51 protein-coding genes (1 of these 51 running past the window's edge) are annotated in these 57,671 nt (G+C 37.0%); 34 read left to right on the top strand and 17 right to left on the bottom strand.

Annotation, left to right across the window (positions count from 1 at the left end):
* On the top strand, positions 1-547 hold the 3' portion of the coding sequence (locus FS486_RS05225) for a DUF4179 domain-containing protein (protein ID WP_144510272.1). 1,508 nt of this gene lie to the left of the window's left edge; the window shows 547 of its 2,055 coding nt (coding positions 1,509-2,055); the start codon falls outside the window, past its left edge; its stop codon occupies positions 545-547.
* Positions 548-600: 53 nt separating this feature from the next.
* Here the strand turns inward: FS486_RS05225 and FS486_RS05220 are convergent, their stop codons facing one another.
* The gene (locus tag FS486_RS05220; protein ID WP_144510271.1) at positions 601-2,742 is read right to left on the bottom strand and encodes a type IA DNA topoisomerase; all 2,142 of its coding nucleotides are present in this window, start codon (positions 2,740-2,742) and stop codon (positions 601-603) included.
* 210 nt (positions 2,743-2,952) lie between these two features.
* Here FS486_RS05220 and FS486_RS20570 point away from each other — a divergent pair, with 210 nt between their 5' ends.
* The 3 genes from FS486_RS20570 (at position 2,953) to FS486_RS20565 (ending at position 6,036) form a co-directional block, all read left to right on the top strand.
* Positions 2,953-3,378 (top strand): hypothetical protein, encoded by a 426-nt coding sequence (locus tag FS486_RS20570; protein ID WP_313956974.1) that lies wholly within the window; start codon positions 2,953-2,955, stop codon positions 3,376-3,378.
* 90 nt (positions 3,379-3,468) lie between these two features.
* Positions 3,469-5,517, top strand: a complete 2,049-nt coding sequence (locus FS486_RS05215) for a response regulator (protein ID WP_313956973.1) — start codon at positions 3,469-3,471, stop codon at positions 5,515-5,517.
* A gap of 21 nt (positions 5,518-5,538) precedes the next feature.
* Positions 5,539-6,036: a sensor histidine kinase gene (locus FS486_RS20565; protein ID WP_313956981.1), complete on the top strand. Its 498-nt coding sequence runs from the start codon at positions 5,539-5,541 to the stop codon at positions 6,034-6,036.
* Positions 6,037-6,172: 136 nt separating this feature from the next.
* Here the strand turns inward: FS486_RS20565 and yiaA are convergent, their stop codons facing one another.
* Positions 6,173-6,643 carry an inner membrane protein YiaA gene (gene yiaA / locus FS486_RS05210; protein WP_144510270.1) on the bottom strand — a complete coding sequence of 157 codons (471 nt, stop codon included), beginning with the start codon at positions 6,641-6,643 and terminating at the stop codon, positions 6,173-6,175.
* Between the two features lie 204 nt (positions 6,644-6,847).
* Here yiaA and FS486_RS05205 point away from each other — a divergent pair, with 204 nt between their 5' ends.
* A complete protein-coding gene (locus tag FS486_RS05205; RefSeq protein ID WP_144510269.1) occupies positions 6,848-7,366 on the top strand; it encodes a YusW family protein in 519 nt (172 codons plus the stop codon).
* A 58-nt stretch (positions 7,367-7,424) separates the two neighbouring features.
* Here FS486_RS05205 and FS486_RS05200 read toward each other — a convergent pair whose 3' ends face one another.
* Positions 7,425-7,751 (bottom strand): YflT domain-containing protein, encoded by a 327-nt coding sequence (locus FS486_RS05200; RefSeq protein WP_144510268.1) that lies wholly within the window; start codon positions 7,749-7,751, stop codon positions 7,425-7,427.
* A 150-nt stretch (positions 7,752-7,901) separates the two neighbouring features.
* On the opposite strand from FS486_RS05200, the gene FS486_RS05195 reads away from it, so the two are divergent.
* The gene (locus FS486_RS05195; protein ID WP_144510267.1) at positions 7,902-8,399 is read left to right on the top strand and encodes a flavin reductase family protein; all 498 of its coding nucleotides are present in this window, start codon (positions 7,902-7,904) and stop codon (positions 8,397-8,399) included.
* Positions 8,400-8,781: 382 nt separating this feature from the next.
* A complete protein-coding gene (locus tag FS486_RS05190) occupies positions 8,782-9,657 on the top strand; it encodes a GGDEF domain-containing protein (RefSeq protein ID WP_144510266.1) in 876 nt (291 codons plus the stop codon).
* Positions 9,658-9,707: 50 nt separating this feature from the next.
* On the opposite strand, the gene FS486_RS05185 is transcribed toward FS486_RS05190, so the two are convergent.
* The 3 genes from FS486_RS05185 to FS486_RS05175 all read right to left on the bottom strand — a co-directional run bounded on the left by FS486_RS05185 (position 9,708) and on the right by FS486_RS05175 (position 12,408).
* On the bottom strand, positions 9,708-10,823 hold the full coding sequence (locus FS486_RS05185; RefSeq protein ID WP_144510265.1) for a response regulator: 1,116 nt from the start codon (positions 10,821-10,823) through the stop codon (positions 9,708-9,710).
* A gap of 150 nt (positions 10,824-10,973) precedes the next feature.
* Positions 10,974-11,723 carry a metallophosphoesterase family protein gene (locus FS486_RS05180; RefSeq protein ID WP_260858025.1) on the bottom strand — a complete coding sequence of 250 codons (750 nt, stop codon included), beginning with the start codon at positions 11,721-11,723 and terminating at the stop codon, positions 10,974-10,976.
* 4 nt (positions 11,724-11,727) lie between these two features.
* Positions 11,728-12,408 (bottom strand): TVP38/TMEM64 family protein, encoded by a 681-nt coding sequence (locus tag FS486_RS05175; RefSeq protein ID WP_144510264.1) that lies wholly within the window; start codon positions 12,406-12,408, stop codon positions 11,728-11,730.
* Between the two features lie 136 nt (positions 12,409-12,544).
* On the opposite strand from FS486_RS05175, the gene FS486_RS05170 reads away from it, so the two are divergent.
* Positions 12,545-13,279: a class I SAM-dependent methyltransferase gene (locus FS486_RS05170; protein WP_144510263.1), complete on the top strand. Its 735-nt coding sequence runs from the start codon at positions 12,545-12,547 to the stop codon at positions 13,277-13,279.
* Positions 13,280-13,358: 79 nt separating this feature from the next.
* Positions 13,359-14,606: an erythromycin esterase family protein gene (locus FS486_RS05165; RefSeq protein ID WP_144510262.1), complete on the top strand. Its 1,248-nt coding sequence runs from the start codon at positions 13,359-13,361 to the stop codon at positions 14,604-14,606.
* A gap of 27 nt (positions 14,607-14,633) precedes the next feature.
* Here the strand turns inward: FS486_RS05165 and FS486_RS05160 are convergent, their stop codons facing one another.
* Positions 14,634-15,452, bottom strand: coding sequence for a DUF2785 domain-containing protein (locus tag FS486_RS05160; protein WP_144510261.1), 819 nt, complete (start codon positions 15,450-15,452; stop codon positions 14,634-14,636).
* A 232-nt stretch (positions 15,453-15,684) separates the two neighbouring features.
* Here FS486_RS05160 and dacB point away from each other — a divergent pair, with 232 nt between their 5' ends.
* The 4 genes from dacB (at position 15,685) to FS486_RS05140 (ending at position 22,005) form a co-directional block, all read left to right on the top strand.
* Positions 15,685-17,169, top strand: coding sequence for a D-alanyl-D-alanine carboxypeptidase/D-alanyl-D-alanine endopeptidase (gene dacB / locus FS486_RS05155; RefSeq protein ID WP_144510260.1), 1,485 nt, complete (start codon positions 15,685-15,687; stop codon positions 17,167-17,169).
* Between the two features lie 136 nt (positions 17,170-17,305).
* On the top strand, positions 17,306-17,881 hold the full coding sequence (locus FS486_RS05150) for a TetR/AcrR family transcriptional regulator (protein ID WP_144510259.1): 576 nt from the start codon (positions 17,306-17,308) through the stop codon (positions 17,879-17,881).
* A gap of 97 nt (positions 17,882-17,978) precedes the next feature.
* The gene (locus FS486_RS05145; RefSeq protein ID WP_144510258.1) at positions 17,979-20,072 is read left to right on the top strand and encodes an MMPL family transporter; all 2,094 of its coding nucleotides are present in this window, start codon (positions 17,979-17,981) and stop codon (positions 20,070-20,072) included.
* 196 nt (positions 20,073-20,268) lie between these two features.
* Positions 20,269-22,005 (top strand): methyl-accepting chemotaxis protein, encoded by a 1,737-nt coding sequence (locus tag FS486_RS05140; RefSeq protein WP_144510257.1) that lies wholly within the window; start codon positions 20,269-20,271, stop codon positions 22,003-22,005.
* 171 nt (positions 22,006-22,176) lie between these two features.
* On the opposite strand, the gene FS486_RS05135 is transcribed toward FS486_RS05140, so the two are convergent.
* Positions 22,177-22,905, bottom strand: coding sequence for a polysaccharide deacetylase family protein (locus FS486_RS05135; protein ID WP_144510256.1), 729 nt, complete (start codon positions 22,903-22,905; stop codon positions 22,177-22,179).
* 251 nt (positions 22,906-23,156) lie between these two features.
* Between FS486_RS05135 and FS486_RS05130 the strand changes: the two genes are divergently transcribed.
* Both FS486_RS05130 and FS486_RS05125 read left to right on the top strand, forming a co-directional pair.
* Positions 23,157-24,719 (top strand): histidine kinase N-terminal 7TM domain-containing diguanylate cyclase, encoded by a 1,563-nt coding sequence (locus FS486_RS05130; protein ID WP_260858045.1) that lies wholly within the window; start codon positions 23,157-23,159, stop codon positions 24,717-24,719.
* 323 nt (positions 24,720-25,042) lie between these two features.
* Positions 25,043-25,609, top strand: coding sequence for an NADPH-dependent FMN reductase (locus FS486_RS05125; RefSeq protein ID WP_186321366.1), 567 nt, complete (start codon positions 25,043-25,045; stop codon positions 25,607-25,609).
* Here the strand turns inward: FS486_RS05125 and FS486_RS05120 are convergent.
* The gene (locus tag FS486_RS05120) at positions 25,599-25,880 is read right to left on the bottom strand and encodes a hypothetical protein (protein WP_144510255.1); all 282 of its coding nucleotides are present in this window, start codon (positions 25,878-25,880) and stop codon (positions 25,599-25,601) included. The two genes, FS486_RS05125 and FS486_RS05120, sit on opposite strands and share 11 nt — an antisense overlap.
* Complete coding sequence (locus FS486_RS05115; RefSeq protein WP_144510254.1) at positions 25,874-26,107, bottom strand: hypothetical protein; 234 nt, start codon at positions 26,105-26,107, stop codon at positions 25,874-25,876. Before FS486_RS05115 ends, FS486_RS05120 begins: the two co-directional genes overlap by 7 nt.
* Positions 26,108-26,471: 364 nt before the next feature.
* Here FS486_RS05115 and FS486_RS20410 point away from each other — a divergent pair, with 364 nt between their 5' ends.
* The 5 genes from FS486_RS20410 to FS486_RS05095 all read left to right on the top strand — a co-directional run bounded on the left by FS486_RS20410 (position 26,472) and on the right by FS486_RS05095 (position 31,315).
* A complete protein-coding gene (locus tag FS486_RS20410; RefSeq protein WP_260858024.1) occupies positions 26,472-26,600 on the top strand; it encodes a hypothetical protein in 129 nt (42 codons plus the stop codon).
* A gap of 26 nt (positions 26,601-26,626) precedes the next feature.
* Complete coding sequence (locus FS486_RS05110; protein ID WP_144510253.1) at positions 26,627-27,397, top strand: 3-hydroxyacyl-CoA dehydrogenase; 771 nt, start codon at positions 26,627-26,629, stop codon at positions 27,395-27,397.
* Between the two features lie 62 nt (positions 27,398-27,459).
* On the top strand, positions 27,460-28,974 hold the full coding sequence (locus FS486_RS05105; protein ID WP_144510252.1) for a class I adenylate-forming enzyme family protein: 1,515 nt from the start codon (positions 27,460-27,462) through the stop codon (positions 28,972-28,974).
* Positions 28,975-29,000: 26 nt separating this feature from the next.
* Positions 29,001-30,152, top strand: a complete 1,152-nt coding sequence (locus FS486_RS05100; protein WP_144510251.1) for a thiolase family protein — start codon at positions 29,001-29,003, stop codon at positions 30,150-30,152.
* Between the two features lie 14 nt (positions 30,153-30,166).
* Positions 30,167-31,315: an acyl-CoA dehydrogenase family protein gene (locus tag FS486_RS05095; protein ID WP_144510250.1), complete on the top strand. Its 1,149-nt coding sequence runs from the start codon at positions 30,167-30,169 to the stop codon at positions 31,313-31,315.
* A gap of 133 nt (positions 31,316-31,448) precedes the next feature.
* On the opposite strand, the gene FS486_RS05090 is transcribed toward FS486_RS05095, so the two are convergent.
* Positions 31,449-31,751: a hypothetical protein gene (locus tag FS486_RS05090; protein ID WP_144510249.1), complete on the bottom strand. Its 303-nt coding sequence runs from the start codon at positions 31,749-31,751 to the stop codon at positions 31,449-31,451.
* Positions 31,752-31,924: 173 nt separating this feature from the next.
* Here FS486_RS05090 and FS486_RS05085 point away from each other — a divergent pair, with 173 nt between their 5' ends.
* The 3 genes from FS486_RS05085 to FS486_RS05075 are packed head-to-tail and all read left to right on the top strand — an operon-like array spanning position 31,925 to position 35,817.
* Positions 31,925-33,001 (top strand): hypothetical protein, encoded by a 1,077-nt coding sequence (locus FS486_RS05085; protein ID WP_144510248.1) that lies wholly within the window; start codon positions 31,925-31,927, stop codon positions 32,999-33,001.
* 31 nt (positions 33,002-33,032) lie between these two features.
* On the top strand, positions 33,033-35,201 hold the full coding sequence (locus FS486_RS05080) for a hypothetical protein (protein ID WP_144510247.1): 2,169 nt from the start codon (positions 33,033-33,035) through the stop codon (positions 35,199-35,201).
* A 19-nt stretch (positions 35,202-35,220) separates the two neighbouring features.
* The gene (locus tag FS486_RS05075) at positions 35,221-35,817 is read left to right on the top strand and encodes a class D sortase (protein WP_144510246.1); all 597 of its coding nucleotides are present in this window, start codon (positions 35,221-35,223) and stop codon (positions 35,815-35,817) included.
* Positions 35,818-35,926: 109 nt separating this feature from the next.
* Here the strand turns inward: FS486_RS05075 and FS486_RS05070 are convergent, their stop codons facing one another.
* Positions 35,927-37,117: a YhgE/Pip domain-containing protein gene (locus tag FS486_RS05070; RefSeq protein WP_144510245.1), complete on the bottom strand. Its 1,191-nt coding sequence runs from the start codon at positions 37,115-37,117 to the stop codon at positions 35,927-35,929.
* Between the two features lie 165 nt (positions 37,118-37,282).
* On the opposite strand from FS486_RS05070, the gene FS486_RS05065 reads away from it, so the two are divergent.
* Positions 37,283-37,912 (top strand): TetR/AcrR family transcriptional regulator, encoded by a 630-nt coding sequence (locus tag FS486_RS05065; protein WP_144510244.1) that lies wholly within the window; start codon positions 37,283-37,285, stop codon positions 37,910-37,912.
* A 120-nt stretch (positions 37,913-38,032) separates the two neighbouring features.
* Here the strand turns inward: FS486_RS05065 and FS486_RS05060 are convergent, their stop codons facing one another.
* Positions 38,033-38,230, bottom strand: coding sequence for a C4-dicarboxylate ABC transporter (locus FS486_RS05060; RefSeq protein WP_144510597.1), 198 nt, complete (start codon positions 38,228-38,230; stop codon positions 38,033-38,035).
* 344 nt (positions 38,231-38,574) lie between these two features.
* The gene (locus tag FS486_RS05055; protein ID WP_144510243.1) at positions 38,575-39,375 is read right to left on the bottom strand and encodes a TIGR00266 family protein; all 801 of its coding nucleotides are present in this window, start codon (positions 39,373-39,375) and stop codon (positions 38,575-38,577) included.
* Between the two features lie 167 nt (positions 39,376-39,542).
* On the opposite strand from FS486_RS05055, the gene FS486_RS05050 reads away from it, so the two are divergent.
* From FS486_RS05050 to FS486_RS05040, 3 genes are read left to right on the top strand one after another with little or no spacing between them, the layout of a single operon-like run.
* Positions 39,543-41,018, top strand: a complete 1,476-nt coding sequence (locus FS486_RS05050) for an aldehyde dehydrogenase family protein (RefSeq protein WP_144510242.1) — start codon at positions 39,543-39,545, stop codon at positions 41,016-41,018.
* A gap of 23 nt (positions 41,019-41,041) precedes the next feature.
* On the top strand, positions 41,042-42,205 hold the full coding sequence (locus FS486_RS05045; RefSeq protein ID WP_144510241.1) for a saccharopine dehydrogenase family protein: 1,164 nt from the start codon (positions 41,042-41,044) through the stop codon (positions 42,203-42,205).
* Complete coding sequence (locus FS486_RS05040) at positions 42,202-43,395, top strand: acyl-CoA dehydrogenase family protein (RefSeq protein WP_144510240.1); 1,194 nt, start codon at positions 42,202-42,204, stop codon at positions 43,393-43,395. Before FS486_RS05045 ends, FS486_RS05040 begins: the two co-directional genes overlap by 4 nt.
* A gap of 85 nt (positions 43,396-43,480) precedes the next feature.
* Here FS486_RS05040 and FS486_RS05035 read toward each other — a convergent pair whose 3' ends face one another.
* Positions 43,481-44,800, bottom strand: a complete 1,320-nt coding sequence (locus tag FS486_RS05035; RefSeq protein ID WP_144510239.1) for a short-chain fatty acid transporter — start codon at positions 44,798-44,800, stop codon at positions 43,481-43,483.
* A 180-nt stretch (positions 44,801-44,980) separates the two neighbouring features.
* Here FS486_RS05035 and FS486_RS05030 point away from each other — a divergent pair, with 180 nt between their 5' ends.
* Complete coding sequence (locus tag FS486_RS05030; protein ID WP_144510238.1) at positions 44,981-46,867, top strand: beta-propeller domain-containing protein; 1,887 nt, start codon at positions 44,981-44,983, stop codon at positions 46,865-46,867.
* 248 nt (positions 46,868-47,115) lie between these two features.
* Here the strand turns inward: FS486_RS05030 and FS486_RS05025 are convergent, their stop codons facing one another.
* Complete coding sequence (locus FS486_RS05025; RefSeq protein WP_144510237.1) at positions 47,116-48,585, bottom strand: polysaccharide deacetylase family protein; 1,470 nt, start codon at positions 48,583-48,585, stop codon at positions 47,116-47,118.
* 139 nt (positions 48,586-48,724) lie between these two features.
* Between FS486_RS05025 and FS486_RS05020 the strand changes: the two genes are divergently transcribed.
* Both FS486_RS05020 and FS486_RS05015 read left to right on the top strand, forming a co-directional pair.
* Positions 48,725-49,468, top strand: a complete 744-nt coding sequence (locus FS486_RS05020) for a threonine/serine exporter family protein (protein WP_260858023.1) — start codon at positions 48,725-48,727, stop codon at positions 49,466-49,468.
* Between the two features lie 12 nt (positions 49,469-49,480).
* Complete coding sequence (locus tag FS486_RS05015; protein ID WP_144510236.1) at positions 49,481-49,939, top strand: threonine/serine exporter family protein; 459 nt, start codon at positions 49,481-49,483, stop codon at positions 49,937-49,939.
* Between the two features lie 69 nt (positions 49,940-50,008).
* On the opposite strand, the gene FS486_RS05010 is transcribed toward FS486_RS05015, so the two are convergent.
* Positions 50,009-52,030, bottom strand: coding sequence for an EAL domain-containing protein (locus FS486_RS05010; RefSeq protein ID WP_144510235.1), 2,022 nt, complete (start codon positions 52,028-52,030; stop codon positions 50,009-50,011).
* A gap of 147 nt (positions 52,031-52,177) precedes the next feature.
* Here FS486_RS05010 and FS486_RS05005 point away from each other — a divergent pair, with 147 nt between their 5' ends.
* From FS486_RS05005 to FS486_RS04990, 4 genes are all read left to right on the top strand, one after another.
* On the top strand, positions 52,178-53,092 hold the full coding sequence (locus tag FS486_RS05005) for a DMT family transporter (RefSeq protein WP_144510233.1): 915 nt from the start codon (positions 52,178-52,180) through the stop codon (positions 53,090-53,092).
* Positions 53,093-53,194: 102 nt separating this feature from the next.
* Positions 53,195-54,931, top strand: coding sequence for an ABC transporter ATP-binding protein (locus FS486_RS05000; protein ID WP_144510232.1), 1,737 nt, complete (start codon positions 53,195-53,197; stop codon positions 54,929-54,931).
* Positions 54,912-56,735, top strand: a complete 1,824-nt coding sequence (locus tag FS486_RS04995) for an ABC transporter ATP-binding protein (protein WP_186321365.1) — start codon at positions 54,912-54,914, stop codon at positions 56,733-56,735. Before FS486_RS05000 ends, FS486_RS04995 begins: the two co-directional genes overlap by 20 nt.
* A 10-nt stretch (positions 56,736-56,745) precedes the next feature.
* Positions 56,746-57,600, top strand: a complete 855-nt coding sequence (locus tag FS486_RS04990; protein WP_144510231.1) for a GNAT family N-acetyltransferase — start codon at positions 56,746-56,748, stop codon at positions 57,598-57,600.
* Positions 57,601-57,671: the final 71 nt, after the last annotated feature.

The raw sequence follows: 57,671 nt of genomic DNA, 5'->3' as shown, positions 1-57,671 counted from the left end.
TGGCAGTTCTTATTGGGATTCACAGCAAGATAACGATTGGAGTAATTTTCAAGTGCACTTTGACCCTTTTTTTGGAGGGAAACCAAAAGAGGTTAACGTCCAACTTGAATCTGTTCATTTAACATTTGAAGACAAAAAAATCATTGAATTGGATGATACAAAAAATTTTCCTCAAACTTTTGATTATGCAGGGAGCACAATCTCTATAGACAAGTTAGAAGATGGTCAGTTTACCGATATTGTAATAAGTAATCATGAAGTTAAGAATCGAGCATATGATATGCTCCAATTCAATTTTCTAAAGGAGGATGGAAGGACGCCTAGTGCAATAGAGATGGATTCAGAAGGAGTGATCGTTGATAAAGCAGGGGTAGAATACAATATGAATCAAACCACTTTTTCGTATGAAAAAATCGAACAACCTCGTTATTTCTATACGGTTCAAAGCAATCGTTTTTACGAAATGGAGATTCCTAATGAGCTGGATATTTATGGATACTATACATTGAAATATATAGATGATGTTGTGAAGATTTCTTTGAAATAATAGACGTATAAAAAAGGATGTCCTTTCTATTTAGTAAGGACATCCTAGTAATATTATTCTCTTGCAAAATCTAGCTTTACTTTTCCTTCTACAAACGAAAGACTAGCATTAAACGATTGTCCATTTTCAGCGACAAAGCCTTTTATAATATTCGTCTTTCCTTTTGTGCATAGTAGTTTAATTTGACTCGGTGTAATTTTCTTCTTTAAATAGAAGCCGTTGAATGTTTGTGTACATCCATTTTTATAATTTGTACAACCATAAAAGTTTTTTCTAGCGACGATAAAACCCTGCTTGCACTTTGGACATGGTGCAATAGGCTCTTGGTTATACCTAGAATTCGCTTTTTTAGAAGGTGCAAGTTGTATATCAATCTTTTTATTTTTTATTTGATCGGGAACTTCTTGTAGCAGACTTTGTATGAATTTTGCAATGCTACCGAGAAAACGTTCCTGTGACCCTTCCCCATTGCCGATTTTTCGTAAATACGTCTCCCACTTTGCAGTCATGGACGGACTTGCGAGAAGATTTCCTTCAATTGCTTGGCAGAGAACACGTCCCTTATCTGTAATAGAAACGATGTTTTTGTTAACGTCGATATAGCCATGACGTTTAATCGTTTCGATAATTCCACTGCGGGTTGCTTCTGTTCCGAGACCTTCTACTTCTTTTAAAATTTCTGTTTCATCTTTATTTTCCACAAGTTTTCCACAAGTCTTCATCATGGCGATAAGCTGACCTTCTGTATAAGGCTTAGGAGGCATTGTTTTTCCTTCTTTAATTTCTATATTCCCTTCTACTACTTCTTTTTCATATAAAGGAGGGAGAGCTGGGTCCTCTTTTTCCGTATCTTTATTCGAACGAGTAAATAATGATTTCCAGCCTTTGTCCCGTTCCGTCTTACCGGTCGTGAAAAAGGGAAGACCACTCACTTCGGTCGTTACTTTCGTCTCTGTATATAAGTAATCGCCATGGAATATTGCAAGTGTCGTACGAATGACTTCCTCATATAAGTTTCTTTCTAAGCTAGATAAGCCTGCAAGTTTAGCTTGCGTTGGAAGCTTTTTCGTTGGAATAATTGCATGATGCTCCTGTACTTTGGAACTATCCACATATCGCTTTTTTGGTGAAAGTGAAACAACAGGGAAGGAGTGCCCAATAAGTTGTTGATAATCCGATACTTGCGCTGCGAGATAGGAAAACTCAGCCGGTGTAATATAACGTGAATCCGTTCTAGGATACGTTACAAGCTTTTTTTCGTAAAGCGATTGCATCGTCTTTAACACATTTGCAGGACTCGTCTTCCACAGGCGATTTGCAGTTGCTTGTAATGTGGATAAAGAATGGAGTTGCGGTGGTGGCATTCGTTTATCTTGTTTGTCCACAGATGTAATAACACCAGATGAATTTGGATGAATATTATGCTTGGAAAGTAAGGCTTGAATTATTTCTCTCTTTGGTTCCTTCACTTTCGCTTTTCCTTTATAGGTACCATGCTCAGCTGTAAATAACGCTTCAATTTCAAAGAATGGTTCCGAAACAAAGTTTTCTATCTCCATTTGTCTTTGATAGATCAAATAAATAGTTGGAGATTGAACGCGTCCAATCGGAAAAACTTCCCGAATGCCTTGCGATTGTAATAACAGCGAATACAGACGAGATCCATTCATCCCAACAAGCCAATCACTGATTTGACGAGCTTTCGCTTCTTCATATAAAAGTAAATCTTTTCGATTGTCCTGTAGATTAGCAAAACCTTTTCGAACTTCATCCACTTCAAGTGAATTAATCCATAAACGTTTAATTGTTTTGCCTTTCGCACCTGTTTGATAGTAAATGCTGTAGAAAATATTTGATCCTTCCCGGTCAACATCGCATGCATTGATGATGGTATCAGCAGCCCGTATCAGTTTTTTCACAACGGTAAATTGCTTGAATTTCCCTTTAGCTATTTGAAACTCATAGCGATCTGGTAGGATAGGCAAGCTATTTAATGACCATTTATCCCATTTGGAGTCATAAGCTTTTGGCTCTTTCAACTCCACTAGGTGGCCAACTCCCCAAGTGATGAAAGCTCCTTCTGGAAAGATTGGGCATGGATTGATTTCTAAATAGCCTTCGTGGCGTTTGACAGAAAAAGCGTCTGCATATGCTTTTGCCTGACTAGGTTTTTCTGCTAGGATGACAGGTTTCATGAAGACACCTCAACTTTTATATAATAGTACGTCCGTTCTCTATGTTTGATTATCTCATATTTTGGGGTAACTTACTATTCTTTGGGCAGTGATAATAGGTTCCTTGTTCCTCTATTTACATAATATGATGTTTTGGTGTATTATCCGAATAGTCCTATACATAAGCAAATATCATAAGAAGGGGAACGGAAGATTTCCGTGGATACATAAATGAAAAAAAGACATGTTTTCATAATGATGATTGGCTTACTAATTTTTTTAACTGGCTCTCGTATTTTATGGATGAATGCGTTTAGCGATTTCTCAGATACGCAAATAAAAAATGGCCAACTGGATTTACGTGACTGGCATGCACAAGAAGGAGAAATAATTCTCCTTGACGGGGAATGGGAATTCTATCCGTCACAGTTGTTAATGGACACGGAGCAGCTGAAGAATGAAAACAACGAACCGATGAAACTAGTTCAAGTTCCGGGTCGGTGGAATGAGGATTTTCAAGCGGGAAAATCAACACCATATGGATATGGTTCCTATCGTTTGCGCCTATATGTGAATAAACATGAGATGCTCAATTATAGTCTATATGTACCTAGTGTACGCAGCTCTTCAGAAGTCTTCGTCAATGGACGACGCTAGACTGGATCAGGGCAAATTGGAAAAACGAAAGATGAATACATAGCTAAAAATCTACCCTATTCATCGACTTTCACTGCAGATGAGAATGGTGTGATCGATATTGTCATTCAAGCTGCGAATTTCAAAGATGTTCGTCGGAGCGGTATTATCCGGTCTGTTAAATTCGGTTCAGAAGCAGCAATGTCCAAAGAAAGAAGCTTGTCGTTATCTTTACAGGTATTGGCTTCAGTCATATTCCTTCTGCACTCCGTCTATGCCCTAGTGCTTTTTTTCTTAGGAAATCGGGAGAAAAAGTTACTCTATTTTTCTTTGCTTTTATTTTGTATAACGTTAATGAACTTAATAAGCAATGATGAAAAAATATTCCATTTACTAATTGACGTTGGATATGAGTGGGAATTTCGTTTGGCAAATGTACTTATTCCTATTGCGAGCTTTGCGTTGATACGGTGCATGGATCATCGCAGTTTTCCATACTGGCGATTGATCAATCCAGTGTATTCGGTTATTACTATTGGAACAGCCATTGTTACGCTGTTTATATCTACTGATCAAATTATAATGTTTTTTCCTGGTTATTATTTATTGGCGGGCTTTTCAATTGCTGTCACGCTTATTACAATTTCAAAAAAGATATATGGAGATTTCACAGGGAATGTATTATTGTTCCTTTCCTTACTAATAGCCACCAACCACACTGTCTGGACGATATATTGGAGAGAAACAGGCGTAAGTGTCGTTCATTATCCATTAGAGCTAATTTTGTCAATCGTTTGTTTTGCATCGACATGGTTTAAGGATTATTTTACAATGCATGCTGAAACAGCGAAGCTTGCATTTCAATTGCAAAAAGTAAATAAGCATAAGGATCAATTTTTGACAAATACCTCCCATGAGTTTAAAAATCCTTTGCATGGAATCATTAATATGTCTCAATCTGTATTATTAAGAGAAAAGGATCTATTAAAGAATAAAAGTATCCATGAGCTTGAAACGATTTTAACCGTCGGTCGGAGAATGTCATTATTGTTAAATGATTTACTTGATGTTGCAAGTCTTAAGGAAGGTCATCCGCGCCTCCATTTAAAATCGGTGGAGATTCAGCCCATTGTAAATGGAGTAATAGATATGTTGCAATTTCTCGTTGAAATCAAGCCGATTAAAATTATCAATGAAATATCAGAAGATTTTCCGCAAGTCATAGCGGACGAAAACCGAATCATTCAAATCATCTACAACTTACTTCATAATGCAATTAAATACACGGATGAAGGTGAAATTTGCATTCAATCTAAAGTGAAGGGTGAAAGAGCTCTTATTATGATATCTGACACCGGAATCGGAATGGATAAGGAATTTCTTCAGCATTTGTTCGAACCTTATGAGCAAGCAGCCGATATAGCAATGATCGAAGGAGGGATCGGACTAGGTTTAAATATAAGTAAACAATTGGTTGAGCTTCATGGTGGGCAGTTGGAAGTGTCTTCAGTGCTCGGAAAAGGATCGACATTCACGTTTTCTCTAGAGTTGGCCACTTTGGATCAACTCGATAAAATAGAGGGTGCCTCATCAACGGAAGCTAAGCATGCTGTATCATATGAAATGTCAGCTAATTATTTAAGAAAGAACTCTTTAGAATTGACGGATATGGAAATCTCAGCCACAACAGATCAAATGGAGTTAGCGAAGGGCAGATTAAAACGGTTGCCTATATTGATTGTGGACGATGATCCTATCAATCTACAAGTGCTTCAATCGATTTTGTCGATTGACCAATATGACGTCACGACTGCAACAAGTGGCAAAGAAGCTCTCGACCAATTAAGCAAAAAGGAATGGAATTTGGTCATTTCGGATGTCATGATGCCGCGAATGTCTGGGTATGAGTTGACTAAGATAATTCGTAAACGGTATTCGCTTACTGAACTTCCAATCTTACTACTTACTGCAAGGAGTGACTTAAAAGATATACAAGCTGGCTTTTTGGCAGGTGCCAACGACTACGTAACGAAGCCTGTTGAGATGTTGGAATTACGATCCAGAGTTAGGGCGCTTACAATGATAAAAGAAGTTGTACGTGAACAATTGCAACTAGAGGCCGCATGGTTACAATCTCAAATCCAGCCTCATTTTTTATAAAGTGAAATTGACTTGAATAGGATGAATGGATTGCTCATGGAGCTAAGCGAATTTTTAAGAAGTAAATTCCAATTCCAATATGTCAATGAATTGATACCTTTGCATGAAGAATTAAACATTGTAAGATCCTATCTAAATATCGAACAAGTACGTTTCGGAGATCGATTGAAAGTCATTTGGGAGATCAATGGGTGTAAGGACCTTAAGATTCCCTTCCTATCAATCCAACCTTTAATTGAAAATGCAGTCAGACATGGAGTTATGAAACGCATCAGTGGAGGAACAATCATAATTAGGGGATCCATCCATGAAGACTATGTTGAAATTTCTATCGAAGATGACGGCATTGGAATGGATGAGGATAAACTACAAGGTTTATTAGAAAGAAAGGAAGGTAGTCGGACAAGTATAGGATTAATCAATACAAACCAACGTCTAATTAGACAGTTTGGCACAGGGCTTCAAATTAAAAGCTCACCAGATCAGGGGACAGTAGTATCCTTTCAAGTAAAAAGATAGTGTTCGAATTTTCTTCAAGAACCATCTCTTAGCCGCGACGGCGTAGGATGGTTCTTTTCATTTTGGATATAATGACCCCGTCTACAAAAAGAGCGGGGTCAAAATACATTTTTATCGGTAATAAAACGCTAGTAACTCAATCTACTTCTCTTGCTTTCTGTGTATCTCTCACATTTTTCTGAACGGTTATTGCGGCAAATATACTAAGAACAAAAGCCATAGCATAAAACCCTTTTTCGCTTAAAATAATACTTCCTGCATTGTATAAACCGATGGCCATTAATAAAATTGATATAATAAGTGCAAACCAGCTAATACCATAATAAATATTAGTTACTGGTATTCCTTCCTCTTTATCTCTTACTGCTTTTTGTAGAGATACAGAAGAATAGAGTCCGAATATTAGAATTGCAAAGTAATATCCTTTTTCATTCAGTTCCATGGCTGCATTGAACAAACCTATAAGATAAGCAGATATTCCTATTATTAGCGCAGCCAATGAAGCTCCTTTAAAAGCTGTTGTGGGTTCCCCATCTTTTCTTTCGATTTTCATTTTTGGACCATTTTGTTTTTCCCTATCAAATAAACCTTCATTATCATTAGTCATTGAATGTTCCCCTCCTCTTTAGACAATCATATCCAAATGACTATAAATCGGCAACGTTTTTAAATGGTTCATGAATAGCTGTACTTTATATTATTATTCTGCATCGGACATAAAAATACTTTTCGTGAGAACACTAAGGAAAACAAAAGTAGTTGTGTAAAAGGATGAAAAAAGGGAAAGGTAGTATAGAAGGAGGTCTGTCCAATGAAGAAAAAAAATTCGTTTATCTTTGTTGTAGCATGTTCTATTTTTTTAACGGCATGTGGAAACAGTACAAAAGATGAGAAACCGGTCACTGAAGAAAATGGTACTAGTGCATTAGATGAGACAAATACAACAGCAGAACAAGCTGAAAATGTCACTACTCCAACAAATGGAGCCGCTCAGGATGATATGTCGGAAAAAATGGATGAACTAAATTATGCTAGTTTTGATTTGGATATAGAGTATCCAAATAACAAAGGGTATGAAGCAGAAATTGAAAGAAATAGTAATAATGCGATTGAGGCAAAAATAGAAGATTCATTAAACAATATAGAGAAAAAGGGTTCGGAAGCATTCAACGAACTTTATCCATTGTTGGAGAAACTAGATATTACGCAACAAACGACAAAAGACGAAGCAGTTGAAGAGATAATTGCAACATTTAATTTACCAAAGGACTTTCAACAGTTTGAGCTGGAATTTACATTAAAAGATGGAACGAAAGTAGAGTTTAAGTAAAACAAAGAAATCCTATCTCTCCATATGAGAGATAGGATTTCTTTGTTTTAATACCAATTTATTGTGGTTTATGCGCAATAATAACTAATTTACCTTTATCAAGTTCCGCTTCTGCTGAAGCAGCTTCTTCTTTCGATAGCCCAGTTGCCTCCATCTTGCTGCGAAGTTCATCTCCGCGAGAAGTAAATATATTTTTCATTGTTTCCAGTAATCCTTGTTCTTTCAATCCAACATCCGAAGTATCTAAAGCATCGTTAATGTCATCTGCTCTTTCTTTGAAATGTGCAAAAATGTGAATATGATCTTTTGAGTAACCCTGTGCCTCTAATTTTTCGATTTCTTGTTTCGCTTGTACTGCATTTTCTACTGTTAATTTGACTGTCATTATAATTCCTCCGTTATTTGTTTTATTTGTCATACTTAACATTACCCCGCTTGATGCATATTTAAACAAAGTTTCTTGTAGAATCAAAAAGTGTGAAAGAATATACTGACTTTGATATGCTTAAAATAAAAAAGAATGGAAGTTGCATATATGGATAATAAAACAGAACAAATTGCATACTTTAAAGCGGCAATGGGAAACTATCCAACAGGTGTAACCGTTGTCACAGCATTCAATGATGAGGGGAAACCCATGGGTATGACAGTAAATTCCTTTGCGTCGGTTTCATTGGATCCATTACTTATCTTATGGTCAATTGATAAAAGCGCTTATTCTTATGAAGATTTTTTGAAAGTGGATAAATTTACTGTGAATATTCTGGCGGCAGATCAAGCTCATTTATGCACTTTATTCTCAAGTAAAGTTGAAGACCGTTTTAGCAACTGTGATTGGCAGAAATCAGAATTGAACTTGCCAATACTCTCCGATACGTTAGCCACTTTACAATGCAAAGTGTATAGTCAAATTGACGCCGGCGATCACACGACAATTATTGGAGAATTGCTAGATATCCAAAATAATAGCAAGGAACCACTTCTCTACCATCGTCGAACAATTGGTGGTATACCACAAGATTTTTATAATTAATCATTTCCAAAAAGGATGTCCATGAGGACATCCTTTTTGCGTTTTAGGCAGAAGTGTTGCTACCTTTTCAAAAAAACAGACTATCTCCAAGGGATTATGATCCTTTATAAGGTAGAAAATGGCTGAACGAGACCAATTGGTTCATGAGCGCAACTAGTTAGCCAGGCAACACAACCAAATCAAGCAACAAAGCAACCAAGACGAACACGAGAGCAACCAATTCTCCAGGAAACGAACAAACTCCGTGTAAGCTGATCGCACTAAGGAATTATTATCCTTAATAAGGTAGAAAATGATTACTTTAAGAGAAATGTAAGTGCAATTTATTATCATTAGAATTAAACCATATAAAACATAGATATTACGAAAGAGGGATAGTCACTTGGATATACAGTCTTATAAATTTGATGAACTCATCGAGAATATCACAGAATCTGAATTGCTTCATTATTCATCCTCGATATTAGACAGGTTTGTTGTTTTTCTCACAAATAATAAAGGGAATATAGTGAAGGCGAACGATAAATTTTTTACTACACTTAATTATAAAAAAGAGGAAATAGAGGAGGTAGGGATAGATAAAGTTATTAGTGAAGATGCGAATGCTAACATTGTGCATCATTTGGAAAAGAAAGATTATTGGACAGGGAGTTTAAGACTAGTAGACAAATTCTATCGACATGTAGATACTATAGCTCATATTTTAAATGATAGAAATGGGTACACTATTTATCTTGCTGCTCCTATGGAAGTCACACAAGAACAAGATATATGGAAAAGGCTGGCATACACGGATGAACTTACTGGGCTTCCGAACTATCGGAAATTTAAAGAATGTCTTTCATATGAAATGGATAAGAGCCGGGAATTCGAAAAACAATTTGCACTTCTGTTTATTGATTTAGATGATTTTAAGAAAATAAACGACCAATATGGTCACTTAATAGGTGATAAATTTCTCGTAGAGTGTGCAAGCAGGTTAGAAATAGCAACCCAAAAAAACTATTCGACTGTCTTTAGAAAAAGCGGAGATGAATTCCTTATAATAACGGAAACTGGAGAGGTAGATAAAATCTGTTCTGCTATACAGGAGCAAATGAGAATGGTTTTTAAAATAAGCAATAATAATATATATGGTCAAATGAGTGTGGGGCTAGCGAATTTCCCGGAGGACGGTTTTTATGAAGAGTCACTCATGCAATCTGCCGATCGAGCGATGTATAAGGAAAAGAGAAAAAACAAATCTATTAGAATCTAAAAAAACGCATGTTGGCAAGGTGGGTGCCCGAATGTGGGCACTCACCTTGCTTATGTCAGTAGGGAATTATATAACTGTACGAGCTTTTCGTCAGGTTCAATTTCTAACTCTTGGATTAATAGTTGTTTATATTCTTGATATAGTTTAATAGCTTCCAAACGATATCCTTGTTGAATCAGTACTTCCATAGCTTGCTTTACCTTTTTATCTGAATACCTGCTTAACTTGAGGTATGCTCGTAAATATAACAGTGTTTTTTTATGATCTCTATGTTGAAAATACATAATTAATTTATCTAAAAGATTAAGCATTTGTTCATGATAAAAATGAGTCTTTGTAAGAGCCCAATTATAACCATTCAATTCCATAAACGCGCCGGTATAAAGTTGAGAGATATTTTCAGCTTGTTGAATATTAGTACTATCTATAACTGTTAGACTTTTTATACCTTTATCAAATTCAATTGCATCACAGATGACAGGGTCTAACGTAAAATAATAGCTTTGATTGGCAAAAGTAATACAATTCGGGTAACCCAATTCTTTCAGCATTTTTCTCAAGTGAGATAGACAAGTGTGCAGATGGATTTTGGATTTTTGATAGTCATGTTCTGGCCATAACGTATCTATCAATATATCTCGATTAATATATGTATTCATATGCGTTAGTAAGAATCCAAAAAGTTCTTTTACCTTAAGCGTTTTAAAAGGTATGAGTTGATTATTATGAAATACTTGTAGCTCGTTAAAACATTTAATCGAGATCGGGGCAATCGAGTCGTTTGGCACTGAATTATTATTTGTTTCTATTTTTTCTGTTAAGCGATTAATCGTTTTCTGCAATCGTTTTGTAGTTACAGGTTTCAATAAATAATCAATTGAATTGATTTCAAATGCTTGAACAGCATATTCCATATGCGCAGTCACGAAAACAATATGGACAGATGGTTGGATAGAAAGGATTAGTTCTGCGAGATCCAATCCATTCATTTCGCCCATTTCAACATCTAAGAATGCAACATCAATCTTTTTAGTCGCTAAATCAGAGAGGACTTGGTCAGGATGTGTATATACTTTCGCAATGTTAATATTCGGAAAATCTTGTAGTTTGTATTCCAATAAAGAGATGGAAAGTATCTCATCATCGACTAGTATCGTTTGAATCATTTAAGTCCTCCTTTTCGCAACGTCATTAACATAAATATTACCATTAGTATACGTAAACTAATAGAACATTCCAATCCAAAGAGAAAAATAGTCATCATAAAACCCTCGAACAGTTGCGTTCGAGGGCAGCGTTATTTACAATTTTTTAGTTCATCGAACGTTGTTATCCACATAAAAAAGTTTAAACATGATCTCTCTTTGAGGAACTTGCAGTGTTTCGAAGCTTTGTAGGAAAGCTTTTTTATCGTATGAGGCGTGATGTATTTGAATTATAGGCTTCAGCACAGTAAAGTCAATAATTGCATACGGTGCAGTATTTCCTTTAGATACACCTAATGCACCTGGGTTCAAATATACTTGATGGTCATTTTGAAAAAAGTGCTCTGGGTGATGATGCCCAAAACAGATAATTTCTGTAGGATAATCAGCAAACATCTTCTCCATATTTTCCAAAGTAGCGTCTACAATAGTATGAAAAGGCTCATCTATAATATGGGCAATGCGTTTATCTGATTCAATATGATAGTGAATTCCAACAATACGCGTACCATTTATTACTTTTTCTATCATTCGGGGCAACTTTTTAAGTCTATCGATGTTTTCTGCTGATAGTTGTTTTGCGACCCATTCATGATGTTCACGTGTGTGTTTATACGTTTCAGGATGTCCTTCGCCTGCAATAAGTGACAAAATAGCTTCATCGTGATTGCCTGTAATCAGTTGAATATTCGGACGTGCAAATAGTATATCCAGTACTTCGTTTGTATCCGGCCCCATCGCTATCATATCCCCAAGGCACCAAATTTCTTCTATATCTCCGCGTGTATCTATTTCATTCAAAACAGCTGTAAGTGCTAACTTGTTGCCATGTATATCTGTTAGTATAGCTATTTTCATCATGCATTCACTCCGTTTTTTCATCAGCAGATTTTCTTTTGTTTCTTGCGACCTTAACTAAGTAATATAAAAGAATCGCAGCTGCAATAATAATCCAAATAATATATTCATCCCAGTTGGCGGACAATATTCCCGCTGGTATTAATGCAAGGATGAAGAAATAAATAAAGTTACCGATTGAAGTTGCAAGTAGATAAGGAAGTAATCGGATAGTGCTTAGACCAGCAAGAATATTGATTAAACTTGTTGGGACAAAGGGAAAAATTCTCGCTTGGAATACATAGGCAAATCCGTTTGCATCTATCTTTTGAATAAGGTTTTTGTTGAATTTCTCCACAATAATCTCCTGGAAAACGTAGCGAGCCCCATAATAGACGATTAAAGAAGCTACAACCCCTGTTAACCAGCTCCATATAAAGCCATTTATGAACCCAAAAAGCGTCATATTAATCGTTATGACAAGGATTAATGGGAAAACAGTAAAAGAGTTTTGAATAAGCATAACTAAAAACATGAAAAATAAAGCATACCCCATATTTTTATTTAAAAATTTACGAATTGCCTCTACGTCTCCATCCCAAAGTAACATGATCAAGTCTCTATTTAATATAAAAAATAGGACGAAAAGTAACAATCCACACCATAATAACCATTGTCTTTTTGTAAGTTTAGTTAAAATCGTTTTCATAAGTCACCGTGCTTTCTATACAATGTACGGTTCAACGAGAATTATTATTCAATAGTACCATGATTTTGTAAAATCTAAAGCAAATTGCTAAGCTTAAAAGAAAAGAGCCAATTTGGTGGAGAATAGAGGAAATGGAATGGAATTTAAAGGGGCAAGTGCGTATGATCAATCGGAGTTTTTCTTAAATTATATGAAAAGAAGAGAGAGACCAGACAGTCCAAATAATGCAATAGAAGGTCCACTTATGTACGAAATGATAGGTGATTACCAAGAAAAGACCGTTTTAGATTTAGGCTGTGGGGATGCATCGTTCGGAAAAGAACTACTGGATGATGGGGCGTCACTTTATATCGGAATCGAAGGTTCAAAGCAAATGGCAGCTGCAGCTAAGGTAAACCTTTCAAATAAAAACGGGATAATTCATATAGGAACAATGGAGTCATTTACCTTTCCGACTAATGAAATTGATATCGTTACATCTCGATTTGCTCTTCATTATGTAGAGGATATTCAAAAACTATTTCATCAGGTATACGATACATTAAAAGAAAAAGGAAAGTTTGTATTTAGTGTGCAACATCCACTTACAACCTCGTCTTTTGAGAGTAAGCAATCTGGCGATAGAAGAGAAAGCTGGATAGTGGATGACTATTTTTTGGATGGTGAACGAAAAGAACCATGGATAGATGAGGTAGTCATCAAATACCATCGGACAATAGAACAATATTTTACTGCATTAAAAAAAGCGGGATTTTCTGTACTGGATTTACGAGAAGGGACTCCGCATAGGGAACATTTTAGCAACGAGGGTGAATATGAAAGAAGGCGCAGGATTCCTGTTGTCTTGGCATTTTCTTGTTTGAAAGCTTGAGCAAAAAGGAATCGAAATAGTGTGAAATGAATGAAAGATCAAAGCCTGCCCCAAACTAAATGGAAAAGGAGTGTTCTTAATGATTCCACTAGAAGAAGCGATTAAAAAGTATGCACTGGCTTATGAAACAAAAGAAGATTTAACGCCGATTCTTGAAGCGATTGGAGATGCAAAAATCGTTCTATTAGGAGAAGCGAGCCATGGCACTTCCGAGTTTTACACCGTGCGAGCGGAGTTGTCGAAACGGTTGATTGAAGAGAAAGGATTCACTCTTATTGCAGTTGAAGGAGATTGGCCATCAACTCAGCACATAAACAGATTTATAAAAAGTTACAAAGATGGGCCAGAGGGCGTTAAACAAGCCCTTAAAGCCTTTAAACGTTGGCCGACTTGGATGTGGGCAAATGAGGAAATTGCCGATTTTGTTACATGGTTAAAAATGAATAATGAACAAAAGGAAGAAAAAGTAGGATTCTATGGAATCGATGTATATAGTCTTTGGGAATCATTAGACGAAGTAATCAACTATTTAAGCTGTACAAACCCTAAGGGAACTGATCTGGCGTTCGCCAAAAAAGCCTTTTCTTGTTTTGAGCCGTTTAATCGTCATCCTGAAACCTATGCGCTCTCTTCTATAAATATTTCAGAAGCATGTATAGACGAAGTATCCAAGCTCCTAGCTTCCATCCGGGCTCATGAAGATAAGTATAAAGATGCCGAAGAAACAGATTTAAATTTAAAAATAAATGCAATGGTCGCTAGGAATGCAGAAGAATACTATCGAGCAATGGTTCGCAGTGATGAGTTGTCATGGAATGTTCGAGACGAGCATATGGTCGAGGCAATCAATGAAATTATGGACTACCATGGGAAAGATGCAAAAATAATTATTTGGGAACATAATACACATATCGGAGATGCTTCGGCGACGGATATGGAAGCAGCAGGTATGGTAAATGTCGGACAGATTCTTCGTTTGCAAAATAGAAAAGAAAATGTATTTGCCGTTGGTTTTGGTACCCATAGCGGAACTGTTATAGCGGCAAATGAATGGGAACTACCATATAAACAAATAGATGTTCCACCCGCGAAAAAAGATTCTTGGGAGAATACACTGCATAACGCAGGAGCATTTAATAAGCTACTGATTTTTAATGAGGAAAATCGTGAACTATTCAATGACTGGATAGGTCACCGAGCAATAGGTGTAGTTTATGATCCGCAGTTTGAGGAATACGGCAATTATGTTCCTTCCAAAATAGGAAGTCGGTATGATGCTTTTATTTATATGGATCAAACAAAGGCACTTTCACCAATTCGACTATAGAAAGTTGCTCCCAGCGTGTGGGAGCGGCTAATATAGGAAATTTACTACAAGTCGTTTAATTGTTTCTTTTAAATCTTTTTGAATTGCATTCTTTTCCAATAAAAAGTAAGCAGATTTCAAGAAGTTTTTAAATGCAAGTTGGGCATAATATGGTTGTAATTCTCCATTGGCATTTGTTTGTTTCTCCGCAATTAATTGTTGAAGCTCTATTAACCAGTGAATGATTTCTGATTCTTGAAGCTGATGCTGTTTTGTTAAAGTTACAAATGCATAGGCCAAGCGTTCTTCCTCGTCATCCTGGTAGCCATTAGCTATAGTGAGGAATCTAGCTATATGCTGTAAAACTTTTAGTGCATCATCTTTTGTTGCTAAGGGATGTTTGATAAGTGAATCTAACAGGTCAGCACCATGCGCTGCAGCGTGAGCCCACCCTTTATTGGCTACATATCCCCTTAAATCTACTTCTTTCGTCATATATTCATGTGTAGTATCCATTACTTTTCTAACTATATTCGTATCAACTATTTGTTTACTTGCATCATATTCTAATATTTCCGCGTAGACTAAAGAAGTGAATGAACGTGTAAACACGGAGTCTGACATAGGATTCTCAATGTTCGTTAATAGTAATTTATTTTCTAGCAACTTATTTAAGATATACTCCAATTGATGTCCGTTTAAATGATCCTTAAATATAAATGTACAAAAAGTAGTATAAATTAGTGTATCTCTTAGAACAGGGTCTGTGGAACCGATATTTTCAATCATTTCGTCCAAGGTTACAGTGGAAACATGTTCTATATCCTCTGCGATAATACTTTTTAGTTTTTCTGTTAAGTTTGTCATCTTATCTCCTTAAGTTCCTCCTTTTTCTTAATACAAGAAAGTAATCTGCAACCATTACTATGAGAAGTCTAGCTATTGTTATATATAGCTAACTTAAGTAAAGTTGGAAGTCATATTAAAGTCAACTAGGAAATTAGAACGCATTTTAGATAGCCTTCATAAATCGACTTATTTTCTGATAATTACGTGTTAAACTACAAGTAACTACATAATTCAAGCGTGGAGGTACATAGTGAATATTTGGAGAAAAATTTTAGGTAGTTTAGTTGTTCTTTTGATGATCAGCAGTTCTATATTTATTCCTCTAACAGAAGATTCTAGGGTAGAGGCTGCTACTTCTTATGCAAGCTTACAAAACAAGATAAATAATATTTTGTCTGATAGTAGGATGAAAAAAGCCTCTACGAGCATTACGATTAGAAAAGCTTCAACCGGAGAAGTGGTATATCAGCATTATGCGGATAAAGGCATTACACCCGCATCGTCATTAAAACTTTTAACGGGTGCTGCTGCACTGGAGACTCTTGGAGAAAATTATCGTTTTGCCACTACTGTTTTGACAGACGGAAAAGTGAAAAATGGAACGATAAATGGTAATTTGTACTTAAAAGGGCAGGGAGATCCCACTTTATTGAAAGGTCATTTTGACAATTTTGCGGATGGTTTAGTAAAGCAAGGGGTGAAAAAGGTTTCTGGAAACTTAGTCGGGGATGATACTTGGTATGACAATATACGATTATCAGCTGGTATTTTAGCAGAAGATGAACCTTATTATTATGCTGCCCCAATCTCAGCTTTAACGCTTTCGCCGAATGGGGACTTTGACGCGGGGTCCGTTATGGTAGAGGCCAAACCAGGGACGAATGGAAAAGCAACTAAAGTCACTCTTACTCCTGTTACAAGTGTTTTAAAAGTGGTAAATAACTCCAAAACAGTTCCAAAAGGAAGCAAAAACACATTAAAAATTACTCGCCAAGTTGGGACCAACAAAGTTATTATTTCTGGAAACTCTCCGATCGGTAATAATGGGGTAAAAGAATGGATATCTGTAACGAATCCAACTATTTATGCATTGGACGTTTTCAAGAAATCATTAGCGGAAAAGGGTATAACATTTGGGCCTTCTTCTAAAATCGTTCAAGGAAAAGCACCTAAAAATGCAAAAGCATTAGTCTCACGCAAATCTATGCCATTAAAAGAATTGATTGTTCCTTTTATGAAGCTTAGTAATAATACGCATGCAGAAATGTTAGCGAAAGAGATGGGAAAAGTTAAGTATGATGAAGGTAGCTGGAATGCAGGCTTACTAGTGATGAATGAATACGCAATATCAGTTGGGTTAGACGTATCCCAATGGAAGTTTGAGGATGCATCTGGAATGTCTTACTCCAACAAAGTAACATCGAGTCAGTTATCGCGCCTACTTTTCGTAGTGCGTTCAGAGCCATGGTACAACACCTATAAAAACAGCCTCCCGGTAGCAGGACTTTCTGATCGATTTATTGGTGGTACACTTCGGAATCGATTGAAAATAGCGCCGGCAAAAGGAAATATTTTGGCCAAGACGGGTAGCTTAGAAAATATAAAATCACTTGCCGGCTATGCAAATACTAAAAGCGGTGAGACACTTATATTTACAATTCTAACGGAAGACGCTAAAGCCAGCACCATACCAGTTATAGATCAAATTGCCACTGCAATCACAAACTATAGATAATGGGATTTTTATTGCAAGAGTGTTACAGGTGCCTGGTACCAGTAGCGCTCTTGTAACATTTCTAGTCTTTTGATAAAGAAGGGTTCATGATTTAGTTAAGATATATTATACTTGGCAGTAGAGTGGGGTGAAGAAAGTGGCGAGAGAGCGAAAGTTTACTGATGAGCATCTGTTTCAGGCAACGAAACAAATGATTATTGAGGATGGCTATGAAGCATTTACCTTTAGTAAATTAGCTGCTATCTTACATGTTTCCAGGGGAAGTATTTATAAATACTATGAAAATAAAGATGAGTTAATTTCGGAATTTCTTATATATGAGATGAATCGTTTTCTAAATGATTTTAAGAGACTTGATAAATCTGGGAATTTTCAAACCCAGTTTAATTTATTGATTGATTTCATTTTTGAGCAGAGTAGTATGAATCAAGTCATTGAGGTTATTCAACAAATCCCTTCTAATACTACAAAAAGGGTAGAGGATAACAAATCCCGATTGGATGAATATCATATTGATATGTATAGACAATTTCAAGGGTTGATCGATTTAGGTAAAGAGGAACAAGTCATTAAAAATCATTTGTCTTCTGCTGTTTTATTAGGAATGATATTCCAGACTATTGCTATTCCAAACCATTTTAATATACCTCAAGAAGAGTGGATTGCTTCTATAAAAGAAATACTATGCTATGGAATGTTTAAGAAAGATTAATTGACATAACTGTCACCTTTACACATAATGGTAAAGATAGTTATGTTTTTTTTATTCAAAGTGACACTGGTGTCAATATAAAAAGGAGAGTGAAAAAATGAAGAAAGTTTTACGTCATGTTACAGACTTTGTTGCTACGAAAAAGGGAATGTGGATTACACTTGGAGTTTGGTTAGTGATAACCTTAATATTAGCCATCTTGGCACCAAGCGCAAAAGAATATAAAGTGTCAGGTGTAGCATCCTTGCCTGAAGAAGCAAAGTCTGTCATTGCACAAAAAAATATCGATGAACATTTTAAAGACGCGGAAAGCTTACCAGGAATTCTTGTACTTCAATCGAAAAATGGAGAAGTGGATACCGATATTCTTAATAAGGCATTGGATGAAGTCGGTGAGTCTAATATCAATGGACTAAAAGAGATGATTCCGTTTAGTAGCCTACCACCTCAGGCACTTGCTGGTTTTTTCTCAGAGGATAAGAAGACAGTAGTCATACCACTATCATTTAATCCTTCCTTGGATACAAAAGATTTGGAAGTAAGTTTAGAAAAAATAAAAACAATTATTGCTGACCGCACGGATATGACGATTTATATAACTGGTCCGGCTGGAATAGCAGTCGATACGATAAATCTTTTCTCGAGAGCTGACATTGTTTTATTACTCTCAACGGTAGGACTTATCTTAGTATTGCTCATTGTTATCTATCGCTCTCCGTTACTCGCATTAATCCCGCTTGTAGCCGCGGCATTCGTTTATGAAGTGGTCAACCAATTATTAGGACTATTAGGAAAGAGTGGTTTAGAGCTAGCGACCCAGTCTACGTCTATTATGTCCATTTTGCTATTTGCAGCAACGATTGATTATTCGTTGTTTGTTTTTTCTCGCTATCGTGAAGAATTGAAGAAACATGAAAGCAAAAATGATGCAATGAAGTGGGCAATGCGTGAAACAGGAATACCTGTATTTTTTGCGGGCGGTACAGTACTTGCAGCGATGTTGGTGTTATTTTTCGCAAACTTTGGGGATTACAGAAACTTTGCTCCAATATTCGGAACGACAATGTTTGTCATTATGTTCGCATCGGTTACGTTAGTTCCTGCTTTATTTACCCTTTTCGGGAGAAAATCATTCTGGCCTAAAATTCCAAAGTTTGGGGATACTGAAGTTAGAAAAAATGCCCTATGGAATAAAATAGGTTCTTTTATAGTGAAGAAACCAATTGTTTCGGCATTATCGATTTTAGTCATTTTAATTGTATCTGCATTAAATATGTTCAACTTACATTACGAGTTTGATACGATCAAATCCTTCCCAAGTGATATGCCATCTCGCGTGGGATATGAAATAATGGAAAAAAGTTTTGAAAAGGGAGACCTTGCACCAACGACCGTTCTGTTTGAGTCCAAAACCAAGATAACCCCTGAAGTACAGGAAAGCCTAATAGAGCAGCTTTCCAAGGGAAAATTAGTGAGCAGTGTTCGTCCAACAGGAATCTCTGAGGATGGATTAGCCATTCAGTTCCAATTAACTTTTGAAGAAAATCCTTATTCTATCGAATCTATGGATGCATTAGAAGAAATGACGGAGAACTCAGGCAGCATTGTAAAAGCAAGTAATAATGAAGGAGATCTTTACTTTGCGGGCGAAACAGCAAATAAAGTAGATGACCGCACTATTAATAATCGGGATTTACTCATCATTGTTTTACTTGAAACTATACTAATCTTTGGAATGTTAATATTCTTGACTAAATCCATCAAAATGCCAATTTATATGATGGGTACTATATTATTATCCTTCTTGGCGGCAGTTGGTTTAGGAATGTTCCTATGTAACTTGTTTTTTGATATAGATACGATTAGTAACCGAGTTCCACTTTACTCATTTGTTTTTTTAGTGGCGCTAGGAATCGATTATAATATAATTTTAATCTCAAGATTTTTAGAAGAACGTAAAAATCACCATGTAAAAGAAGCTGTTCAAATTGCTGTGGCTAATACAGGAGGAGTTATTTCTTCAGCAGGTATCCTATTAGCAGCAACCTTTGCTGTACTCATGACGCAACCGATTCAAATTCTTTTTGTATTTGGTTTCATCGTGGCTGTTGGAATAATTTTAGATACCTTTCTCATCAGAGGTATTTTACTCCCATCTTTAATCGTTCTATTTGAAAAGGATAACAAATAAAAAAAATGCTTGGTAACAGGTTTCCTGTACCAAGCATTTTTTATTGCAGATCTATTACAAGAATGTTCCTCTTGCCAGGCACTTGTAACAACGACACGTTTCAACCCACGGCATATATTTTTAGATGGATATCTCAAACAATATGCCGTTTATACCGATAGTAAACTATATGGACATTTAGGAAGAGGGTTGTCAAATGAAACGCAAATCATTAAGTACTAAAATGGCTTTAATTCTTATTACGGTTATGTTGTTTTTGTTTTTGGCAGTGTCTGCTTTATTTACTATGAGTACGCTTCGAACTGTGGAGGATTCAATTAGGAGTCAAGCGGTATCAACGTCGAATTACTTGGCTAGTAAAATAGATGGGGATAAATATAAAAAGTTTACGGAAAACCCTGTAGAAAACGATGATTATTGGGATATTCGCAATCAGCTTATTAATGTATTGGATAGTACAGGTGTTTTATATGTTTACACATTGAAAGCTGATCCAAGTGCAGTAGAAATAATGATAGATGGGTATGCAAAGGGAGTTGAAGGTGCAGCAACAATCGGGCAGTCAACAACCGGTACGACGTATGAAGATGTGAAAGCAGTATTTAAAGGAGATTCTGTTAGTACTCAAGTTATTAATGATCCAGAGTTTGGAAGATATTTATCTGCTTTTTCTCCTATTAAAAATAGTAAAGGTGAAATAGTGGGGATTTTAGCGGTAGATATTGCTGCAGAGAATGTCGTGGCAATCCAAAATAATCTTCTTAAAACAACTATTCCAATCGTAGCAGTATTGTTTTTTGTTATTATTCTTATTCTTTCCACTATATTTTATCTATATACAAAAAGAACATTTGCTCCTCTCGGAATTGTAAGCGAAGCGTTGGGAGATTTCGCTGAAGGAAAGTGGACGGCTGCATCCAAAAAGGTAGAGGCTATCAAATTCAAATCGGAAAATGAAATTTCTGCATTAGCACAAGCATTTACAGTTTCACATAAACAACTTAGTACAATAATGAATGAGATAACAAACCAGTCTCATCGCCTTTCTCAGTCATCTACTCAGCTGTTCGGAACGATTGAGGATACAATGGAAACAAATCGTGTGATTAATGCTCATATGGTGGAATTAGCAGAAGGTAGTGCAAAATCATTACAAAATAGTGAAGAGTCTGTTACTGCTCTCGAAGAAATGTCTATTGGCATTCATAAAATTGCAGATTCAGGAAATGATATGACGGATACTTCCAATGATGTAGCTGAATTTATTAGTAAAGGGCATGAAGAGTCCCAACAAGTTGTTGTACAAATAAAAGAAGTACAGGAGATGTTTCTCCAAACAGGCTCAAAAGTGACTGAACTTAGTAGTCAATCAAAACAAATTCAAGAAATAACCGTAGTAATGACAGGTATTGCAGAGCAAACTAATCTTCTTGCATTAAATGCAGCGATTGAAGCAGCAAGAGCTGGAGAGGCAGGAAAAGGTTTTGCGGTGGTTGCAGATGAAGTAAGAAAATTGGCAGAGCAATCCAAGCAGTCAGCAGAAGAAATAAGAACACTTATCGATAACTTTGAACTTGTCACTAATGAAGTTAGGGATGTGATGGAGGTAACGTCTGCCAAAGTTATAGCAGGAACAGAATCCGTCCAAGAAATTGGAAATATGCTAGAGCGAATAGTATCTATGATTAATCAAATAAATCTAGAAATTCAAGAAAACTCTGCTGTTACAGAGGAAATGTCGGCAGGATCCGAGGAAATTCTAGCGGCATTTGAAGACATTAAAGGATTTGCACGAAATACAGCTTCCCAGACGATTGAAGTTGCAAGTTCTACCGAAGAACAAACAAAAGCAATGGGAACATTGGAAACAATGAGCGGAGATCTTCAGAAGGTCGCTCAATCCTTAAGCGAGCTAATAGAGAAATTCGAGTAGCATTTTAAACACATCATGAATAACAAACTAAAGGAAAGAGCGAACCACTTGTATGTGGTTTGCTCTTTTAAAAAGGAAAGTACCAGGAACGTTGGGCTGGTTGTACTTTATGGAATGAATATATTAGGTGATTTCCGTTTCAAGAGAGAGCAAATAGTTAGTCGAGACTGTTTAATTTTTCAAACTCATACTCGTTATTTCGAGTAACTCTGATATAGTTACGAACTCATATCCTTGCTTTTGTAATTCGGGAAGAATTTCTTTTAGTGCAGTCACAGTTTGAGAACGATCTCCCCCTGCATCGTGGAACAAGACGATATTGCCCGGTTTAGCTCCCGATAACACAGTAGATACAATTTTATCTACTCCTGGAGACTTCCAATCTTCAGTATCCTGATGCCATGACCACATAACTACTCTGTATCCATTTTCCACAGCTGTATTAATGATGCCATCATCATAAGTTCCTCCTACAGGTCGATAAAATAACGGATAGGTTCCGGTTATATCATGAATTATTTCATTTGTCCTTTTTAGTTCGTCTTGCAGTTTCTCAGGAGTAATTTTATAGGGATGTGTGTACGTATGATTTGCTATTTCATGACCTTCTTGTCCAATTTTAAGAATAAGATCAGGTAGCTTTTCTGCACGTTCTCCGATAACAAAAAATGTAGCTTTTGCATCGTATTGTGCAAGTAAATCTAAAATCTGTGTTGTATACTTCGAATGAGGACCATCGTCAAATGTAAGTGCAATAACTTTTTCCTCGGTTTTAATATCCCATAGTACGTATCCTTTTTCCTCATAATATGGTCTTCCTTTATCCATCGCTGAAGAAGCGTAGGCGATACAAAAAATCACCATAATAAGTAGACCAATCTTCCATACCAAAGACTTCATCCATCATTCCTCCTAGCCTTGCTATAGTGGGGGAAGCTTCTTATCGTTGAAATTATTGTTTACTGTCACAAGTGAATTATACGAATTATTTTCATGCTAAGCGCTTTCTATTTCCTTAGCGATTTTGCTTATCGTCTTTATATCGATCGATAATTCCTAATATCCCAAAAATAATATATTAAAGGGATAATAAATTGTTATATAATACATATAACTATATGAAGTTATTGGAAATGGGGCAATAATTCTTGATGTATTTACTAATGGTTATAATAGCCGGAGGAATAAGCCTTTTTTTATGCCTGTATGCCCAATTCAAATTGAAAGAAGCACCTGGTGCAAGATTCTATATTTTAGTTACTCTGTTGTCAGCTATCTTTACATTTTCTTACGCCCTTGAATTAGCAAGTACATCTTTAGAGCAGATGAAATTCTGGTTAAGAATAGAGTATTTGGCCTTGCCTTTTATACCGGTATTCGTGTTGTTAATGAGTTTCGAATATGTTGGACAGAAGTTGAAACAATGGATACAATATGTCCTTTTTATGATCCCAATTACTACTATATTTATGCAAAACACAAATAGCCTTCATCATTTATATTATTCCTCCATAAAGGTAGGAAGCGATGGGCCATTTCCTATTTTGGAACTAGAATGGGGCCCGTGGTTTTATGTTCATTCTATCTTTCTATTTTTATGTATGATAATGGCAATTATTGTTTTATTAATGCATTTCAAAAAGCCTTCATTTAGATTTCGAATGCAAATCTTATTAATGGTGGCAGGGCTTATTATTCCTATTTTAGCTAGCTATTTATATTTGAATGGTTTAAGCCCATATGGAATCGATATGGGTCCTGTTTCAATGAGTATTACGTTTATTTTTCACGGTGTGGCACTTGTATCTTTTCAAATGTTCAATGTAGCGCCAATTGCGAGGGATAAAGTATTTGAAAGTATGAAAGAGGGAGTAATTGTCTTAAATCAAAACGAGGTAATTGTTGATTATAATAAAGCGATCTCCCATGTGTTGCCCAAGTTGAATCCTCGGGATATCGGGAGGTCGATAGCTGACGTGCTTCAAATGGAGCCACAACTTGCAGAAATCATTTGTGATGCACAGGAATGTGATTACAAGATATGTATTGAGGGGAAACTTGCATACTTTCATATAAGCTTTTCGCCAGTTCAAAATAAAAAAAACTTGTATATCGGAAAAATAATAACCTTTGTGAATGTAACAGAAAGAGTAGAAATGCAGGAAAAGCTTAAGCAATTAGCTAGTATGGACGGCTTAACCCAAGTCCTTAACAGAACGTTTTTTATGAAGAAAGCAGAAGTTATTATTAATACCCCTGCTATAACGAGAGGGAGTATCTCTATCATTATGTTTGATATTGATCATTTTAAAAAAGTAAATGATACATTTGGACACGAGGCTGGAGATAGAGTGTTAGGCCATATTACGAATATAACAAAAGGAATCATACGGGTAACAGATGTAATGGGACGATACGGTGGTGAGGAGTTTATACTGTGTTTGCCCAATACTACTTCACCTAAGGCATTTGAAATAGCTAACCTTATACGGCAAAAGATATCAGAGCAACATATGTCTATTAATGGGAAGGAAGTCCAGATAACCTCTAGCTTCGGTGTTTCCAATACACGTCTCCAAGCTGAAGATAATGATTCTTTATTGCTAGCACTTATAAGACAGGCAGATCAAGCCTTGTATGGAGCAAAAAAGAGTGGCAGAAACTGTGTTCAAATTTATAGCCAAGAGGAATCCCGTTTGTTAATCAGACAATAAATAAAAAGAAACTGTGTAGATGGGGAGGTAAAAGGGAGGAAAATCACTATTATCTCCTATTTCTTCTTGAGCAATACATTCGGAATTTTAAATGCTTACATAACTTTGAGATTTTTTGACCTGTACACTTATCTTCGTTTAAGAAAAGGACTTAACGGAGATAATGGAAAAAGAACTATATGAGCCAATAGATTGACGCAAACCTCTGCCAATAACTCGTATTTATCTTGTGAGGCACTTCAATTTAGTAGAAGAGGGTTGTGGATTGGATTATAGGGTTGTTAGACAAACTATTTGGTAAAACTACTCAGGAGGTATTAGAAATGACAGTAGAAAAACTAAAAATCGGTATTGTAATAGGAAGTGTTCGTCAAGGGCGTAATGCAGAAGCTGTAGCTAACTGGATGTATGACTTTGCAGCTAAACGCAATGATGCTGAATATGAATTAGTAGATCTAGCAAACTATAAATTACCTTTCCTAGGGGAAGAGCTTGCTGTAGAAAGACAAGAAGAAGCAAATAGGGCAATTAAGGCATGGTCGGACAAAATGGCAGCATTTGATGGGTATATTTTTGTAACTCCAGAATATAATCATGCTATTGGTGGCGCGCTTAAGAACGCTTTGGATTACTTAAACCCGGAATTGAATAACAAAGCGGCTGGATTTGTAGGATATGGCAGTTTAGGTGGTGCCCGTGCGCATGAAAATATGCGTTTGATTTTAGGGGAACTTCAAGTGGCCGATGTTCGTACTGCTGTCACCTTTTCTTTAATGTCTGATTTTGAAAACATGAGTGTCTTCAAACCAGCGGATTACCATGAATCTAACGCTAACACAATGCTCGACCAAGTTCTTGCATGGAGTAGTGCATTAAAAACTATTCGTTAATAAAATCTAAAGCCATACTAATAAAATAAGGAGGTTGTCTCTTAAGTAGTTTTTTGCTTATGAGACAACCTTCTATAATGTTCATCATATTTATGGACAGTATAGTCAAAAGACATTGCGTATCGCCAATCAATTTCGTTGAATTGGTCAGCTTAACGCCTGTGAATAATACCTCTTTTAAGCCTAATTCAGGATGAGTATGTAAAATGGATTTTCCTAAAAGTTCATTTTCTTGCATCTTAAATAAGTGGCAAAAACCACTATTCACCATTGTAATTTCCTCTTTTTGAATGACAAGTATGAATCCATCACAGACAGTTCAATAACAGATATTAACTTTTCCTCCCATTCTTTTGAAAAGCGTAGCTCACTTGCAATCCTTTCCAAGTTCGTCCAGCCACCCATAATTACCACGCAACTGACTAATTCATTTTTTTTCACAAGCGGATAGCTTTGAACAAATAAGCTATAACCATTCAATTCTATCTTTTCTTTCATTATTTTTTCTCTGTTTTAACGCCATAAATCCTGTTGCCGAAATGTCCTAACAAAATGTTTTCAATGATTCAACTGCATATGAAAAAATCAATGATCTCCTAAAAGGCTCTTGGAAAGTCTTTCATAGAATCTTGAACCTTCATTACAAAATATCTATTTGATGAAATTTTTAGAATAGTCTAAAATAATTATAACAAATATATATCCTTACTAAACATTTTATACAGCACATATATTAACAAAAGATAAAGTGGCATGATTCTTTCTCTTAAATATAGTGTCCCTTAAATCTGTGGGAGATAGAGTTCTAATTGAACTATAGTAAGTCTACATTTGATCAAAAGTTAACATAGAGTCAATGTTTATGAAACGAAAGATGGTCGTTATTTTTCATTTGGAATTATTGAAATCCCTTTTAGAAAATTACTCTGTAAAGCATGAAGGACTATCTGCTTTTACGGAAAAACGTAAACCAGTTTTCAAGGGGTATTAAAAAACTATATATAGGAGTGAATAAATTTGGATATAAAAGGTAAAGTAGCGATCGTTACAGGAGGAGCTTCGGGGTTAGGGCTTGGCACAGTGGTAAGTTTAGTTGAAAAAGGAGCAAAGGTAGTTATTTATGATCTCAATGAAGCTATTGCAAAAAAAGTTTGTGAGGAGCTTGGTGAAAATGTAGCCTACACCATTGTCGATGTGTCTGATGAAGCATCTGTTCAGTCCGCAATTGAAAACACGATGGAGAAATTCGGTGCTATTCACATTTGCATTAATTGTGCAGGTGTAAGCACACCACAAAAGACAATTGGTCGGGGCGGAGCGATGCCGTTAGAAAATTTTAAGAAAGTAATTGATATTAATTTGATTGGTACATTTAATGTACTACGATTAGCTGCCCATGAAATGGAAAAAAATGAGCCTTTAACTAATTCCGGAGAAAGAGGAATTATCATTAATACAGCATCAGTCGCTGCTTTCGATGGTCAAATGGGGCAAGCCGCTTATGGAGCAAGTAAAGCGGGGGTAGCAGGAATGACATTACCGATAGCGCGTGATTTATCCTCTTTTGGAATTCGAATTAATACAATAGCCCCAGGTCTATTCCGTACACCGATGGCAGCATCTCTTTCTGAGAAACTAATAGAAAAATTAGAGACAATGGTCGAGTTTCCTAAACGTTTAGGACTGCCTTCCGAATATGCATCACTCGTAACATTTATGATAGAAAATGAGTATATGAACGGAGAAGTTATCCGATTAGATGGTGGTATTAGAATGGCTCCGAGATAAGTGGAGAAGTGGATGTTATGGCACCTTTTCAAATTATATTTATAAACTGGAGGAGATAAAAGATGAACATAAGCACATCACTCACTATGAATGCAAATCGTCATCCGGAAAAAATGGCTATATCTTGCGAAGGAAGAGTTTACTCATATAAAGATTTAAATAAAGAGGTTAATAGAATTGCACATGGATTACTTGGACTCGGTCACAAAAAAGGAGATAAAATTGCTATTTTTATGAAAAACTCAGATCACTTTGTTATTGCATTCTATGCTTTGATGAAATCGGGTTTTGTGGCAGTCCCAATTAACTTTAGATTGACTGCTGTTGAAACTGCATACATTTTAGAACAATCCGAAAGTGTAGCAATTATTTGTGATGCAGAATTTGAGAAAGTAGTATCGGAGGCAAAAACAAGTGGTAGCAATGTACAGCAAGTAATCGTTCATCCAACTCAAACTATTGATGGAAATCTATCGTGGGAAAATATAAAAAGTGAAAATGGTTCAGAGCCACGGGTACTAGTTATGAATACGGATGATGCCGAGATTTTATATACGTCTGGAACGACTGGAAAACCAAAAGGAGCATTATTTGATCATCAACGAATTATCAATGTGAATACGTCATTTATTATGGGGGTGGAATTGACGAAAAATGACCGTATGCTTCATCTTGCTCCACTTTTCCATTCAGCACAGTTGAACTTATTTTGTTTAACTACAATAATGCTAGGGGCATCTAGTGTTATCCACCGAGATTTTCATCCAGTGAGGGTGCTTGAAGATATTGAATCCTTTAAGCCTACTTTCTTCTTTGGAGTACCTGCTATGTATAACGCGCTACTCCAAGTACCGAAAGCACAAGACTATGATTTGTCTTCTATAAAAACATGTATGTACGGAGCTGCCCCAATGGCACCAGCACTTGTTGAAAAATCGATGGAGTTGTTTGGTACAGACCAGTTTTACAACTTATGTGGTTTAACAGAGGCAGGTCCAGGTGGTACTTATTTAGAACCGAGGTTTCATAAGGAAAAGCTAGGTGCAGGTGGAAAAGCAATGTTTTTAACGAATGTACGTGTTGTAAATGAATATATGGAAGATATTAAACCTGGAGAGACAGGAGAATTTATCATTAAAGGCGAAACCATTATGAAAGAGTATTATCGTAAACCTGAGGAGACTCAAAAGACTTTTTCAGATGGTTGGCTATTAACTGGAGATCTTGCAACGATAGATGAAGAAGGATTTATAACAATTGTTGATCGCAAAAAAGATATGATTATCTCGGGTGGGGAAAATGTCTATTCTGTGGAAGTGGAGCAAGTATTGAATAGTCACCCTCAAATACTTGAAGCGGCAACTATTGGGCTTCCAGATGAAAAGTGGGGAGAAGTTGTTGGAGCAATTCTTGTTTCTAAAGAAGGAGAAACGATTGATGAGGATGAATTGCAACATTTTTGCCGTACAAAGCTAGCTGGCTATAAAATACCAAGAAAATTTTTATACACAGACATACTACCTCGTAATGCATCTGGAAAAATACTGAAGTACCAATTGCGAGAGTTGTACAAATAGAAATAGTTACGAAGGGTGGACATAAAATGACAGAGGTAGTAATTGTAGAAGGAGTAAGAACTGCGGTTGGTCGCAGGAAAGGATTATTATCTAATTATAGACCCGATGATTTGGCCGCACTTGTGCTCAATGAACTCGTGAAACGTGCAGGAGTAGATAAAGCAGCTATTGAGGACGTTATTTTGGGCTGCGTGACCCAATCAGGTGAACAGGCTAGTAATATCGCCAGAACGGCAGCATTGATTGCCGGGTTTCCTATTCATGTTCCCGGGGTGACGATTGATCGTCAATGTGGGTCGAGCCAACAAGCAGTCCACTTTGCTTCTCAAGCAATTGCTTCTGGTGACATGGATATTGTTATCGCTGGTGGTGTAGAAAGTATGACTCGAGAGCCAATGTTTTCGAATATACGAGAGGCTCAACCGAGTGCGAAGCTGACAGAAAAATACGAGATTATCAATCAAGGATTATCTTCGGAACGTATGGTACAAAAGTGGAATTTGACACGGGAAGAGCTTGATCAATACTCTGCTGAAAGTCATAGAAAAGCATTTGAGGCAATTGAAAAAGGACATTATATAAATGAAATCGTACCAGTAGATGTGCAACTTGACGATGGCACAATAAGTAGCTTTAAAACAGATGAGGGGCCTCGTGCAGGTTCTACAATGGAAGTGTTAGGTGGATTGAAGACTGTTTTTGATGAAAATGGAACGATTACAGCAGGTAATGCAAGCCAGATGAGTGATGGTGCTTCTGCTGTTCTACTAATGTCTAGTGAAAGAGCAAAGGAACTAGGGTTGAAGCCGAAAGCGCGGATTGTTGCGAGAAGTGTGACGGGATCAGATCCGACACTTATGTTAACAGGACCAATTGAAGCGACAAAAAAGGTACTTTATAAAGCAGGCTTAACTATAAATGATATGGATACGTATGAAGTGAATGAAGCATTTGCACAAGTTCCATTAGCTTGGTTGAAAGAAACAGGAGCGGATCCTGAAAAGCTTAATCCAGATGGAGGGGCGATTGCACTGGGTCATCCACTAGGAGCAACTGGGACGAAGCTATTAGTAAGTATGATGAATAGATTAGAACGTACAGGAGGTCGTTATGGGTTGCTTGCTATTTGCGAAGGAATGGGAATGGCAAACGCTACTATTATTGAGCGAATAGAATAAGGGGAGGGGAGAAAATGGCGAGATATAAATTCGAAACAAAAGAGCATGAGATATTTAGAGAATCGCTTCGAAAATTTCTTCAAAAAGAAGCCGAGCCATACTATGAAACTTGGGAAAAAGACCGGTTAATACCGATTGAGTTTTGGAAAAAACTTGGCGGAATGGGCTATCTATGTCCGCAAGTAGATGAGGCATACGGCGGTCTTAATCTAGACTTTAGTTTTAACGTAATAATTTCAGAAGAACTGGAAAGAGTGGGCACTAGTTTAGTGGGTGTTGGATTGCATAACGATATTGTAGTACCGTATATTGAATCTTTTGGTACGAGAGAACAAAAGGAGCGCTGGTTACCGAATTGTGTAACGGGTGATACGATAACGGCTATTGCAATGACCGAGCCCGGTACAGGATCTGATTTAGCAAATGTTCAAACGACCGCTATTCGTGATGGAGATCATTTTGTGTTAAATGGTCAAAAGACATTCATTACGAATGGTATTAATGGAAACTTATTTCTAGTTGTTGTAAAAACAAATCCTCAAAGTGAACCAAAGTATAAAGGGATTAGTTTGATTGTAGTCGAGGAAGGCACCTCTGGTTTTACAAAAGGTCGGAAACTAGATAAAGTCGGACTTCATGCACAAGATACAGCTGAATTGTACTTTGAGGATTGTCGAGTACCAGCTGGCAATCTTCTTGGCGAAGAAGGGCAAGGTTTCCGTTATTTAATGGAGAAGTTACAGCAGGAAAGACTAGTCGTGGCAATTTCAGCACAAATTGCATCAGAGGATATGCTAGAAATGACAATGAATTATGTAAAGTCACGTAAAACATTTGGAAAGCCCGTATCATCTTTCCAAAATACACAATTTAAAATTGCTGAAATGGCTACAAAGGTGGAGTTAGGAAAGTCGTTTCTTGAATCACTTATCGAGGACCATCTTGCAGGGAAAGACGTGGTGACGAAAGTTTCTATGGCGAAGTATTGGTTGACGGAAACTGCCCGGGAAATTTCTAACGAATGTATGCAATTGCACGGTGGCTATGGATATATGGAAGAATATAAAATTGCTAGAAGATATCGAGATATCCCAGTCGCTTCGATTTATGCAGGAACAAATGAAATTATGAAAGTAATTATTTCTAAAAACTTAGGATTATAATATAAAAGAAAAGTGCGTCGCGTGACCCCATGAGCCCAAGCCATGAGACCTACTTGGGAAATTACTACAAAATAAAAAACCTTAGAAAAGTGAATAGGATTGTACTCACTTTTCTGAGGTTTTATGATTCACATTATTTCCCGCCATGTCGCCATTCTATTTCCTCTCCTGTTTTTGGAGAAGTTAGAAAAACATCCCCTTTTACATAAGGCATTTCATGTCCGTTAGTATCTACATAAGTTCCGGCTTCAGGTACAGTTTCGCCAGTTTTATGTTTATGCCCCTCAGCGTGTTTCCAATTAGTGGCCACTTCTGTTTGTGGGCAGGATGGAAATTTATCGCCTTTATATAATGTTTTAGTGATGCCTTCCTCGCATGTATAATCTCCAGTCTCTTGTACAACGTCATCTGTTTGGTGTTCATACATATTTTCCATTTCGTAGTCCTCCTTCACATATTAACGTACAGTATTTGTTTACCCGCCTATTAATCTTACAAACATCCCATGAATTTGAGTTCCTTCTTAATGATTTAAAATTCTAAAAATAGGGTAGTAGAGTAATGAAACAGAATTATCAGTAAATATATGCGCTGGTAGGAGGTGAGAAGATGAGTAAAGGATGGTTAGTCCTTTTAATAGGTGTAAGTGCATTGTTTATGTTACCTTATCAAGCTCAAGGAGAAGAATTGAATAATGAAAAAAGAGGCTATCTAAGTGATTCGATTACCCGTCTAATGGAAAACACGGAAACCGTTACAGAAGGGGTACATTCTACATTAAATAATACAATTCCAGCTGAAGCATTAGGAGATGTATTCAACGTCGTTGAACCAGCTGTAGGAATAGTGATAGAAGTCGAAGAGCAGACAAATACAGTAGTTGAGAACGCAGTTAAAGAACTTCCTCCAACTACTGAATTTATTGTTTCGGAAGTAACGAGTATTTTAGAGGAAACAATTGAATCTGTTCCAGAAGTACCTATTGTTACCCCCGTTTTAACTGAAGTAAACAATAGTGTGAAAAAGGTTACAAATAAAGTACAAGAAACAGTCGAAGAAGGTACCGGTACCGTGTTAACTGTAATCGATCAAGAAGATGTACCTTTACCTCACCAAGAGCTTATCATTACAGGGTCGACAAAGAAATTGAAAGAACCAAGGAAAACTGATAAAACACCTCTTGTGGAAAAAAGTGAAGAAGTAGTACAAGAGGCAACTATCGAACCAGCTCTATCCGAAGAGATAGTAGAGGAAGAGATAGTAAAGGGGGTAAAAGAGTCTCCACAAATAAATCTGCTTAAAGTGGAAAAGGATTTAGCTAATACAGAACAAGAAGTAGTAAAGGTTTTACAAGTGAAACAGGAATATAAAGCAATAGAAAAAGCAAATAAAAAGGAAATAATAAAAACAACAAAAATCCCGACTATTTTACCTCCAATTCCTGAAAAACAAAAGAAAAATGTTATTGTGACACCGATTGTGACAACTTCCACTAGCTCTCCAAGTTCTTCATCGAGTTCAGTTATGGTGCAAAGTGGAGATAGTTTATTTGCTTTACTACCTTCGCAGGAGCCGATGAAGGAATTGATACGGAAAAAATGGTATCACAAGAACCATTATGCTATTATCCAGTGGATTCATACACCTTTGAGGAAGCCACCAGAAAATACTCCTTTTTATACTTGATGTAAATCAAAATAAAAAGGAGAGAATCATAATGAAAACTATTAGCTTAAATTTTACTTGGATGGTACTTGGTTTTTTGGTATTGATATTACTAACACCCTCTTTGGCAGCAGCAGAGGAGCACGATTCTAACCCGGTTCAACAAATTGAGGTAAATGTATTGGATAATGAACCGGAGAAAGCGACTATTTTGGATGTTGAAGTAAATGGTTTGCTTGGAGTTGACCATATTGACATAGAGATTCCGGACGCAAATGACATGCAAAATAGTGTCGACGAAGGAAACATGAAAGAAAAACTTGTAAATGTAATCGTGGAAGATGAGGAAGTTGGTAATATAGAAGCCGATGTACTTTCACTGACAGAGTCACCTGTATCAAGTGAAAAAGCGGTAGTAGATCTCACAGCGGGAGATCCAATAATCGCTGATGATCTAACTATTGAGGTGCTAGGACAAGAGGAAATGGCAACAGATACTGCGTATTCAAACGAAAGTTCCGTAGTAAATCTCACAGCGGAAGATTCAATAATCGCTGATGATCTAACTATTGAAGTACTAGGACAAGAAGAAATGACAACAGACACTGCGTATTCAAACGAAAGTTCCGTAGTAGATCTCACAGCGGAAGATCCAGTAATCGCCGAAGATCTAACTATTGAAGTGCTAGGACAAGAAGAAATGGCAACAGACACTGCTTATTCAAACGAAAGTTCCATAGTAAATCTCACAGCTGAAGATCCAGTAATCGCCGAAGATTTAACTATTGAGGTGCTAGGACAAGGGGAAATGGCAACAGGCGCTGCGTATTCAAACGAAAGTTCCCTAGTAGATCTCACAGCGGAAGATCCAATAATCGCTGATGATCTAACTATTGAAGTGCTAGGACAAGAAGAAATGGCAACAGACACTGCGTATTCAAACGAAAATTCCGTAGTAGATCTCAAAGCGGATGATTCAGTAATCGCCGATGATCTGACTATTGAAGTGCTAGGACAAGAGGAAATGGCAACAAATACTGCGTATTCAAACGAAAGTTCCGTAGTTGTTACGGAGCTCGCTCCAAACATTATTGCTGAACAACTAGAACTAGATGTACTTGCAGATAAAAAGTTTATGGTGAAGAATGGTACATCACAAGAAACAATGGACATGGAAGAAGGTCTAGATTTGGAACTTTCAAATGTCCCGATTGTAGAAACAGTTCATGTAGGAGTTTTAGAAAATAATGCATCAACTGTTCAGGAAGGCTATACAGAAAGTTCAAGTTTTCTAACTGTAACAGCAGAAGATGAAGGTGCCAATTCCTTACTAGGTGATTTGGAACTTCATGTCTTGCCAACAAGTGATTTTATGGAAGACGGATTATATCAAACTAGCTCATCTGTTGCATCTCTTGAGACTGTAGATGGTTTAGTGGAAGATTTATCGGCTAATGTATTGCTAACACGATCCACTCTGAGTGGAAGTACGCATACATCTGATAGTGGGGTAGTGGAATTAGTGGGCGAACAATTTGCGATTGCGGATCAAATGCATGTAGGAATACTGGACTCTCACGAAATGTACGATATGGATGAGCAATATCGTAATAGAGGCGTATTGCAGTTAGATTTGGTGTCTGATCCGTTAGATGATTTAACTATCGATATTCTGACAAATAATTTTCAAACAAATAGTGATGGTTCTTCTCGCAAACGACATGGTGTTTCGTTAGGGGTAGCTAATGATTTAATACCAAACACGAATATATCAATTTTGGAGAGCGAGGAATTTGTCGCAGCTCAGCCTACTACTATATCTAATGGCTCTGAAAAATCCTTAGAAAGTTCATTTGAAGAGATGGAAGAAAATACAGGAGAAGCATCTAATGAAAATGAAACTCCTGGAGAAGTAGTAAATGAAGACATCAGTGTTTATGAAGACGAAAATACAATTGTAAGTATTAATACAAACGCCAACCCCAATACAAACGAAAGTATGGAAGAAATTGTCGAGGTTAACACAAATGCAGAGACTACCAATACGGATGAAGAAGAAATAGGTATGCTTGGCAATCTAAATGATGTTTCCTTTAATGGAAATGGAATGCAAAACGCTTCCATGCTTCCGAAAACTGGTGGTTTTTTTGATGGTATGTTGCTAATGTTATTAGCTTTAAGTCTTCTTGCTAGCGGGTTGACGATTCGAAAATTCGCTTAGGGGAGGCAGGCATATCATAATGAAAAAGCTCATCGGAAATATATTAATTTTGATAGCTATTTCGATATTAATCTTTATAGCAGACGGAATGTTGAAAAACAAACAGCATCAAGACCAATTGATTCAATCCTTTGCTGGTATAAAAACAGAGGCTGCTACAAGCAAAATGATGGGTGGATTCTCCACTAATATTGCACCGAATCTATCCAGTGAAGCTGCAAATGAAGTGACAGGAATTTTGCGTATCGATTCAATTGACTTGAAAGCCCCTGTTGTGAGGGGAGCCACTCCAGCAAAATTGAATAAGTCTTTAGGAACTATTGATGGTCTGGATGAACCGGGAACTCTTAATGGGTCTGCTGCAATTGCAGGACATCAATCCCATGTGTTTGGACAATTTTTCAATAGGCTGGACGAGCTGCAAATAGGTGATAAATTTTCGCTGGAAACTATCTCAGAGACTCTACATTATGAAGTATTCGATATAATTGTTGTAAAACCAGAAAACGTGGGTATAGTAAAAAGGCAAAAAGGTATTACGTTGATATCTTTGATTACATGTTACCCTGAAAGATCGAACCAATTCAGACTGGTTGTTCAAGCGAAGCAAATTTAAATTGATAAAACGCAAGAAGAAATTAACTACATTTTCTTCTTGCGTTTTTGATTGTTGCTTCTGTTGGGATATGGCTTTCTGGCTTCTTTATTTGCTATATATTCCGTTGTTATGCCTCACTATGAAATTCATCTGCACCTTCATGTTTTCCTTTTTTTAATGAAGAGCAGAGGAGCACAATAAGACTTCCAAGTGCGATCCAAGTTAGCATTTGAGCGGAGTGACTCCAACCGAATCCTTTACCAAAGAAAAATAGTTCCCGAAGTCCTTCAATCATTTGGCGCATCGGTAGCCATGAGTAAATCCAATTGCGATAGAACGGAGATAAAAACTCAGGAGGCATCGCAAGTAGTGGTGCTCCGAAAAAGAGCATAAGAATGAAGATTGGCAAACCTTTGATTCCTAACCACATGAGTACCGCTGAAATCATTAAAAAGAATGTAAAGTAAGTTAGGGATAAGAACAATCCTGTATCGCCCAATTTTGGGATGTCTAACCCGAGCATCGAATTTGCGAGGAAGGTTAGTCCGAATCCTGCAATCAGAGCAAGTATCATACCCATTAATACTTGTATGGAAATTCCCGTTAATTTATTCTTGCGACTGCTAAACTTACTCTTGTTAAACGAGAAGAAAATGATAACTGCTCCAGCAATGCTACCCATCCAAAGAGGTTGGAACATGGAAATTGGTGCATTGCCGTTAGCACTTTTTGTTCCAATTTCATTGACGTTGATAACCTTTTTTATAATTGGAGATACAAGTAGAGCAGCTTGCTCTGTCGTAATTGTATTTCCCTGCATTTTAAATCCTTCCAAGATCTGTGTTCGAATATTAGTATTTACTCCATCTACAATTCCATTAAGCATTTGGCTTGCCAAATTGGCAGCTGTTGGATTAAGACCCTGATTCACTAAAATTTTTATTTCAGGTGAAATAGGTGCTAATGTTTGAAGAGAAGCTTGATTCTTAGAGAAATCCTTAGGAATTACTAAGGCAGCATAGTATTTCTTTTCATCAAGGCCTTTTTGTACTTCTTTTAAGTTGTTTACTTCAATCCATTTTATTGGTGTATCTTGTTTAGCTATAGCCTGAGAACGGATATTTTCTGAAATGGTGCTTCCCATCTTTAACTCGGTATTATTCGGAAGTGTTATACCTGTATCTTCATTGACAATTGCAACGGGCATATCCTTTGGTGAAGGACTAATAGAAGGGATAAGTGTCAACGAAAAAATGAATAATACAGCTATCACTACTATTGGTGAAATAAAGGTTAATTTATTTTTAAAAAAGTTCATCGTAAAGCTCCTTTCCTTAATGAACATAGTGTTGATTAATGCTCTCAATGTATATTAGTATAAGGTGAATAAAATAACAATAATCAAATGTGAGTTTTGCGTTCGCTAATAAACAAAGTGAAGCATATTGTTCAGTAACGATAGAAAATTTGAGGAGAGAAGGATATGGATCAGAAAAAAGTAGATAGAAGAATTACTAAAACAAGAAAGGTAATACGAGATGCATTCACACAATTGATGGAGGAAAAAGGATTTGAAGCAATAACGGTAAGTGATTTAACAGAAAAAGCGGATATAAATAGAGGTACCTTCTATCTGCACTACAAAGACAAGTATGACTTATTGGAACAAAGCGAAGAGGAGGTTTTTGAAAAACTGGATAGAATTGCGGAAGAAGCATGGACTGAAATAAATAGTGAGGAACTAAACAAAAAACAAATACATATACCCCTCCCTTTTACTGTAAAGCTATTTGAATACTTAGAAGAGAACTCTGCATTTATGCGTGTAATTTTGGGACCGAACGGAGACCCCTCTTTCCAGGCTAAGCTAAAGGAAGTGATAAAAAATAAGATGTTTCAAAAGTTTTATCAGTTCAATAATAAAGACAATATGATTGTGCCGCTTGACTATTTAACTGCTTATGTAAGTTCTGCACATCTGGGTGTCATTCAATATTGGTTAAAAAGTGGAATGGATAAGTCACCAGAAGAGATGGCCACTATATTATCCCAAACGACTTTTTGGGGACCAGCAAAAGTAGCGGGACTAACTTTTAACGATATAAATGAATAAGGACCTTTACTAGAAGGGGAAGTGTTTAGCTCTAAGTGATGAGATTGCAGAAGGCTCGCAAATTATTAAAAAAGGCATGTGCGGTAATGGATCCGTACATGCCTCGTTTATATAAATCAGTTATTGTAACATTGGAAGAAAGAATGCAATTGCCCCAAGTACAATGGAAGCCCAAGCTAGGAATTTTTGAGGGAACGTTAAGCCGAACAAACCTAAAACTACTGCTGCACCACCAAACCATAATGGATAATAGAAGAATCCAACGATTGCCAGTACAACCCCTAACAAGCCAATCCAAATACCTAAAGAAGATTTCATCATAAACACCTCCTTTTGTATACTAAAGAACAAAAATTAACAAGAAAATAAAAAATAATTGTTCTTTCTAGTAGTATATGAAGGAAGTGTCAATAAATCGTAAACAATTTGGAGGAAAAAGTAGAATAATAGAATATTTAAGTACTAGAAATACTAAAATAGAGCGAGGATTATATAGACTTTTTTGAACGTAAAGAGTTATTGAATGCAAATAGAAATTACAAAATCCGCCAAAGACGAATAACCAAGAAGCAAAACAACTAAGCATTTAACGAACGGACAACATTACCTTCGTATACATAACAAAAGGTACAAGTGATTGAACTTGTACCTTCTTTCCTGTATTATTTCCCTCCTAATAGGTCGAATAGCCCGCCCGCTATACTTCCTTCTCCCTTTGAACCGCCACCTGGAGTTTGAGGAGCCGCTGCGAAGACTCTGCTCGCTAAACGGCTAAATGGCAAGGATTGAATCCAAACGGTGCCTGGGCCACGAAGAGTAGCGAAGAATAGACCTTCGCCACCGAATAATGCGGTTTTTACGCCTTTTACCATTTCGATATTGTAGTCCACGTCAGATGTCATCGCCACTAAACATCCTGTATCCACTCTTAAAACTTCCCCTACTTGTAGGCTTTTGCGATGAATTGTACCTCCTGCATGAACGAAAGCTAAACCGTCACCTTCTAATTTTTGCATGATGAAACCCTCTCCACCAAAAAAGCCTGTGCCTAGTTTACGTTGAAACTCAATTCCAACTGAAACCCCTTTTGCTGCAGCTAAAAATGCATCTTTTTGACAAATAATTTTGCCGCGATATTTACTTAAGTCCATAGGGATAATCTTGCCTGGATACGGAGATGCGAAGTAAACATGCCTTTTTCCACTGCCTGTATTAGTAAAGGTAGTCATGAATAAACTTTCTCCAGTTAACATACGTTTACCTGCGCCCATTAATTTTCCCATAATTCCGCTGCCGCTAGAACTACTTGAACCATCGCCAAAAATGGTTTCCATTGAAATGCCTTCTTCCATCATCATTAAGCTACCTGCTTCTGCAACTACTGTTTCTTGGGGATCTAATTCGACTTCTACAAATTGCATATCGTCTCCGTATAATTTGTAGTCAATTTCATGATTGTTCATATTTATCTTCCTCCTTGATTTTCGTTAATTATTTATACGAAAAATAAAAGGAAAAGTTTCGTACAGAAAATTGTTACTTTTTAAAAAATATTAAAGGGATTTTATAGGGATTATAGAATGTATTAGTATAGAAAACGTTTTCATCTAAATAGAAAGAGGTTGAACAAATGAGACTTACTAATTTTATTGATGGAAAATGGCAAGAATCCGGGGAAGAGAAGTACACTAAAGTTTTAAATCCAGCAAACGGTGAGCAGCTAGCGGAAGTTAGAATGTCTACAAAAGAAGATGTGGCACTAGCCGTTGCTGCGGCAGTGAAGGCACAAAAAAAATGGGCACTTGTACCGGCTCCAAAAAGGGCAGATTATTTATATGAAATTGGCAGATTGATGAAAGAAAAGAAGGAGCATCTTGCCCAAGTTTTAACAAAAGAAATGGGAAAAGTGATTGAGGAAGGACGAGGGGAAGTCCAAGAGGGAATAGATATGGCCTTTTATATGGCTGGTGAAGGTCGACGTCTTTTTGGGGAAACGACTCCTTCAGAGCTTGCGGATAAATTTGCTATGAGTGTTCGTGCTCCAATTGGGGTTGTAGGACTGATAACTCCTTGGAACTTCCCAGTGGCGATTGCAACATGGAAGTCATTCCCGGCTATAGTTGCAGGAAATGCGTTCATATGGAAACCAGCAACTGAAACACCAATGATGGCCTATGAAATGGCAAAAATATTCGAAGAGGTCGGATTGCCGCCAGGGGTTGCAAATATAGTGTTTGGTTCTGGAACAGATGTTGGGACGGCGATGATCGAACATCCAGATGTAAAAGTGATTTCATTTACAGGTTCAACAGATACAGGAAGTAAAGTAGCGGAGCTGGGAGGACGACATTTAAAGAAAGTGTCCCTGGAGATGGGTGGCAAGAATGCAGTCATTGTAATGGATGACGCCGATTTGTCTCTTGCAGTGGAGGGAATATTATGGAGTGCATTTGGCACAGCAGGTCAACGTTGTACGGCATGTAGTCGAGTTATTGTGCATAAAGATGTAAAGAGTGAGTTAGAGAACATGCTACTTGAACAAATGGACAAGTTAACAATTGGGGATGGTTTAGATGAATCAGTTAAAATCGGACCAGTTATAAATAAACAAGCACTTGAAAAAATCCATGCTTATACAAAAATAGGACAAGAAGAAGGTGCTAAACTCCTTGTTGGAGGAAATATATTAGAAGAGGGTAATTTAGCAAAAGGCAATTATTATGAGCCAACCCTTTTCACAGATGTAACTCCGACTATGCGCATTGCGCAAGAGGAAATTTTTGGACCAGTTGTGTCATTAATAGAAGTGAGTTCACTAGAAGAGGCAATTGAAGTGAATAATGGTGTGAAATTTGGTCTTTCTAGCTCTATTTTCTCTCAAGATGTCAATAAAATTTTCCGGGCTCAGCGTGATTTAGATACAGGAATTGTTTATGTCAATGCTGGCACTACAGGGGCTGAAATTCACTTACCGTTTGGTGGGACAAAAGGAACTGGGAATGGACATCGAGATTCTGGGGTAGCAGCGCTGGACGTTTATACCGAATGGAAAAGTATTTACGTGGACTTTAGCGGGAAATTGCAACGCGCACAAATAGACAATTAAATAATACAATAGGGGGATGCTATATGAAGGTTGCTGTATTAGGTGCAGGTTTAATGGGGAAAGAAGCAGCTCGTGATTTGGTGAAAAGTCCTAATGTTGAAAAGGTTTTATTGTGTGATTTAGACGTGGGACAAGCAAATATGTTCCGAGAAAGACTTCAAAATTCAAAAATTGAAGTTTGTAGATTAGATGCAAATGATGATGATAGTATTAGAGGAATTATGAAAAAGGTCGATGTAGTCATCAATGCGCTTTTTTATACATTTAACGAGAAAGTTGCAAGACTTGCAGTAGAAACTGGTGTCCACTCAGTGGATCTGGGGGGACATATAGGCGGAGCAACGGATGCTGTGCTTTCCCTTAATAAGGCAGCGCAAGAGAAAGGGGTTACCCTTATCCCTGACCTCGGTGTTGCTCCGGGGATGATTAACATACTTGCTGGCTACGGGGCAAGTAAATTAGATGAAGTAACAGGTATCCATCTATACGTTGGGGGGATTCCGGAAAAACCAGAAGGGATTTTTGGATACAATATTGTCTTTTCGTTAGAGGGTGTATTCGATCATTATACAGACCCATCTCATGTTATTCGAAACGGAAAACTACACGAAGTTGAATCGCTGTCAGAAATTGAGCCTATTTTCTTTAAGAATTACGGTGAGCTTGAAGCATTCCATACTGCAGGTGGAACATCTACTTTAAGTAAGTCTTTTCCGAATGTAGACACATTAGAATATAAAACGATTCGTTATAAAGGACATGCGGATAAGTTTAAATTACTTGTAGACCTTGGCCTGACGAATAAAAACACTGTAGTAAATGTAAATGGAAACGTAATTAAAGCCCGAGACGTTTTAAAAGAAGTGTTAACTCCACAGTTATTATTGGGAGACAAAGAAGATGCGGTTTTACTAAGAGTCATTGTAACCGGAACAGAAGATGGTGAAAATGCTACGTATTCATACGAAGTAGCAACGAAAAAAGATCGTCTATCCGGCACTACTGCAATGGCAAGAGCAACAGCCAATACAATTTCCGCGGTTGCTCAAATGATTGGCAACAATGTTATTACAAAACGAGGCGTATACCCTCCAGAGTTAATTGTACCCGGAGAATTATATATAAAAGAAATGGCAGCTCGTGGCGTGGACATTGTAGAGAGTGCTGTAAGGGGTGCACGTGTATGAACTTTGAATTATCGGAAGAACAACAACTGCTTCGTAAAACAGTAAGGCAATTTGTAGACCAGGAAATTATTCCACATATAGCGAGTTGGGAAGAACAAGGGGCATTTGATAAAGGGCTGTGGAAACGTTTAGCGGATTTAGGATTAATGGGTGTATGCGTTCCTGAGAAGTATGGTGGGAGTGGCATGGATTATAATTCGCTTGCAATTGTGTGTGAAGAATTGGAGCGAGGGGATACGGCATTTCGTACAGCTGTGTCCGTGCATACCGGGTTAAATTCCATGACACTTATGCAATGGGGATCGGAACAACAAAAGCAACGCTATCTAATCCCACAGGCAAAAGGAGAGAAGATAGGGGCGTTTGGCTTAACAGAACCAGGAGCAGGCTCAGACGTGGCTGCAATGTCAACTGTCGCTGTTCTTGATGGGGACCACTACGTGATTAATGGACAAAAAACGTGGATTTCCTTATGTGATGCCGCGGATTATTTTATCGTATTTGCATACACAGACAAATCGAAGAAGCATCACGGAATAAGTGCATTCATCGTGGAACGTACGATGGAGGGCTTCTCCTCAAAAGCAATCAAAGGAAAGTATGGTATCAAGTCTGGAAACACAGGGGAATTATTTTTTGATAATATGCGTGTGCCAAAAGAAAACCTTCTAGGAAAAGAAGGAGAAGGTTTTAAAATTGCAATGGCTGCGCTTGATAATGGAAGATTTACGGTTGCTGCTGGAGCGGCAGGATTGTCCCTTGCCTGCTTAGAAGCGAGCATAAAGTATTGTCACGAAAGAGAAACATTCGGCAAAGAAATAGGGAAGCATCAGCTAGTACAACAAATGATTGCGAAAATGGAAGCCGGCCTGCAAATGAGTCGTTTGCTTGTCTACCGAGTAGGGGAACTGAAAAACAAAGGGGTACGCAATACTCGAGAAACGTCTCTCGCGAAATGGCAAGCATGTGATTTCGCGAACAAAGCAGCAGATGATGCAGTGCAAATTCATGGTGCGTACGGATATTCAGATGAATATCCAGTTGCAAGATACTTGCGAAATTCAAAAGCTCCTGTCATTTATGAGGGAACTCGTGAAATCCACACTATTATGCAAGCCGAGTATGCTTTGGGTTATAGAGAAGATAAAGTGCTCTCCCATATGTTGCCGAAATGGCCATTTGAGGAGTAGAAAAAAGGTTTTCTTGAGCATATCAAGAAAACCTTTTTCTCATCGTTAAACTGTACTTTAGAAGGGGATGTTAAAATAGGACTTATTAAAAAAAGTAAAGTCCTAAGCTTATTACAATTCCGCTCAATATTAAAACAAATACACAGAAGCCCATAATGTCTTTAGCACGCAGACCGGCAATTGCTAAAGCGGGAAGTGCCCAGAACGGCTGAATCATATTCGTCCACGCATCACCCCACGCGATGGCCATAGCTGTTTTAGCATAGCTCAAATTTAATGCGGCAGCGGCATCAAGCATAATTGGAGCTTGCACCGCCCATTGTCCTCCACCAGAAGGTATGAAGAAGTTTACAATACCAGCTGCGTAGAACGTAAACAAGTAGAAAGTATGCTCATTAGAAATATTAATGAACGCCTCAGACACTATACCTGCAAGGCCAGAAGTGACCATCATACCCATAATCCCTGCGTAAAATGGAAATTGGATGACAATATCTCCCACTGTTTTAGCTGCATTTTTAACAGCGACAAGGAATCTTTTTGGCGTACCGTGGCATACGATACCAAGGGTAATAAATATGAGATTGACAATATTTAAATTCAAGTCAAAACCTTTTGTGATGAAATGTTGGACAAGATATACAAGGCCGAGTAAACCGATTAAAACAGATAGAATATAACTGTTTTCTAAACGTGAAGCTGGTGTTTTTGTTTCATTTTGTTCAGCTTCATCTACTGTATCTTCTTCTAGTAAAGCAGGATCGATAGCGAAAGTATCTTCTTTTCTAGGCATCATCCATCTGTTTAACAATGGAACCGAAATAAGTAGTGCAATAACAATTACTAAATTATATGTAGTAAATAAGGTTTCGGTTGTAGGGATAACCCCCATTTTATCTGCAAAAGGATGACCTTCAGTTGCAATTGAAAGTGGAACAGAGCCTGCTAAACCTCCATGCCAAATGATGAACCCAGAGTAAGCGCTCGCGATAAGTAATCGATAATCGACATTTTTCACCTTACGCGCGATTTCCTTGGCAAACAAAGCCCCGATTACTAAACCAAACCCCCAGTTGATCCAGCATCCGATTAATGAAACTACGGATACAAGAAGTATGGCAGAACCAGGTGATTTTGCTGTGCTAGCCATCGAACTAAGTAATTTTTTAAATACAGGGCTACTAGCTAATACATGCCCCGCTAGCAGAACTACAACCATTTGCATCGTAAAAGAAAGTAATCCCCAAAAACCATCTCCCCAGTAGGTTGCCATTTCAATAGGAGTGGAGTCTGTTAACGTTACTCCAAGTAAAAATACTAATAACGTTAGTATTGCTACGAAAATATATGGATCTGGTAAATACCTTTCCATCAGTGTATTTGAAAATCTTGTTAATGTCTTCATTACAAAACCCCTTTTTTTGTTTTTCCATCCCCTCCATACCTAATGATAATAGAATAGTAGGAAATCATCTATAAATTTTACAATATTTAAAGTAAATAAATTATTGTCAGTTACGGTGAAACCAATTAGAAAAATTTGAGTCTAATGTGATAACGATGCAAAAAAGAAAGGGAGAATAAAATGAAGAGGTGGCTTATAACTGTAATTGGTCTCGTTTTAACTGTTGGGCTCGCAAGTGCTTTTTATTTTACAAAATCAGAGGTAAGTGCGGAAAAGAGGGTAGATCAAGAGCTACGAATGGTGAAATCGAAAGAAGAATTAGAGGCATATTTTAAGAAAGTAATGAAACTACAAAAGAATAATAGGCAGTGGGAAGAGACAGCGGAATCCGTTACTACTATGGATTCGAAATCTTCCTCAGGAGTACAAGGAGGAGACTACTCTACTACGAACAATCAAGTTGAAGGTGTAGATGAAGCGGACATTGTTAAAACGAATGGTACGCATATATTTACCATAAGTGAGAATAAGATAGTGGTTGTCGATGTGAAAGCTCCATCCAAGATGAAAGAAGTAGCTAAAATTCAACTTACAGAAGGTTTTTATCCAGCTCAATTATTATTAAAAGATCAAACACTAATGATTATTGGGCAAAAAAATGCTATACGTCCATTAGAAGCAGAGGATACACAAGTTATAATGGATAGAATGATCGCACCAATGGATTCAATGACGACGGTGTATTTTTATGATGTTTCTAATCCAGCTAAACCAAAATTATTAAGAGAAATTGCGACAGAAGGGTATATGAACGGAGCGCGTTTAACAAATAATATTTTATATTATGTAACAACAGTATATCCGAAGTTCTGGATAATGGAGGAAAGTGAGAATGTAGAGCTGCGTCCATACACCTATGATTCCAAATTAGATGATGTAGCTAAACCAATGAACTATAATAATATATCGATTCTTCCTAGTTCTATGGAAGGAAACTATAGTATCATTTCTGCAATTGATATTACTAATCCAGTGAAAAATGAAGTAACGACCAAGGGATATTTAGGCGGAAGCGAACAATTGTATATGTCAAAAGATAATTTATATTTAACTTCTACTATTTACAAACAGTCAAATTCGAATGCAAAGAAAATGATTTGGAATCCAGGTTTAATGGATACTCAAGTATTTAAATTTGCATTGAACAAAACATCTGTTAGCTTTGTTGCTTCCAGTCAATTGACAGGGACTATTTTAAACCAGTTTTCGATGGATGAGCATGACGGTTATTTCCGAGCTGTTACTACTAAAGGGAATAGTTGGGATGAAAATGATGTATCGGAAAATAATTTATTTATCTTAGACAAGGGGATGAAAACAGTAGGCTCTTTAACAGGTCTTGCGAAAGATGAAAGAATCTACTCTGCAAAGTTTATGGGGGAAAGAGCATATATGGTGACATTTAAAGAAACAGACCCACTTTTTGTTATTGATGTTGCAACTCCTTCGGCACCAAAAGTATTAGGTGAATTAAAAATCCCTGGCTTTAGTAATTATTTGCACCCGATAGATGAAAATCACTTAATCGGATTTGGTTATGAAACAAGGGTAGAAACAGGCTCAGGTGGAAAAGAGCCCCTTATCTTAACAGAGGGAATGAAAATATCACTATTCGATGTAAGTGAATTAGCTAAACCGAAAGAATTGGACACGGAAGTAATCGGGGATCGTGGCACATACTCTCCAATCCAATATGATCACCACGCGTTATTCGAGCATCGTACAAAAAAATTATATGGATTTCCAATTTCAATATATGAAGACGGAAAAGAGTATGCAGAGTTTAAGCAAGATGGTGCTTTAGTGTACGAAATTACTCCTGAAAAAGGAATTATATTAAAAGGGAACCTATTAAATCCCGAAAACCCTGACCAACAATATGAAGATTGGGAAAGCAGTATTCAACGTATGATTTATGTAAAGGATTCTCTATTTACAATTGCAATGAAAGAAATTAAGAGTTACAATATAAATTCGTTTAAACAAATGAGTAAAATTTCTTATTAAAATCCAAAGATCCCAAGAGCAGAATATTGCTTTTAGGATCTTTGTTATCGCTTGTATGCTGTGAAATACACTATTAATGTCCTCCTGTGAAATGCCTGGACTCTAAACTGTTTTAAATTTGAACAATTATTTATCCAAGTATTGAAAGAACTTTTCAACGATGCTTTTTATGATAAACTGTGAGCTCTGGAAAATAACGACACATTAAAACGCAGGTGGCCAAAGCCCCTGCGTTTATTAAATGTATGCTACTTAGATTGGCCTTTCAATTCAGATACAGTAACAAATGAATAGCCTTCTCCCTGCAAGTAGGCGAGCACTGCATCTAGTCCTTCAGCTGTTGACATATGTATATCATGCATTAATACTGTAGAACCATCTTTCACATGTTTTTTCACATGTTCAAGTAAATGATTGGCGTCACGGTATTTCCAATCGAGTGTATCTACATCCCAAAGGATGATGGGCATCGTGGTTTGGGCACGAACTGAATTGTTCACGGCACCGTATGGAGGTCGGAATACAGTTGGTTTACTGCCAGATGCTTCTTCAATTGCATTGCTCGTATTATTAATTTCTAATGCAATTTTTTCTGGGGAAGCCTTTGTTAGATCAGGATGATTCCATGTGTGGTTTCCTAACTCATGTCCTGCTTCTTTCATCTCTTTTACAATTTCAGGATAAAACGAAACCCTGCTTCCAAGCATAAAAAATGTAGCTTTTGCATGATACTTCTTAAGTGTATCAAGTATCAATCTAGTTGACTCTGGATTCGGTCCATCATCAAATGTAAGCGCGACTACTTTTTCAGTTCCAGATACAGCTTTGTCGTCCGTCTGTTGCTTCTCAGTAACTTTTTTGTCTTCCTTCGTTGGTACAGTTGGTGGAGGATTAATTGCCACCTTTGGAAGTTTAAAACTATCTGCAATAAGATCATTAATACTCTCTAGTGGAATAGAAACAATTGGAGAGCCGGCTGCACCAGCTGCAATTTCATAGTCGTTATAATAAAATTCGATCGAATCTTTCTTTAATGCAAAGTTCGCATAATTATCCCATGTAGGAGCCGTTTTTTCTGCAAATTGTTTTTGGAGTAAATAGGCCCTCAATTGTTTATCAGAAGTAATAGATTCTCTTACTTTTGTGGCAAGTTTTACAAGTGACTTTTCATTGTTCGCTAGCAAGTCTTTCATTTCTAGCATTTGTCCCGATTGGCTATGTAATCGAAATACCTTCGTTTCGGACAATCCATTAGCTCCACCCGTATACATATCGGAATGAATAACAAAAGAATAATATCCAGTAGTATGTTGAAAGACTTCGAATGATATATTTAGTTCGCCTTTGCGTTTTACATTCGACTCTTTTAAGTAAGCTGTTTCATTTAAATACATTTTTTTTAACTTGCTAGTATATGCCTTGACTGTCTCGTTAAATTCTGGAACATTACTTTGTGGAAATTGTATGGCATAAGGGTTCTTTGTGTCATTGGATGTTTCTGTGATAATACGAATCCCAGGATAAACCGAGTCGCTTTCATTAATTTCTTCTGAAGAAGCTGGGTCATTAGCTGTTACTTTATCCTTATCTTTTTCTACTTTAGGAGAATTGGAGAACACAAGAAGAAGCAACGTCAAGCCAGTTAATGTAAGTATAGCGATAACAAACGTAATATCAATCCAACGCCCCCTTTTTTTTGATCGTGGATGCGCAGACATGGTGATAACTCTCCTTTTCTAGTACTTATCTATTATATTTGATTAGACGGATGAATGGGGAATAAAGTTTTAGTTTTAATTGTATTTTTTTACAACGTTCGATAAGATTATCGTAAATAGTTAAAGGTAGGTGTTCCGATTGACGCAAGACTCCGAATTAGCCGTAGAGTGCTGTTTACTTGCCGGTCGTTTAATGATGGAAAGTGGAGCGGAGACGTATCGAGCGGAGGACACGATGGATCGAATGGCAATGTCCCAACAATTGACTCAGTCGCAGAGTTTTGTGACTCCGACTGGGATTATATTTACTGGAAGTAATAGTCTTCCAACTAAATTAGTTAGGATTAGCAGTAGATCGACTGATTTAGCAAGAATAGCCGTTGTTAATGCGGTTTCAAGAAAGCTTGTTAATAAAGACATCACATTGAAAGAAGCATATTCAGAGCTTGTACGCATTGATACGGAACATAAAACGTTTCCTTTATGGCTGCAAATAGTAGCTGCATCGATTGCTTCTGCCGCATTTCTGTTGTTATATGGCGGCACGATCAAAGATGTCCCGACCGCACTTTTTGCGGGAGGAATAGGATTTTCTATTTCTACACTTTTAGAAATGAAAACAAGAGTAAAATTTTTCGCAGAGTTTTTGGCTTCTTTATGTATAAGTTTTATAGCTATTTATTCAGTGGCTTACGGTTTAGGAAATGATGTGGACAGAATAATTATTGGTTCTGTAATGCCGCTTGTTCCTGGACTTCTGATAACGAATGCTGTACGTGACTTAATGTCAGGTCACTTTGTTTCTGGTGTTTCAAAAGGAGCTGAAGCATTCTTGACGGCTTTTGCTATTGGCGCTGGCGTAGCGCTAGGTTTATCACTTTAAAGGAGGGTAGCCATGTCTTATTTTGTACAAGGAATATTAAGCTTTGCTGCAGCTGCGGCATTTGGAATCATATTTAATGCTCCTAAGAAAACACTATTCTATTGCGGGCTTGTTGGAATGACAGGGTGGCTTATATATGCTTATACAGAAAACCTAAGTGGGGATTCTGTAAAGGCTTCATTTGCTGGTGCTTTTACAGTCGCTTTTGTTGCACATATGATGGCCAAAACATTTAAAATGCCGATGATTATTTTTAGTGTTGCTGGTATTATTCCTTTAGTTCCAGGTGGTTCTGCCTATAATGCAATGAGACATGTTGTAGAGAAAGATTATGGTGTTGCAATGGAATATGCATCGGTTGCCCTTATTATTTCTGGCTCCATTGCAATGGGTCTAGTTTTTGCAGAAATTATTACACAGTTAATGATGAAAATATTAGTAAGACAAAAAGGCAAAAGCGTAAGTAAATAGTTATCATCATTAGAATTAACAAAAAAGAGGGATGAAAAGTTGGTTGCTACTTTTCATCCCTCTTAACAATTACTGGTTGCTTAGGAGCCCTTCGACTTCTTCAGCTGGAATAGGATGACTTATATAATATCCTTGAGCAGAGTCGCATCCCATTTCTTTTAAAAGCTCATATTGTTCTTTTGTCTCTACGCCTTCTGCAACTACTTGTACATCCAAAGATTTTCCAAACTGAATTAATCCTTGCACTAGTTTTTGTAGTTTATCTTGCTGCAAAATGGAATTTATAAATGATTTATCAATTTTTAGTTTGCCGATCGGTAGAAGTTGTAAGTACCGAAGTGATGCATATCCGGTACCGAAGTCATCTAAAGCAAATACGATTCCATCTTGCTGTAATGTTTGCATTTGTTGAATAATAGATTTCTCTGCTTCAGCTTCAAAGGCAAATTTTTCTGTAAACTCGATTTGTAGAAGCTTTGGAGAACAATTATACTTTTCTAGCACTTTACGAATCGTTTTAACCATGTTTTTGTCTCGAAACTCCCGGATAGAAGAGTTAAAGCTGATTTTAACTGGTATTCCTTTTTGTTGCCAAATAGCGGCTTGCTCGCACACCTTTTCTAACATGAAAGTGCCGATTTCATTGATTAATCCTGTTTCTTCCGCAATAGGTATTAACTCCTCTGGGGAAACGATTCCAAGTATATCATCTTCCCATCGCACTAGTGCTTCTACTGCAGTGATTTTATCGGTCAAAACGTCTTTTTGGGGCAGGAACATGACATGCAGATCATTTTGGTTTAATGCTTCTAACAAACGCTTTTCAATCTGTCCATGACGAATGAGCTTATGATGATCAGATTGTGAAAGGCTTGCAATCATGCCTCCACCTTCTAACTTCACTTTTTGATTCTTCATATGGGAAGCTTTCAATAAATGTAAATAGGTTTGTTGGTCTTCTGGATATCTTGTAATGGATCCACTTACGGTTATTGGAATGGCTTTGTTGTTCAAGTAAATAGGATGTTGTTTTAAGTAACTGACGAATCCTTGAATATACCATTCGCTTAAAGATGTAATAACTGCAAATTCATCTCTACCAGCTCTAGCGATAAGAGACTCTTCAAAATAGACTTTTAATCTTTTAGTAAACTCGTTTAATAAACGAGATTCGATTTCGTCGTTGAATATTTCTTTTAATGTATAAAATTGATCTATGCTTAGGAAAACAAATGAAAAGTGTTTGTTTTCTTGAATATGCTCATTTACAATTTCCTCTAAACGATGTCTGCTCATTAATCCTGTTTCTGTATCAATATAAGCAATTTGTTCAAGACGTGTTTGTATTAATTTCTTTTCCGTAATTTCTTCTTCCAATAACAAATGGTATAGCGTATTATTCTCTGTATTAGTAATTGGAATAGCTATTAAATTAACCCAATAGTTTTTTCCATCTTTCGTGATTTTTTCAACTGTCCCCTGATAGTTTTCACCTTTTTTTAATGTGTCGATTATTTTGTCCGCAATGGCAATATGATCCGGCGTGTTGGGGAATAGTTGCCAAAACGATTTCCCTAAAATACGTTTTGGGGTCCAATTGCTTTTTTTTAGGAACATATCATTCGCATGAAGAATTAAGCCGTCTTTGTCTAGATAAGCAATCATAAACGAATCAGACAATCCTTTTTTTATTAATTGTAATTCTGAAAAGGAACTATTTTCGACATCTGAAGTTGTATTGGATTCCACATGAAAGAGCACATAATTATCATCGTTCATTGGTATAGACTTAACGACGATAGACGTTTTCGTTTGTTGCTTATCTTTAGAATAAAGGATGACGGGACTAAAACGAAATGGTTCAGCATTTTGAAGTATTGTTTCCCAATTGGCAGCAAGATGTCCATAAGTATGGTCGTTAAATAATGGTGCTTTTGGTCCTGCTAAATCTTCTAAGCTATAACCGAATTGATTTTTTACCTCATTATTCAACCAAATAATATGACCATCTTTATTTGTTATGAAGGTTGGAGAAGGTAGATGACTAAAAACAGAGTTACTTAGATTTAATGAATCTTCTTTAAGGTACATATTCAGAACCCCTTTAAATAATTTATATTTATTATATAGAATTTAGATAAATTAGTCATTGAAATAGAGCTATATATTCACAAAAAAAATAACGGTGGGTATAAAGGCCTTTGGAAATATAGAGAAAATGAAAGAGGGTAAGTAAAAATGGAACGTTGGAAGGGTATCGCACTAATTATTTTTGGCTCTATGCTTTGGGGAGCTACTGGTCCTATGATGGAATGGATTCTTAAAAACAGTGATTTATCTGTTCCTTTTTTTCTTACTATCCGCTTAATTGTAGCAGGTTTTTGTTTATTAACCTTTTTAAGGATTAGAGGAAAACAAATCTTTACTATATGGAAAGAGCCAAGTTGGTTGAAGCAATTAATCATTTTTGGGATCTTTGGCATGCTCGGAGTCCAATATACATTTGTTGCGGCAATTGAGGCAAGTAATGCGTCTATTGCTACATTGCTCCAATTTTTGGGTCCTATTTATATCGTTATATATATTTCGTGGAGAAGTAAAATGTTTCCTCCAAAATATCAAATAATAGGTATTGTTGGCACGCTCATTGGTCTGTTCTTTTTATTGACAAATGCACAATTCAATCAATTGTTAATAAGTAAAGAAGGACTATTATGGGGATTGGCAGTTGGTGTCGCATTTGCTATCTATACAGTGTATCCTGCTAGACTTATGAAAGAGTGGGGAGTGCTTGTAGTAGTTGGGTGGGGTATGTTAATGGGTGGTATTGTACTGGCAGCGATATCACAAATATGGCGTTCGGATGAGTGGAATCAGTTAGCAATCTTTCCTTTAAATCTAATGACCTTCATCATTATCCTTGTTGGAACGATTGCATTTATACTTTTTTTAACGAGTATGAAGTATATATCGGCAGTAGAAACTAGTATTCTCTCCAGCATGGAACCATTAACTGCAATGATCATATCGGTCATTTGGTTAGGGCAAGTCTTCGGAGCGTGGCAATATTTTGGTGTAATAGTGATGCTCCTATTCGTTACGTGGCTTTCGATTGCGGGGGAGATAAAATGGAAGTGGAAGAAGGAAAGGTGACTTTTAAAAGTCATCTTTTTCTATATAATGGACATGCGTTATGGCATAATAGGTTCTATAGTAAATTAATTCGAGTAACGAAGAATCTAGGAGTGTTGTTCTTTGAAGAAAATTTTTTCTTATTTATCTCCATATAGGTGGCTAGTTATTATTGCATTAGTGCTTATGCTAGTCGAACTGTCCGTCGAGCTTATTCAACCATTATTAATAGCAACTATCATTGACGACGGTATACTGGCAGGTGACCAGCAGACGATTGTATTTTGGGGCATCATTATGCTTGGAATCTCGTTTATTGCCTTTTTAGCAGGGGTTACAAATACATTCATCGCCTCCCATGTTGTTCAAAGTTATGGGTATGATATTCGACAAGCACTTTTCAAGAAAGTTCAATCATTTACAATGGCAACTTTTTTACGGTTTCCTTCTGCAAGTTTAATAACTCGATTAACGAATGATGTGACAATCACACAAAACTTAATATTTATGGGGCTTCGTATAATGTTACGTGCTCCTTTATTGGTTGTCGGAAGTATTGTCATGTCCTTTTTTGTTGATGCATACTTGGCAATGTTTTTAGTGATGGGAGCACCGATTTTAATTATCTTCCTTTTTCTGATGAGTAGAAAAGGGCTCACTCTTTTTGGGAGGGTACAAAAACGAGTTGACCAAGTGACCCGTAAAATACAAGAAAATTTACAGGCAGTCCGTCTTATTAAGGCATATTTACGTGGAAGCTTCGAATCAGAGAGATTTGCGAAAGTGGCCGACATGTTAAAAATGGATAATGTAAAGGCATTTCGTATTATGGAGTTAATTTTACCGGTTCTTTTATTTATCATGAACGTCAGCTTAATGGCAGTGCTTTGGTTTGGAGCAAAAGAAATACAAACAGGGGCTACTAAGATGGGGGATCTTGTGGCAATTGTTAACTATGCAATGCGAATGACGGGTGCTTTTTCTATGTTCTCGTTCATTATTATATTTTTCTCTAGAGCAAAAGCTTCAGCAGAACGTATGGAAGAAGTTTTGGTTGTGGAAGAAGGGATCGAGGAATTGAGTGAAGATCTCGAGAATTCTATTTCTAAAGTGGGAGAAATTGAATTTCAGCATGTCTCTTTTTATTATCCATCGACCGATATACCGGTTTTAAAAGATGTCTCTTTTTCTGTAAAGCCGGGTTCGAAGCTAGCGATTATGGGGGCAACCGGTTCTGGAAAATCTACACTTTTAAACTTAATACCTCGATTTTTTGATGCTACAGAAGGCAGTATACGGATTGATGGAGTAGAAGTAAAGAATTGGCCTTTGAAAGAGCTTAGACAAATTATCGGGCTTGTACCACAACAATCGGTTCTTTTTACGGGAAGTATTGAAGACAATTTGGGATGGGGTGATTCCACTGCAACTACAGGGTTATTAAAAGAGGCTGCTAAACAAGCACAAATCCACCATTCTATTGAGCAATTCCCCGATCAATACGATACGAGAGTTGGGCAAAAGGGAGTAAACTTATCAGGTGGTCAAAAACAAAGGCTCTCTATTGCACGAGCGCTAGTAAGAAAACCAGAAATATTATTGTTGGATGATAGCACAAGTGCTTTAGACATCTCAACCGAAAATGCTTTATGGGAAGCGTTAGAGAAAGAAAATGCGACGATGCTTGTCATTACACAGAAGATCCGAACAGCAAGAGGGGCAGATGAAATTCTTTTGTTAGAAGAAGGAAAGGTTTCTGCATATGGAACACATGAACAATTGATGGAAAGCTCTTCCTTATATAGAGAGATTGCAGAGTCACAGCAGGAGGGAGACGGGCATGTTGAACTTCATTCGTAAACCATTTGGATATGAGCCTATCGTTACAAAAGATGATTTGAAAAAAGATCATAAAAAGAAAGTGGAGAAGGCATCCGACTGGAAAGGGGTGCTTAGTCGAATTTGGAAACTGGTAGATGAGCAACGTTTTTTATTGATCATTGTGCTTTTATTGGTTGTAGCTAGCTCTGCTTTAGCATTATTTGGGCCATATTTGATCGGAATAATTATCGATGAATATATCGCTAAGAGTGTATTTGTAGGACTTGCTAAAATGATTGGATTGTTAATCATTGTGTATATATTTTTATCCGTCACGATGTATTTGCAAAGTTACTGGATGATTGGAATTGCCCAACAAACAATTTATAGACTGAGAACAGGGTTATTTAATCATCTCCAAAAGTTACCTGTCTCCTTTTTTGATAAGAGACAACATGGTGAGTTAATGAGTCGGATGACAAATGATATTGAAAATGTTAGTCAAACATTGAATTCTTCTTTCATCCAAGTATTTTCCAGTATATTGACTTTAGTTGGAACAACTGTGGTGATGCTTCTTTTAAGTCCATTAATGACAGCCATCACACTAGTTATTGTACCGGTTATGTTTATTGCAATGCGCTGGATAACAAGACGTACCTCCAAACTATTTAAGGAGCAACAGCAAGCACTTGGAGAATTGAATGGAATGATCGAAGAGACCATTTCTGGACAACGAATTGTTAAAGCATTTTCACAGGAAAGCCGTATGTTAGAAGAGTTTTCGGTGAAAAGTGAACGTTTAAAGAGGACTGGTTTTTGGGCACTTACTTATTCAGGGTTTATCCCCAAAGTGATGAACTTATTAAATAATATAAGCTTCACACTTGTAGCAGCAGCTGGAGGAATACTAGCATTTTATGGACATATATCAATCGGTGAGATTGTGATCTTCACGGAGTATGCACGACAATTTACAAGGCCATTAAATGATTTAGCAAATCAGTTCAATACCGTTTTATCGGCAATTGCGGGAGCCGAGCGTGTTTTTTCCATTATCGAAGAACCAGAAGAAATAGACGCGGCAATAGATCACAAAGAATATAAGCTAAAGGGAAATGTCACATTCAAAAATGTAACCTTTTGGTACAATAAAGACGATGATCAACCGACTATTAAAAATGTTTCCTTCCACGTAGAAGCAGGAAAAACGGCAGCTTTAGTAGGAGCAACAGGTGCAGGGAAAACGACTATCATGCAGCTACTTGCAAGGTTTTATGAGGCAAATGGAGGCGAAATTTTAATAGATGGTATATCAATGGATAATCTACCGAGACATACATTACGCAGCCAAACGGCCTTTGTTTTACAGGATCCTTTCCTATTTGAAATGTCAGTAAAGGAAAATATTCGTTATGGTAAATTAAATGCAACTGATGAAGAAGTAATGAAAGCAGCAAAAGAAGCAAATGCTCATGACTTTATTGAGAAATTACCGAATGGGTATAACACCATTCTAACAGCCGATGGAGGAGAGATCAGCCAGGGGCAAAAGCAATTATTGTCCATTGCTCGAGCGCTCGTTGCAGATCCTGCCATTTTATTGTTAGATGAAGCCACGTCAAGCATTGATACGGTTACGGAACTGAAAATTCAAGAGGCACTGGAACGATTAATGGAAGGAAGAACAAGCTTCGTCATCGCCCATCGGTTAAATACAGTTCGCAAAGCAGACCTGGTCTTTGTCATGGAAAATGGGAAACTAATAGAGTCGGGATCCCAAGAGGAACTTTTACAACAACAGGGTCGATACTATGACATGCTAACAAATTCGAAGATTTAAGGAGATATGAATGGATATATCTATAATGACAGTATCACTACCATTGGATGCAGATACGAGGAAAGAAATTGAAGAGCTACTTGCGAAGGATCAAGTAGACTATACATCATTATTAAGCATTGAAGAGTTAACCGATTCTTCTTTAAAGGGGTTTTGTGTATTAGCTTATGATGATGATGCAGATAAATTAGTCGGTGTTTTATCGGCTATAGATCGACTTGCAACGGGAGATTACGAATGGAGTGTCTTTGTCTCGCCGTCCGTTCGTAGACATGGGCTTGGAACAGGGCTTATACAAGAGCTAGATCGAAACTTAACGCTTCGCGGAGCGGTATACGATTTAGCTTTAGTACCAGAGGAGTCGCAGGCAGGACATGAAATGTTGGAGAAAATAGGCTATGTACACGATTTCTCTGAACGCACTATGGTAGCAAATGCGGAGTTAAATTTGCCGCCAAGTGAATTAGAAATCCTACCTTACAGTTTCGAGCAAACAGAGCTAATCGAAGTTTTAGTAAGCGCATTTGGAGATACAATAGACGAAATAATAAACTTTATAGCATTTAACACACAAACGCCAAATCGTCGTTTGATGATAGCAAAATTGGAAAACAAATTAGTAGGAACAGTAACAATTGTGGATGAATCTGATAAGTTGTGGATCACAGGGCTGGGAGTCCACGAGCATGCACGTGGAAAAGGCATAGCAGCTGCCATATTAAAATGGGCAAAAAATGAAGCCTATACACTAGGTAAAGCAAATATATACCTAGACGTAGAAACAGAAAATGAAACTGCGCTATCTGTCTACAATAAAGCCGGATTTAAAACAACTCAGCTTACACATTTTTATAGAAAAGGATGACCCGACATTAAAGTGTACCCTTTGTAAAGGACATTTTGAAAAAGGTTAGGCAACTTGTTGAAGCTGCTGTC

The sequence above is a fragment of the Bacillus sp. FJAT-22090 genome (assembly GCF_007676755.1).
Taxonomy (GTDB): Bacteria; Bacillota; Bacilli; order Bacillales_A; family Planococcaceae; genus Psychrobacillus.
The sequence above is the reverse complement of the archived record's forward strand: the minus strand, read 5'-3'. Positions and strand labels throughout refer to the sequence as shown.

Coding starts and splice junctions, on each gene's coding strand:
- FS486_RS05075 (WP_144510246.1), top strand. CDS start 35,221: ATGAAAAAGCTCATCGGAAATATATTAATTTTGATAGCTATTTCGATA.
- FS486_RS04995 (WP_186321365.1), top strand. CDS start 54,912: ATGTTGAACTTCATTCGTAAACCATTTGGATATGAGCCTATCGTTACA.
- FS486_RS05085 (WP_144510248.1), top strand. CDS start 31,925: ATGAGTAAAGGATGGTTAGTCCTTTTAATAGGTGTAAGTGCATTGTTT.
- FS486_RS05165 (WP_144510262.1), top strand. CDS start 13,359: ATGATTCCACTAGAAGAAGCGATTAAAAAGTATGCACTGGCTTATGAA.
- FS486_RS05130 (WP_260858045.1), top strand. CDS start 23,157: ATGTATTTACTAATGGTTATAATAGCCGGAGGAATAAGCCTTTTTTTA.
- FS486_RS05080 (WP_144510247.1), top strand. CDS start 33,033: ATGAAAACTATTAGCTTAAATTTTACTTGGATGGTACTTGGTTTTTTG.
- FS486_RS05145 (WP_144510258.1), top strand. CDS start 17,979: ATGAAGAAAGTTTTACGTCATGTTACAGACTTTGTTGCTACGAAAAAG.
- FS486_RS05125 (WP_186321366.1), top strand. CDS start 25,043: ATGACAGTAGAAAAACTAAAAATCGGTATTGTAATAGGAAGTGTTCGT.
- FS486_RS05180 (WP_260858025.1), bottom strand. CDS start 11,723: ATGATGAAAATAGCTATACTAACAGATATACATGGCAACAAGTTAGCA.
- FS486_RS05010 (WP_144510235.1), bottom strand. CDS start 52,030: ATGTACCTTAAAGAAGATTCATTAAATCTAAGTAACTCTGTTTTTAGT.
- FS486_RS05100 (WP_144510251.1), top strand. CDS start 29,001: ATGACAGAGGTAGTAATTGTAGAAGGAGTAAGAACTGCGGTTGGTCGC.
- FS486_RS05070 (WP_144510245.1), bottom strand. CDS start 37,117: ATGAACTTTTTTAAAAATAAATTAACCTTTATTTCACCAATAGTAGTG.
- yiaA (WP_144510270.1), bottom strand. CDS start 6,643: ATGACTAATGATAATGAAGGTTTATTTGATAGGGAAAAACAAAATGGT.
- FS486_RS05185 (WP_144510265.1), bottom strand. CDS start 10,823: ATGATTCAAACGATACTAGTCGATGATGAGATACTTTCCATCTCTTTA.
- FS486_RS05030 (WP_144510238.1), top strand. CDS start 44,981: ATGAAGAGGTGGCTTATAACTGTAATTGGTCTCGTTTTAACTGTTGGG.
- FS486_RS05015 (WP_144510236.1), top strand. CDS start 49,481: ATGTCTTATTTTGTACAAGGAATATTAAGCTTTGCTGCAGCTGCGGCA.
- FS486_RS05005 (WP_144510233.1), top strand. CDS start 52,178: ATGGAACGTTGGAAGGGTATCGCACTAATTATTTTTGGCTCTATGCTT.
- FS486_RS05050 (WP_144510242.1), top strand. CDS start 39,543: ATGAGACTTACTAATTTTATTGATGGAAAATGGCAAGAATCCGGGGAA.
- FS486_RS05120 (WP_144510255.1), bottom strand. CDS start 25,880: ATGGTGAATAGTGGTTTTTGCCACTTATTTAAGATGCAAGAAAATGAA.
- FS486_RS05115 (WP_144510254.1), bottom strand. CDS start 26,107: ATGAAAGAAAAGATAGAATTGAATGGTTATAGCTTATTTGTTCAAAGC.
- FS486_RS05170 (WP_144510263.1), top strand. CDS start 12,545: ATGGAATTTAAAGGGGCAAGTGCGTATGATCAATCGGAGTTTTTCTTA.
- FS486_RS05040 (WP_144510240.1), top strand. CDS start 42,202: ATGAACTTTGAATTATCGGAAGAACAACAACTGCTTCGTAAAACAGTA.
- FS486_RS05105 (WP_144510252.1), top strand. CDS start 27,460: ATGAACATAAGCACATCACTCACTATGAATGCAAATCGTCATCCGGAA.
- FS486_RS05065 (WP_144510244.1), top strand. CDS start 37,283: ATGGATCAGAAAAAAGTAGATAGAAGAATTACTAAAACAAGAAAGGTA.
- FS486_RS05090 (WP_144510249.1), bottom strand. CDS start 31,751: ATGGAAAATATGTATGAACACCAAACAGATGACGTTGTACAAGAGACT.
- FS486_RS05175 (WP_144510264.1), bottom strand. CDS start 12,408: ATGAAAACGATTTTAACTAAACTTACAAAAAGACAATGGTTATTATGG.
- FS486_RS05220 (WP_144510271.1), bottom strand. CDS start 2,742: ATGAAACCTGTCATCCTAGCAGAAAAACCTAGTCAGGCAAAAGCATAT.
- FS486_RS05055 (WP_144510243.1), bottom strand. CDS start 39,375: ATGAACAATCATGAAATTGACTACAAATTATACGGAGACGATATGCAA.
- FS486_RS20565 (WP_313956981.1), top strand. CDS start 5,539: ATGAATGGATTGCTCATGGAGCTAAGCGAATTTTTAAGAAGTAAATTC.
- FS486_RS05205 (WP_144510269.1), top strand. CDS start 6,848: ATGAAGAAAAAAAATTCGTTTATCTTTGTTGTAGCATGTTCTATTTTT.
- FS486_RS05095 (WP_144510250.1), top strand. CDS start 30,167: ATGGCGAGATATAAATTCGAAACAAAAGAGCATGAGATATTTAGAGAA.
- FS486_RS05045 (WP_144510241.1), top strand. CDS start 41,042: ATGAAGGTTGCTGTATTAGGTGCAGGTTTAATGGGGAAAGAAGCAGCT.
- FS486_RS05025 (WP_144510237.1), bottom strand. CDS start 48,585: ATGTCTGCGCATCCACGATCAAAAAAAAGGGGGCGTTGGATTGATATT.
- FS486_RS05140 (WP_144510257.1), top strand. CDS start 20,269: ATGAAACGCAAATCATTAAGTACTAAAATGGCTTTAATTCTTATTACG.
- FS486_RS05135 (WP_144510256.1), bottom strand. CDS start 22,905: ATGAAGTCTTTGGTATGGAAGATTGGTCTACTTATTATGGTGATTTTT.
- FS486_RS20410 (WP_260858024.1), top strand. CDS start 26,472: ATGAAACGAAAGATGGTCGTTATTTTTCATTTGGAATTATTGAAATCC.
- FS486_RS05160 (WP_144510261.1), bottom strand. CDS start 15,452: ATGACAAACTTAACAGAAAAACTAAAAAGTATTATCGCAGAGGATATA.
- FS486_RS05200 (WP_144510268.1), bottom strand. CDS start 7,751: ATGACAGTCAAATTAACAGTAGAAAATGCAGTACAAGCGAAACAAGAA.
- FS486_RS05195 (WP_144510267.1), top strand. CDS start 7,902: ATGGATAATAAAACAGAACAAATTGCATACTTTAAAGCGGCAATGGGA.
- FS486_RS05060 (WP_144510597.1), bottom strand. CDS start 38,230: ATGAAATCTTCTTTAGGTATTTGGATTGGCTTGTTAGGGGTTGTACTG.
- FS486_RS05035 (WP_144510239.1), bottom strand. CDS start 44,800: ATGAAGACATTAACAAGATTTTCAAATACACTGATGGAAAGGTATTTA.
- FS486_RS04990 (WP_144510231.1), top strand. CDS start 56,746: ATGGATATATCTATAATGACAGTATCACTACCATTGGATGCAGATACG.
- FS486_RS20570 (WP_313956974.1), top strand. CDS start 2,953: ATGAAAAAAAGACATGTTTTCATAATGATGATTGGCTTACTAATTTTT.